This is a genomic window from Mucilaginibacter flavus (genome assembly GCF_030409315.1).
In the GTDB taxonomy this organism is placed as follows: domain Bacteria; phylum Bacteroidota; class Bacteroidia; order Sphingobacteriales; family Sphingobacteriaceae; genus Mucilaginibacter; species Mucilaginibacter flavus.
This window is the reverse complement of record NZ_JAUFPS010000041.1, coordinates 57,672-115,342: the sequence shown is the minus strand read 5'-3', so window position 1 is coordinate 115,342 and position 57,671 is coordinate 57,672. Positions and strand designations below refer to the sequence as shown.

36 protein-coding genes (2 of these 36 cut by a window edge) are annotated in these 57,671 nt (G+C 42.2%); 7 read left to right on the top strand and 29 right to left on the bottom strand.

All coding sequences use genetic code 11. The annotated features are described in order from the left end of the window. From QWZ17_RS19805 to QWZ17_RS19770, 8 genes are all read right to left on the bottom strand, one after another. Positions 1-33, bottom strand: partial view of a TonB-dependent receptor gene (locus QWZ17_RS19805; RefSeq protein WP_290307036.1) — the start only. The gene continues 2,739 nt to the left of window position 1, outside the view; only the first 33 of its 2,772 coding nucleotides appear in the window; its start codon is at positions 31-33; its stop codon lies off the left edge, out of view. Between the two features lies 1 nt (position 34). After that, the gene (locus QWZ17_RS19800; protein WP_290307035.1) at positions 35-778 is read right to left on the bottom strand and encodes a hypothetical protein; all 744 of its coding nucleotides are present in this window, start codon (positions 776-778) and stop codon (positions 35-37) included. A gap of 142 nt (positions 779-920) precedes the next feature. Further along, positions 921-1,967 carry a glycoside hydrolase family 43 protein gene (locus QWZ17_RS19795; RefSeq protein WP_290307034.1) on the bottom strand — a complete coding sequence of 349 codons (1,047 nt, stop codon included), beginning with the start codon at positions 1,965-1,967 and terminating at the stop codon, positions 921-923. Between the two features lie 264 nt (positions 1,968-2,231). Next, the gene (locus QWZ17_RS19790) at positions 2,232-3,947 is read right to left on the bottom strand and encodes an alpha-L-arabinofuranosidase (RefSeq protein WP_290307033.1); all 1,716 of its coding nucleotides are present in this window, start codon (positions 3,945-3,947) and stop codon (positions 2,232-2,234) included. A gap of 98 nt (positions 3,948-4,045) precedes the next feature. Next, a complete protein-coding gene (locus QWZ17_RS19785; RefSeq protein ID WP_290307032.1) occupies positions 4,046-4,951 on the bottom strand; it encodes an AraC family transcriptional regulator in 906 nt (301 codons plus the stop codon). A 146-nt stretch (positions 4,952-5,097) separates the two neighbouring features. Next, positions 5,098-6,267: a hypothetical protein gene (locus tag QWZ17_RS19780; protein ID WP_290307031.1), complete on the bottom strand. Its 1,170-nt coding sequence runs from the start codon at positions 6,265-6,267 to the stop codon at positions 5,098-5,100. An 8-nt stretch (positions 6,268-6,275) separates the two neighbouring features. Beyond that, complete coding sequence (locus QWZ17_RS19775) at positions 6,276-7,943, bottom strand: RagB/SusD family nutrient uptake outer membrane protein (protein ID WP_290307030.1); 1,668 nt, start codon at positions 7,941-7,943, stop codon at positions 6,276-6,278. Positions 7,944-7,964: 21 nt separating this feature from the next. Then, on the bottom strand, positions 7,965-11,108 hold the full coding sequence (locus QWZ17_RS19770; RefSeq protein ID WP_290307029.1) for a SusC/RagA family TonB-linked outer membrane protein: 3,144 nt from the start codon (positions 11,106-11,108) through the stop codon (positions 7,965-7,967). A 597-nt stretch (positions 11,109-11,705) separates the two neighbouring features. Between QWZ17_RS19770 and QWZ17_RS19765 the strand changes: the two genes are divergently transcribed. Together QWZ17_RS19765 and QWZ17_RS19760 are read left to right on the top strand one after the other, a co-directional pair. Beyond that, entirely contained in the window at positions 11,706-11,942 is a 237-nt protein-coding gene (locus QWZ17_RS19765; RefSeq protein ID WP_290307028.1) for a hypothetical protein, read from the top strand. Then, positions 11,935-12,339, top strand: a complete 405-nt coding sequence (locus QWZ17_RS19760) for a PIN domain-containing protein (RefSeq protein ID WP_290307027.1) — start codon at positions 11,935-11,937, stop codon at positions 12,337-12,339. The genes QWZ17_RS19765 and QWZ17_RS19760 overlap by 8 nt, the downstream gene beginning before the upstream one ends. Before the next feature lie 122 nt (positions 12,340-12,461). Here the strand turns inward: QWZ17_RS19760 and QWZ17_RS19755 are convergent, their stop codons facing one another. The 7 genes from QWZ17_RS19755 to QWZ17_RS19725 all read right to left on the bottom strand — a co-directional run bounded on the left by QWZ17_RS19755 (position 12,462) and on the right by QWZ17_RS19725 (position 25,271). Further along, positions 12,462-16,613: a hybrid sensor histidine kinase/response regulator transcription factor gene (locus QWZ17_RS19755; RefSeq protein ID WP_290307026.1), complete on the bottom strand. Its 4,152-nt coding sequence runs from the start codon at positions 16,611-16,613 to the stop codon at positions 12,462-12,464. A gap of 106 nt (positions 16,614-16,719) precedes the next feature. Beyond that, on the bottom strand, positions 16,720-17,172 hold the full coding sequence (locus QWZ17_RS19750) for a thioredoxin family protein (protein WP_290307025.1): 453 nt from the start codon (positions 17,170-17,172) through the stop codon (positions 16,720-16,722). A 147-nt stretch (positions 17,173-17,319) separates the two neighbouring features. After that, a complete protein-coding gene (locus QWZ17_RS19745) occupies positions 17,320-17,613 on the bottom strand; it encodes a putative quinol monooxygenase (RefSeq protein WP_290307024.1) in 294 nt (97 codons plus the stop codon). A 250-nt stretch (positions 17,614-17,863) separates the two neighbouring features. Continuing rightward, complete coding sequence (locus tag QWZ17_RS19740) at positions 17,864-20,875, bottom strand: glycosyl hydrolase (protein WP_290307023.1); 3,012 nt, start codon at positions 20,873-20,875, stop codon at positions 17,864-17,866. A gap of 388 nt (positions 20,876-21,263) precedes the next feature. Next, positions 21,264-22,859: an MFS transporter gene (locus QWZ17_RS19735; protein ID WP_290307022.1), complete on the bottom strand. Its 1,596-nt coding sequence runs from the start codon at positions 22,857-22,859 to the stop codon at positions 21,264-21,266. Positions 22,860-22,866: 7 nt separating this feature from the next. Next, a complete protein-coding gene (locus QWZ17_RS19730; protein ID WP_290307021.1) occupies positions 22,867-23,928 on the bottom strand; it encodes an HlyD family secretion protein in 1,062 nt (353 codons plus the stop codon). 2 nt (positions 23,929-23,930) lie between these two features. Continuing rightward, positions 23,931-25,271: a TolC family protein gene (locus QWZ17_RS19725; protein WP_290307020.1), complete on the bottom strand. Its 1,341-nt coding sequence runs from the start codon at positions 25,269-25,271 to the stop codon at positions 23,931-23,933. A 61-nt stretch (positions 25,272-25,332) separates the two neighbouring features. Between QWZ17_RS19725 and QWZ17_RS19720 the strand changes: the two genes are divergently transcribed. Further along, positions 25,333-26,151, top strand: coding sequence for a helix-turn-helix transcriptional regulator (locus tag QWZ17_RS19720; RefSeq protein WP_290307019.1), 819 nt, complete (start codon positions 25,333-25,335; stop codon positions 26,149-26,151). A gap of 5 nt (positions 26,152-26,156) precedes the next feature. Here the strand turns inward: QWZ17_RS19720 and QWZ17_RS19715 are convergent, their stop codons facing one another. Next, positions 26,157-27,011, bottom strand: a complete 855-nt coding sequence (locus tag QWZ17_RS19715; RefSeq protein WP_290307018.1) for an HD domain-containing protein — start codon at positions 27,009-27,011, stop codon at positions 26,157-26,159. 184 nt (positions 27,012-27,195) lie between these two features. Between QWZ17_RS19715 and QWZ17_RS19710 the strand changes: the two genes are divergently transcribed. Further along, entirely contained in the window at positions 27,196-28,122 is a 927-nt protein-coding gene (locus tag QWZ17_RS19710; protein WP_290307017.1) for a class I SAM-dependent methyltransferase, read from the top strand. Positions 28,123-28,159: 37 nt separating this feature from the next. Here QWZ17_RS19710 and QWZ17_RS19705 read toward each other — a convergent pair whose 3' ends face one another. From QWZ17_RS19705 to QWZ17_RS19660, 10 genes are all read right to left on the bottom strand, one after another. After that, complete coding sequence (locus QWZ17_RS19705; RefSeq protein WP_290307016.1) at positions 28,160-31,450, bottom strand: GH92 family glycosyl hydrolase; 3,291 nt, start codon at positions 31,448-31,450, stop codon at positions 28,160-28,162. An 88-nt stretch (positions 31,451-31,538) separates the two neighbouring features. Further along, positions 31,539-32,666, bottom strand: a complete 1,128-nt coding sequence (locus tag QWZ17_RS19700; protein WP_290307015.1) for an acyltransferase family protein — start codon at positions 32,664-32,666, stop codon at positions 31,539-31,541. Positions 32,667-32,676: 10 nt separating this feature from the next. Next, positions 32,677-35,601 carry a beta-galactosidase gene (locus QWZ17_RS19695; RefSeq protein ID WP_290307014.1) on the bottom strand — a complete coding sequence of 975 codons (2,925 nt, stop codon included), beginning with the start codon at positions 35,599-35,601 and terminating at the stop codon, positions 32,677-32,679. 665 nt (positions 35,602-36,266) lie between these two features. Then, a complete protein-coding gene (locus tag QWZ17_RS19690) occupies positions 36,267-38,465 on the bottom strand; it encodes an alpha-N-acetylglucosaminidase (protein ID WP_290307013.1) in 2,199 nt (732 codons plus the stop codon). A gap of 461 nt (positions 38,466-38,926) precedes the next feature. After that, positions 38,927-40,402, bottom strand: coding sequence for a RagB/SusD family nutrient uptake outer membrane protein (locus tag QWZ17_RS19685; RefSeq protein WP_290307012.1), 1,476 nt, complete (start codon positions 40,400-40,402; stop codon positions 38,927-38,929). Positions 40,403-40,408: 6 nt separating this feature from the next. Further along, positions 40,409-43,777 carry a TonB-dependent receptor gene (locus QWZ17_RS19680; RefSeq protein ID WP_290307011.1) on the bottom strand — a complete coding sequence of 1,123 codons (3,369 nt, stop codon included), beginning with the start codon at positions 43,775-43,777 and terminating at the stop codon, positions 40,409-40,411. 192 nt (positions 43,778-43,969) lie between these two features. Beyond that, on the bottom strand, positions 43,970-45,043 hold the full coding sequence (locus QWZ17_RS19675; RefSeq protein ID WP_290307010.1) for a FecR family protein: 1,074 nt from the start codon (positions 45,041-45,043) through the stop codon (positions 43,970-43,972). A gap of 102 nt (positions 45,044-45,145) precedes the next feature. Continuing rightward, positions 45,146-45,691 (bottom strand): RNA polymerase sigma-70 factor, encoded by a 546-nt coding sequence (locus QWZ17_RS19670; RefSeq protein ID WP_290307009.1) that lies wholly within the window; start codon positions 45,689-45,691, stop codon positions 45,146-45,148. A 121-nt stretch (positions 45,692-45,812) separates the two neighbouring features. Beyond that, entirely contained in the window at positions 45,813-46,688 is an 876-nt protein-coding gene (locus QWZ17_RS19665; RefSeq protein WP_290307008.1) for a hypothetical protein, read from the bottom strand. 144 nt (positions 46,689-46,832) lie between these two features. Then, complete coding sequence (locus QWZ17_RS19660) at positions 46,833-47,972, bottom strand: alpha/beta hydrolase-fold protein (protein WP_290307007.1); 1,140 nt, start codon at positions 47,970-47,972, stop codon at positions 46,833-46,835. 346 nt (positions 47,973-48,318) lie between these two features. Here QWZ17_RS19660 and QWZ17_RS19655 point away from each other — a divergent pair, with 346 nt between their 5' ends. From QWZ17_RS19655 to QWZ17_RS19645, 3 genes are all read left to right on the top strand, one after another. Beyond that, positions 48,319-51,267, top strand: a complete 2,949-nt coding sequence (locus tag QWZ17_RS19655; protein WP_290307006.1) for a SusC/RagA family TonB-linked outer membrane protein — start codon at positions 48,319-48,321, stop codon at positions 51,265-51,267. A gap of 19 nt (positions 51,268-51,286) precedes the next feature. Then, the gene (locus QWZ17_RS19650; protein WP_290307005.1) at positions 51,287-52,882 is read left to right on the top strand and encodes a RagB/SusD family nutrient uptake outer membrane protein; all 1,596 of its coding nucleotides are present in this window, start codon (positions 51,287-51,289) and stop codon (positions 52,880-52,882) included. 75 nt (positions 52,883-52,957) lie between these two features. Then, on the top strand, positions 52,958-53,974 hold the full coding sequence (locus QWZ17_RS19645; RefSeq protein ID WP_290307004.1) for a SusE domain-containing protein: 1,017 nt from the start codon (positions 52,958-52,960) through the stop codon (positions 53,972-53,974). Between the two features lie 206 nt (positions 53,975-54,180). Here the strand turns inward: QWZ17_RS19645 and QWZ17_RS19640 are convergent, their stop codons facing one another. The 3 genes in view from QWZ17_RS19640 to QWZ17_RS19630 are tightly spaced (at most 44 nt apart) and all read right to left on the bottom strand, a layout consistent with a single transcriptional unit that may run on beyond the window. Further along, on the bottom strand, positions 54,181-55,839 hold the full coding sequence (locus QWZ17_RS19640) for a dihydrolipoamide acetyltransferase family protein (RefSeq protein ID WP_290307003.1): 1,659 nt from the start codon (positions 55,837-55,839) through the stop codon (positions 54,181-54,183). Between the two features lie 44 nt (positions 55,840-55,883). Then, on the bottom strand, positions 55,884-57,131 hold the full coding sequence (locus QWZ17_RS19635) for a competence/damage-inducible protein A (RefSeq protein WP_290307002.1): 1,248 nt from the start codon (positions 57,129-57,131) through the stop codon (positions 55,884-55,886). Between the two features lie 5 nt (positions 57,132-57,136). Beyond that, positions 57,137-57,671, bottom strand: the 3' end of a protein-coding gene (locus QWZ17_RS19630; RefSeq protein WP_290307001.1) for a putative LPS assembly protein LptD. The gene runs 2,264 nt beyond the window's last position; 535 of the gene's 2,799 nt are visible here — the last part of the coding sequence; the start codon falls outside the window, past its right edge — the gene reads right to left on this strand; it ends in the stop codon at positions 57,137-57,139.

The following is a 57,671-nucleotide window of genomic DNA, read 5'->3' as shown; positions in this document are numbered from 1 at the left end:
AAAAAGAATAAGGGTAAAGTAGATTTTTTTCATATCAATTGGTTAAACTATCATAATAACTTACAACGGATGACAAAGCCTGTTCAAATAAGCCATCAAACTGAATATGTTTATCCTTTATATATTGTTTAAGTTCCTTTTTCTTATCTGGAAATACATCTAACACCGTCCCCTGGCTTGTTACTTTATAATAGGTACCGTTTTTTTTGATATAGTAATCGGGCACTTCATGTACAAGTACAAAAAAACGCTCACGGCCTGTTGATGCCGAAGTTGATTTGAGTGTTTTTTCCACTTTTTTAATCGCCTGCGAGTGGCCGGCGTAAAGCTGTTCATAAAAACCAGCTTTTACACCGCCATTATTAGCGTTAATCCTAATAAAATGCCGGTCGTGAAGATCAAAGCTGGCTACCTTTTCAGGTACCAAAGCGATGGGCGAGGCGTGATTAAAAAGCATAACCACCAATTGATCTGTATACAAATCGTAAATCATCGAAACATTCTCAAAATCTTCGCCATCGTAAACAACCGAACCGGTTCGCCAGGCATCGATATCATCAAGGTAGGCGCTGCCTTTTATAGAAGAATCATAAGAATCATAAACATATCCATTATACAGGCGGGATTGTTCTGCTACGCCCTGGTAAAAATGATTCACAACACCGTTTATCGCGGCATCATAGCGGGCGCTATCAGTAGCAGATTGTGCAGATGCTGTTTTGCACGCAAGCGCGATTACAAAACAGCATAATATTTTGCTGTAGCAACGTTTAGGCATCAGTTAATAGTTAATTATGTAATTAACCAAATATTAACCATTTAAACAATTTTTTAAAAGGTTAATATTATACCCGGCACCCAATATCATAAATTTGTTACAACATCTAATAATTTAAGCTGATAGATTCATATGGCCGCCATTATTTTGACGAGGGCGCCTGCAATAAATCTGTTTCTTTTAACGGAACACCAAAGTTTGGCGAGCCATCCTTATTCCAGCTAAACTTTTGGGCTCTTGGTGATCGTTCATTACCACACCCCTGCCCCGGCTGTGAATTGGCGTGATATAAAATCCAATCTTCCGTTCCATCCGGCGATTTGAAGAATGAATTATGGCCGGGAGCGTAAACACTGTTCTGTGGCGATTGCTTAAACACAGGTTGCGTTGATTTTTTCCATGAAGTCGGATCGAGCAGATTGCTATTTTTTGATGCAGTTAACATCCCCAGGGCATAATAATCTGTCCAACAGCCACTGGCCGAGTAAATGAGGAAAAGTTTATCCTTGTGTACCAAAATCTCGGGGCCCTCATTTACGTTAACATGCGGTGGATTTGATTGCGCGCCAAGGTCGCCGTATTTTTCCCAATCGTATTGTGGGCTTGATACTTTTACCCTTTGCCCATCAATAGTAAATGGATCTTTCATTTTAGCGATGTAGATATTTTGCTGCACATTAACATCACCTTCCCAGCCGGCCCAAAGCATGTATAACTGGCCCTTGTTTTCAAATACCGATACATCGATGGCCCATTTATTGGTTTCATCACCCACTTGGCCTTTAAAAGTCCAGTCGCCTTCCAGGGGATCGGCAGATGGGTTTTCAATTACGTAAATTCGGTGATTGTTATTATTGCCATCATCAGCGGCAAAATACATATACCATTTACCTTTTATAAAATGCAATTCGGGCGCCCAAAGTTCTTTAGAATAGTTGGTGCCGGCAGGTGGCGTCCATATTGTTTTTTTTACAGCGGTTTTTAGCTGTGTAATATCCTTAGTTTTCCAAAGCACAAGATTATGTCCCGTTGAATTGGTATAATAGTAAAATCCATCTTTATAAATAACCCAGGGATCGGCACCGGATGGCAGCAACGGGTTAGTAAAAGTTTTTTGCTGAGCGAAGCCGCTCTTAGCCAGCAGCAACAGCATTATAATGCTTGTTGTTTTAAATAAATTCCTGATCATAACACGGTTTTCAAATAGGTTTCGAGAAGTTAAATATAGCATACATCCACATCATAATAAATGTTAAACGCACATTTTATTAAAAAATCCATTCTTCCTGCTTGTTCCCGGGCTTATAGAGTAAAAAAAATAGCCTGCATCAGTCACTGCAAATTTTGCAGCAACCAATACAGGCTAACACAAATTAACCAATTATTAAACTAAATCTCGAGTTTAATATCTTTCTACCCGGACATCGGATTTTACTCCTACGCCTGCCTTTTTTTATTTTTTATCAGATACCAGGAATACCACTCCCCTGGCAGGCACTGTTACCAAAATACCACCACTGGTAGCCGATGAACTTGCCGCTATAGTGGCATAACCCGATGGGCCACCAACATCGCCAGCCGGACCATTACCGTTTACGGTTACCTTACCAGAGAATGACCCGTTATCGGTACCGCCTTTTAAGGTGTAATAGTAATAGTTACTGCCGGTATAATAATTTTTAAAGTTCACGTTCACCACTTTATCGGTGCTGCCCTTATTTACCAAGGTAACGCCAGCTTCGCCCGAACTATAGGATGACGCATAGCTTACAATATCTGTACTCCCGCTCACTGTGGAACTGATCATCCTATCGCCAAAGTATTTTTGAAAGTAGTACAGGTAATAAAAGGCCGGTCGTGGTGTAAAATCGGTTACGCCGGTTTGCTGGTAGGTAAATAAGCCATGGTCATTGCCATCGCTGCCGCCATTGGCTAAATCCCAACGGCAGGCCATACTTACCTGGTTTTTAATCAGCTCGCCAAGCACTAAAACGGCGTGTACACCCGCTACATAAGATACCTGCTGCCTTGAGCCGGAGGCAAAAATATTCCATTCATCCATAGCAATAGGTTTTTGCGTAACTCCGGCAGTTTGTACAGAAGTATTAACCCAGTCGAGCATAGGCGAAGTAACCGACGAAGCTGTAGCCAGAATAGCATCGGGCGTTGAGTTTTGATTAAATGGGGTGTAATAATTGTGTACCACAAAAAAATCGGGTGATGCACCGGCTGCAGCCAATACTCCGGCATTCCAATTTTGTACACCTTCAGAATTACTTTGATCGTTTATTTCGGTAAGTACTATACCAATTTTAATGGTGGCACCAATATCGCTGGCCGCTTTACGCATCGAATCGGCAAATACTTTAAAATGTGTGCCATATAGCTGTCCAGTTAAAATTTCGGGTTGACCATCTTTGTTTTTTGATACATCAATGCGGTAACCGGCCTCCCAATTGCCATAATTCTCGTTGCCTACTTCCCATAGTTTAGTGCGGCCTTTATCGTTACGCACCCACTGCGCCGCATAGTGCGCAGCTGTTTGTACCGGATGCTCGCTCAAGCCGTAACGCGCATAACCGTAATTAACGGTAATAATACCTGTACTATTGGTTTTTTGGAGCAATGAATAATAGTTAGCCAGGCTAATAGACCAATTATCAGTAACCATGCCGCTCCAATATCCTGTAGTTGGGTCAGGGGTACCATCGGCTTTTATTAGTTGTGATGGTACATCGGCAGGTTTACCTCCGGATGGAAGATCATAAAAGTAAACATCTGATAAACTGCCACCCGGTGCCCTGATAATATTGGGCGAAAGATTGGTTAAATTTTGTACAAGGCCTGCATCCGTGTACTGGCCGGTAAAAGGGTTCATATTATTACCAAACAAATTTGGGGATACTTTTGACACCACCTGGGCAAAATCGGCAGTTACGGTTACTGCCCCCGAGGCGGCAGGTTTAGTGGCGCTTTGTACAGCTGGCTTGCTAAACGTTTTAGCTTGCCAGTTGTCAAGAAAAAAACCCTGCGACACTGCCACAGATGGATCTGTTGGTGAGCTAATTGGCCCGGTTGCGCCTCCGTTACCTGTATCAACGGTAGTTGTACCGGAGTTATCGGGTTGTTTATCTTTTTTGCACGCCGCTAAACCGATTAAGCTTAGCATTATCAAGGACACACTTTTTATCATCAATTTCATTTTGTTGTTTTTCAATATTATAGTTTTAAGCAAATCCCTGGATTTGTATATTTTCATAATTATGGTTACGAAGCCTTCAATTCTACACGCGCATCCAATGCAAAGCCCGCAAGCATATAGGTTGATCTGAACTCATTTGGGGTCGACCGCTTTTTGCGTTTAAAAATCCTGTTGAAATTAGAGATATTGTTAAATCCACATTCGTAGGCGATTTCGGCAACTGTGGTTGTAGAGTCGATAAGCATCCGGGAGGCATGTCCCAACCTTATCTCATTCAAACTATCGGTAAAGGTTTTGCCGGTACGTTTCTTAATAAACCTGCTGAACGATGCTTCGGGCATATGCACAACACGGGCTACCTCGGCAAGCGTAACTTTGCGCTGATAGTTGTTGTTCATGTGCTCAAAAACTTTTTCAACGCGGCGACTATTGTGATTAAATTTCTCGTTGATGAAAGCCGGATCTGAAAGCGTTTTCATATTAACCGATGTTGACAGCTCATGCAATATGGATAATAACTCCAAAACCGATGTAAAGCCGCTTTGCTTATTTAAAGCCAGGATGCGTTCTTTAACGGCCGAAATCGTTTCGGGCGAAAACGCGATGCCTAATGGTGCACGCTGCAACATTCCCTTTAAAAAGCTTAGCTGGTTGCGGCGTAAAAATTTTTCGTCAAACAAATCTTTATGAAACTGGATAACTATTTCGGTTATTTCCTCGCTTTCACATTCGTGGGTAAACCATCCGTGATATAAGTCGGGGCCGATAAGTAACAGCTCCAGGTCGTCAATCAGCTCAATATGGCCGCCCACAACGCGTTTTGCTCCTTTTGCATTCAAAATCAAATGAAGCTCATAATCATCATGGTAATGCAAGGGCAATTCCAGTTTGTTATCTGTTTTGGCGAAAACGGTGAAGCAATCACCAGCCGTAAGCGGGGTTGTTTCGCGCATTACATTGCTTGTCATCATAAATAATTTTATAAGTACAACAATTGGAAAATGATAGTCATCGGCTCAAAAAAAAGAATGAGCAATGCCATCCGGCAAAAAATTACAGGTTATTATTTTAGCTAAGAGAAAGTACCGCCGCCGTTTAACTGGCGGCGGTATTACTTTTATTTAACATTTACTAATCCAACATCATCAATGCTAAAAGTAGAAGCATTACCGCTAAACTCCTGGAAAACCAGGGCGGTGATAGATGATGGAAGCGGATTGGCCGAATCAACCCAGTTAGCAATTGGAATTTGATAATCTGTCCATTTGCCTTCGGTAAGTGTTATTTGAACAGCGGTTTTAAAATTATAGTTGAGTACCAAGTGAATGTTTTTACCAGTAGTACCCTTGCCACCAAATATGGAAAACTTAAGCGCGGTGTTGGCACCAACGCTGTTGCCGCTACCTGGTTGTATCACATAACCATCATATCCGCCGGTATAGCTATAGGTTCTTGACGATGTTCCCCTTCTAAAATTGATACTATCTTTTTTGGGCACGCCACCCCAGCCATAATCGCTCCAGCCGTTTTCATAGCTATCTTCATAAATAGCCGTATTAAAGCCAAATACTGAACTGGTTTGTTTGGTGGATGAAACGTTATTGCTTAACAAGCTTGTTCCCGAAGTTACAACCGGTCCTGTACCTACCCCGCCACCTTTGGTAGCAGCTGTTGTAACCAAAAGCCGCGCAGCTGTAACACCTGTTGGTACTGTTACAGTTATTACGGTAGGCGTTTTTTTGATTACCGTGGCTGGTGTAGTGCCAAATGATACACCAGTCAATCCGTTGAACGTTGTACCTGTTATGGTAATAACATCGCCGGCATTGCCTGCAAGCTGGCTAACCGAAGTTATGCCAGGTACAGGTTGTTCAATGATAAAAGGGGTACTAACTTTTCCATGGGCAGTAACAACAGTAAGTACGTTGCTGGTAGTGTCGTTACTATAAGCAACAGTTGCAGGCACCGAAAACTGCAGACTGGTATTTGACGAGAAAGCCGTATTGAAATAAATAGATGTACCATTGATATAAATAGCTTTAGCAGTACTCAGGTTTTTACCTATAACCGCGTAGGTGGTGCCAATTTTGCCATCGGTTGTTGTTGAATCAAAAGCAACAACCGTTTGCGAAGTTTGGCTGCTTTGAAAAACAGTACGTATCCTGGTGATAGCAGGGGGGCCATCACCACCGCTGATGCCGTTATCATTCTTCTTACATGAACTTATAATTGATACCGCCACAAATGAAAGCAGACAGTAAAAAAATATTGGTTTTAAAACTTTCATAGCTGTTTTTATTTAAATGTGTATGGTACTGCCGGTTCTAATAATTTAGGGTCGGCTGTGGTTTCATTGATAGGAATAGGCAACAAAAAGTCGGTGCTTTTTGGCGTAACCGCGGTATGGTAAACAGTTTTACGGTCATTAGCATAAGTACCCCGCTCCTGCTGACTGATAAATTGAGTAGCCAGCGGATGCGAATTGTTTAATATGCCATTCCACCCGTCTATGCGGCAAAGGTCAAACCAGTAATCGTTTTCAATAGCAAACTCGTGCCTTCTCTCTGTTAATATATCATCCTGTATAATAGTGGTAGGTACAGCATTGTTATAGGTGGCATCATAGTTAGGGTTAGGAACTGTATGATGACGGTTTATAACGATTAACTTGGCTAAGTTTGCTCTTTGGCGTATCGTATTGATATAAGCTAAAGCCTGCGCATCTGTTGATGTAGTGTTTTTGCCCACAATCGCTTCGGCCGCTATTAAATAAACTTCGGCATAACGCATCAGGTATGTATTGTTGGCTGCAGATTGCGCTGAACCGATACCGCCATTATCGGCAGGTGTACCTACTACATATTTCTTAATTGCCGCTCCTGTACCTTGCGAATTGATATTGTCAGGCACTGTATATCCTCCGGATGCGGCATCAATTTCGGGATACACATCCTTAGCTTGCATAATAGTGGCATGCAGACGCAAATCGCCGCCTTCATATGAGTTTTGTAAATCAATTGTGGGGCCTAATACGCTGTAACCGTCGCCGGTGCCTGTGATAATACCACTGGCAGCCAATGAGGCCTGTTGCGGGTTACCGTGACCGTAAGATGCACCGCCAGCCCATTGTATCTGGCAAATGCTTTCTTCGTTATTGTTATTGGCTGTTTTAAACAAATCATTATACGTTTTGCTGGCTATATCTATACCATATAGTTTAAACTCGCCGCTGTTGATTACCTTTTGGGCTTCTTTAAGCGCGTTAGGATAATCCTGCATATACAAATACAGCTTGGCCAGCATAGCCGATGCTGAACCGCTTGAAACGTGCCCCTGGGTAACCGCGCCTGTTCTTACCATGGCGGTACAATTGGCTTCGGCAAACTTCATATCGTTAACCATAAAGGTGTAGATGTCCTCTATGCGATTGGTATTCACCTGAAAGTTGGTTAAAAAGTTGCTGGCATTTTCAATAATAGGTACAGCTCCCCATAACCTTACAATGTGAAAATAAGCCATCGCCCTAAAAAAGTGGGCTTCGCCTAAAGCATTGTTTAAAACGGCCGGCGTTACACCTGCGCCCGCCCTCGAAGGCATGAGGTTGATCAACGCGTTTGATTGTGCTACAACTGTCCACAATGAACTCCAGGCAGCGTCATTTTGCGAATTGAGGTTGGTTACCGCGCCATTCAGGTTACCAAAGTCGGTAACATCTGATGAGTAACTACGGCCGTTACCACCGGTCATTTCACACACCGCCCATCCTGGTTTGGCTACATAGTTAAACCAAAGTGAATTATAAAGGTTAATGGTACTTGCCGCTACCTGGGCATCGGTTTTATAAAAATTATCAATGGCTATCGCGTTTTCGGGCGGCCTGTTAAAAAAGTCTTTTTTACAGCCTGTTACGGTAACTAAACCAATAACTGCAGCGCTGAATATATATTTAATATTTGCTTTCATTTTAAATCTTTTATGGTCAAATTAAAATTCTGCGTTTACACCAAACGTATATACCCTTGGCGAAGGATACCTTCCCAAATCAACGTTGGTTAAAAACACGTTTTGGTTTTGCTGGCCAACCTCGGGGTCTAAACCTTTGTAACCTGTTATTACAAACAAGTTTTGCCCGCTGAAATACAGTTTTAAGCGGCTAAGCGCAATATGTTTAGCCCATGACGATGGCAGGTTGTAACCTAACCGCACGTTTTGGAATCTCAAAAAAGAGGCGCTTTGCAAAAACCTGGTAGACATGTTAAGATTTGGGTTAACACCACCTTTAGGAGCCGGGATATTGGAATTAATATTTGTAGGAGTCCAGTAATTTCCGGCTTCGGCCAGTTGATTAGTGTATAAACCGTTCAACCCTTCAATACTATAATCCAAGTAGTTAAGCACTTTACCACCGTAAGAACCATATAAGAATATGGAAAGATCAAAGTTTTTATAGGTAAAGTTGTTGGTGAAACTGTAAGTAAACGTAGGGTTAGGATTGCCGATAGCGCTCATGTCGCTGGCGTCAATTTTGCCATCGTGATTGGTGTCAACATATTGTATATCGCCTAAAGTTGTAGCTCCTGTAGCACCCAGGGTAGTACTTGTTGGCTGGCCAAATTGTATCGGCGCGTTCGCTAATTGATCGGCAGTTTTAAATATGCCTTTAACAGTGTAGCCATAAAATTCGCCAATGGGACCACCTACTTTAGTTTGGGTAACCGGAATTTGTAAAAATCCCGAAGTAATGCTGGCATTAATAATACTGTTGTTGTATGTAGAAACAACTTTATTTACATAATGGGTAAACGTTACCGATGTACTCCAGTTAAAGTTTTTGGCTACTATGTTTTTTGAGTTGATGCTAAACTCAATACCCTTATTGCTAACCTCGCCGCCATTTACATAAGGCGCGCTGATGCCGCCCAGGTAATTAGGACCACCGGTTAAAAACTCTGGTAACGGTGCCTGGAAAAGGAAATTCTTTGAAGTTTTGTTATACCAGTCAACAGCGGCGTTAACCCTGCCAAATAAAGTAAAATCCAATCCGATATCTGTTTGTATAGATGTTTGCCAGGTTAAGTTAGGGTTATTGTAATTTGACACATTGAAACCTGTACCAAGGCCTGTAATGGTTGGGTTAAGTGCAGAGCCGTATTGGTAACCCGGAATGTTTTGATTACCTACCTGGCCATACCCTACCCTTAATTTAACATTATCGGCGACGCTTTTAATGCCGCTCATAAATGATTCGTTTGAAATTGTCCAACCGATGGCTGCAGATGGGAAATAACCAGTTTGATGTCCTTGCGCAAAATTTGATGATCTATCTGAACGGATAGTAGCAGTTAAACTATACCTGTTATCATAATCATAAATAGCACGGGCGTAAAAAGACTGCAAGGTATTTGATGATTTGTTTTCGCCAATGGTAGGTATTTTTGCACCACCAAGGTTAAGCGTAGGCAAATCATTACTTAAAAAAGTATTGGTACCGGCGCTCATGCTGTTGTAGTTACCTTCATTCAGCTCATAACCTGCTGCCGCGGTTATATTGTGCTTTTTTGCAAAGGTATGATTGTAAGTAAGGTATTCTTTCCAGTTCCAGCCCAATGCCTGATCTGAATATTCGCTTAAGCTGGCAACAGGGTTGCCGTAAATAAGAGAGGGATTAGTTGGTGACGCTACCGTAAATGATGGAAAAAACAGCGTACTTTTCGAGAAATTATCGTAACCGCCAATTTCTGATCTTAAGGTTAAATCCTTGGTAAAACGTATATCGGCATAAAAGTTCGCGTTAATTTGACTGCGTACCAGGTTATTGGTATTTAATTTTGCCAAAGCTATAGGGCTTATAAACGCGCCGCTGCCATAAGATGCAGTAGATACAGTGTAGCTACCATCCGGGTTACTGGCCGCCTGATCCGGCGGGTTCAGCAAAGCCTGGTAAACAATACCGCCATTATCGCTCGCGCCAATGTTTTGGTCGGTGCGGTTCAGCGTCATATTCGAGCCAAGTTTAAACCAGTCTTTCAGCTTACCTTCTACATTGGTACGGAAAGAATAGCGTTTAAAGTTCGACGCGATGATGGTACCGTTTTGTTTTAAGAAACCACCAGATATATAATAGTTCACATTATCATTACCACCATTCATAGATAGGTTATGGCTTTGCATTGGCGCATTTTGGAACACCTCTTTTTGCCAGTTGGTACCAGGGCCAAGTAAAGTAGGATCTGCAAATTCGCCCCGCCTACCTACGCCGGTAATATCAGCGATAGCGTTTTGAATATTTGCATATTGCGGCAGATCCATCATTTTTAGGAAACGTCCCTGCTGCTGAACACCGTAATAGCCATCATAATTTAAATGGGCTGTGCTATTTTTACCTTTTTTTGTGGTAATAATAACTACACCATTTGAACCACGGCTACCATAAATAGCCGTAGCCGATGCATCTTTTAAGATATCTATCGATTCAATATCATTAGGATTGATATAGCTTAAGGGGCTAACTGTGTTTTCGCCATTGTTTTGATTCTGTGTGGTGTAAGCCGAACCATCAATGTACACACCATCAACTACGTATAAAGGCTCATTTGAACCAGAAAGTGATGTTATACCCCTGATGTGAATAGAGGCCGAACTGCCCGGCGCGCCTGTACCGTTAGTAACCGTTACACCGGCGGCTTTACCTTGCAATAATTGGTCAACACTTGTTTGGGGGATATTCTGGATGTCTTTAGCGGTTACCGATGATATGGCGCCGTTTACATCCTGCCTTTTTTGTTGACCGTAACCAATTACCACCACATCTGCCAGGGCTGTTGATGAATTGGCCAATACCACGTTGATGATAGTTTTTTTACCGATAACTACATCCTGGGATTTCATACCGATGAATGAAAATGTAATTTCGGTAGCGCCCGCCGGTACCGTAATGCTGTAATTGCCATCTCTATCGGTAACTACACCCGATTGATTGTTTTTTACTCTGACAGATACCCCGGGAAGGGTTAGCCCTGCCTCGTCTGTTACTGTTCCTTTGATCACTGTTGCCTGGTTTTGCGCTCCTGCCCGGAAGCATACAAAAAGAGACAGAAACAGCAATGCCATTCGTAGAATTCTTCGCATAATAATTGGGTTAATTGATAATTGATTTATTGTTGATTTTTGGTTTTATAATTGTTTTTTTAACACACATCAAAATTAGCACAAAGCATTTTGGCGTATAACAGCTTATGTTGCAAGCCGTGTTTGCAACATAACCGACTGTAAAAAGCGGGTTAAATTCTCCAATAAAATTTGTTTACTAATTCTTCAGGTTTAATAACGGGCAGATGTACTTCAAAGCAATTGCCGGTTATCGTTTTGTTGAGGGTAAAATTATATGCGAAACCAAATCCGGTTGTGGCTAAATAGGGGTACAAATGTCAACCTGAATTAAACAACTGATTATCAATTATTTAATTAAATAAAAATCTTAAAAATTAAAAATACAAGCCTCAAAAGGTTACAAATGTGTACCTACATAAGCCTATCAATACTTTTTAAACTGAGATAATAGTATTGCTTTTGGCGTGATAAAATGATGATTTTGGAAGAGGTATTTTATTCTTAGATGAGGTAAATGCAAAATTATTGAAGAACCTAAAACCCGATTACTGTTAAACTACTCTGAAAATGGTATTGAGTACTTAGATATATACTATTTTTCATAAATTTGAGTATATGATACGTACAATATTAAAATCTGATAAAAACAACCTGATTTTAAATTTGCCCGATGAACTGGTTGGAAAGATGATTGAAGTAATAGCTTTTTCCATCGAAGAGGATAATACGATCCTAAATAGCGCATCTTCTAAAGAAACAAGAATAAAGGAACTGGCAATAAAACTAAAGCCTTTTACATTTAACAGTGGCGGGTATAAGTTCGATCGGGATGAGGCGAACGACTATGAATAAAATTGCTGTTGATACCAATATACTTCTTTATGCATTAGACGATTTTTATCCCGAGAAACAAATTATTTCGATTGAAATAATTGCAGATAACCCTTCTTTTTGTTCCCAAAGTCTCAGTGAATTTACGAATGTATGTCTTCGTCGGTGGAGATTCTCAAAAGTAAAGGTTGCACAAATAATAAAAACCTATTTGCAACAATGTACTTATGTACCTGTCACTGAAGCTATGATGCTAAAAGCAATCGAAATCATGACAATCTATGATTTCCAATTGTTTGATTCTGTTATAATTGCCTCTGCATTAGAAACGGGATGCACAATCTTCTATTCGGAAGATATGAGTGATGGGCAGATTATAGAACAACAACTAAAAATTATAAACCCGTTTAAGGCATAGTTATAAGTTAAATAATACTGAATCAACTTTGCTAACCCCGGATTCAGGTATACCAGTACACAACTAATCGCGGTTCAGGCAAATAATCTGCACATCTAAAATCCGCATATCTGCACATCTTACTATTCCACTTCTTCAGCCGCTTCGGCATATTTAGATGGTATAGTATTGTACTCGGCTTTAAACATTTTAACAAAATACTTTTGGCTTTTAAACCCTACTTTATGGCAAATTTGTGAAATGGTTAAATGCCCGGTTTCCAGAAGTTGGGCAGCCCGTTTTAAGCGCATGGAGCGCACCAACTCGTTAGGGGTTTTACCGGTCATGGCCAGTATTTTTTTATAGAGCGTGTACCGGCTTACAAATACCTCGTTGCTTAATTCCTCTACCGAGAAATTGGGGTTGGAGATATTGTTATCTATCAATATCAATACCTTTTTAATAAAGGCCTCATCCGGCGATTCAACCTGCATTTCGGTTGGATTTACTTCTACCTGTTTGGTATAGGTTTTACGCATACTTTCCTGTTGACTCAGGATGTTGCGGATTTTTGATTGTAAAATTTCGAAGTTAAACGGCTTAGTCAAGTAATCGGTAGCGCCGGTTTCAAGCCCTTTCAACTGCTGATCTTCGCCGGTCATGGCGGTAAGCAAAATAACGGGAATATGCGATGTGCGCTTGTCGTTCTTGATTTTCAAACACAGATCTATGCCATTCATTTCGGGCATATTTACATCGCTCACTATCAAATTGGGATGTTGGGCCAATGCTTTCTGCCAGCCTTTCTTGCCATTTTCTGCCTCTATAATGTTGAATGCTGTTTTTAAGTTATCTTTAATATAAAACCTAAAATCGTCATTATCTTCTACCAGCAAAACGGTTGGCCTTTTGCCATCACGTGGTTCTTTACAGGTTTCGGTTTTAGGAACTCCACTCTCCTGCAAAAATTCGGTATAATGATTAAATGGCAAAAGTGTATCTGTAAACACATTGCTATTTAACTGAGTAAGTGGCAATAACACGGTAAAGCAACTCCCCTGATTAAATTCGCTCTCTACATAAATTTCGCCCTCGTGCAGTTTTACAAATTCTTTGGTGATAGATAAACCAATGCCACTACCCTGGTTAAGCATTGATCCGGGCAAGTCATTTTGAAAAAAAGGATCGAAGATCTTGTCCAGTTTATCGCCTGCGATACCTATACCAGTATCTACTACCCTAATCTCCAAAAACTGTTCGTCTGTATCCCGTTTATCAATAAGATTTACTAAAACGCTTACCTGCCCGCCTTCATGCGTAAATTTATAAGCGTTAGAGAGTAGATTGAACATGATGCGCTCAATTTTGTCATGATCAAAACTGGTGTAAAAGTTTTCAATTTCGGTATCAAAAACAAAGCGGATATTTTTTTGATCGGCCACGTCAGTAAACGCGAAGGAAAGCTCTTTAATAAAGCCTATAATATCGCCATTCATCTTATGCAGCTTTAACTCCTGGTACTCCATTTTCCTAAAATCGAGCAATTGGTTTACCAGGTTAAGCAGGCGCTTCGCATTACGGTTAACCAGTAACAATTGGCGCTGTACCTCTGGTTCGGTAACCTGTTTCAGAATTTTATCAACCGGGGCCATAATAAGCGATAGCGGGGTACGAAACTCGTGGCTTACGTTAGTGAAGAATTTTATCTTCATCAAATCAAGCTCATGCATACGCTGGGCTTCCTCCCGTTCCTTTTCAATAGAAAACTGGGCACGTATTTTTTGGATGCCGCTTCTGCGCATATATAATAAGCCACCAAGTATCATTATTGAGTACAGGATATAGGCCCAGGTGGTTTTCCAATATGGCGGCGATATTTTAATGTTTAACGCAAGCTCTCTACTGTTCCATCCCTCGTTATTACCGGCGCGTACTCTAAACACGTAGTCGCCGGCATCAAGGTTGGTGTAAGTGGCTTTGCGTACCTTGTTATCGGCATCTATCCAATCCTTATCAAAGCCCTGCATGCGGTATTGGTACTTTGTTTTATCAGGGTTAAAATAATTAAGCGCCGCAAATTCAATGGCAAATACGTTATCGTTATATTTTAGGTTGAGGTTTTTTAAACCTACTATGGAGCTATTTAAAATAACCGATCCGTTTACCTTATCGCCAGGCTTTACGGTTTGGTTAAAAATTTGCAGATCGGTAAATACCAGGTTAGGCTGGCTTTTATTACTCAGGATATTGGTTGGTTTAAAAACATTAAAGCCGTTACCTCCGCCAAACAGCAACTCACCTTCACGGGTATGGAATGAGGAGTTTTCGGTAAATTCCCTGCCCTGCAACCCCTCTGTTTCGTTATAATTTACAAAATGAAACTTCAGTTTAGCTGATGATCTATCAACAAAAATACTCGACAGTCCGTTAGGTGTACTTGCCCATATGTTGTTACGGCTGTATTGCTGTAAATCAATAATGGTGTTATCCGGCAAACCGTCGGCTTTGTTAATGTTGGTAAATTTGCCGGTTTTATAATCAAATATGCTGATCCCTTCGCGGGTACTTATCCAAATAAGCCCGTCTTTATCTTCGAGGATATTATTGGTGTTGTTATTGATGAGGCTGTTGGGGTTATTATCATCATGCAGGTAGTGCAAAAACCGGTGGTTCTTTTTAAGTAAAAGATCAACGCCATAAGCGGTTACTATCCATAAATTTTTACGCCTGTCTTCAACTAATGAACTGATGTAATTGGAGTGTATAGAGTTTTTACTCATATCACCATCAAAGCGGTAAGTGTTTACTACATTACGGTTCTTATCCAATATGTTTAACCCTGCCGATAGTGTGCCCACCAGTAAATTATGGTCGCTGTCTTCGGTAATGGAACAAACCCGGTCTTCAGATATGCTGGATGCTACACCGTCAACGTGCCTGTAATGCTTAAAAGTTTGGCCATCATAACAATCCAAACCGCCATAATAGGTGCCTATCCAAAGTTTTTGCTCATGATCAATAAACAGGCAAACCACCACATTATTGGTAAGGCTGTTTTTATCGGCTGCATTATGCAGGTATTGCTTAAAACTATTGGTTTTTCTGTCCCAATAAATAAGTCCGCCGCCGTTGGTACCAATCCAGATGTTGCCGGCTTTGTCTTCGGCAAAATTGTTAATATCACTAAAGGGCAAACTGCTTTTATCAGACAGGTGATGTGTATAGCCGGCAAACTTTATAATATTCTGGTGGTAGTAATTAACACCGCGTTTATAGGTACCGCACCAGATAATGCCGCTATCATCTTTATAAATACAAGGGATACTATTTTGGCCAATGGTTTTGTTATCGTCCTCACGGTTGGTTAAATACTGGGCCGTGAAAGTTTTTTTGTTGAGCAGGTTGATGCCCCCATGATCTGTACAAATCCATATGCGGTTTTGATCGTCCTGGGTAACATCAGATATTACATCGGTATTTATAGTGCCTGTGCTTTTTGTAAAGTGCTTAAACACTTTATTGGCCATGCTAAGGTAAAATACACCGGCCGAGTAACTGGGTACAAAAGCCCATATATCATCCTGTTTATCAATAAAAACCCTATAGCTTGAGCTTAAGGCCTGAGGCAAATTACCCAGTTTTACCCGGTAATTTACTTTATAAGTTTTAGGATCAAGTCGTTCCAATACGCCGGAGTTTGATACCAGCCAGATGTTACCCTTTGAATCGACCGACAGATCGGTAACCATGTTTGAGGATATGGATGTGGTATCAGCATCTTTATGTGTTAAGTTGATGGTATTATTGGTTACAGGATCATATTTAAATACCCCTTGCGACTTATTATGCTGCAGAAACCAAAAATTGCCAAACCTGTCTTTTTTAATAGCTAAAATATAAGTATCATAAACCTTTATTTTATACATAAAGGTTTTGAGGTTATGGGAAAACCGTTCGGTTGCCGGGTCGTAAATATTAAAGCCGGTACGGGTTTCTATCCATAATTTATTTTCGGGGCCGGGGTTGATGCTTACAATGTAGTCATCATCAAGTGTGGTGGTATCGCCGGCAATGTGTTTAAAAGTTTTAAAGCTATAACCATCGTACTTATTTAAGCCCGATAGTGTGCCGAACCACATAAAGCCCTTATTATCTTTATAAATACAGTTTACCTGGTTATGGGATAAGCCTGCATTAATATCAAGGTGCGAAAACTGGAACTGGTTATTTTGCGCGTTTACAAACCGCACCGTAAAGAGCAGCAAAAAAAGCAGCAAAAATGCCCTAAACTTCATGCAGATACCTTTTGGACTATAAATTGGTTTATAACTAACCTTAAAGGTAACATTAAAACCAATTGATATTAAAATAAATTGAAGTTTATGGCGATATTATTAATACCTACCTGCCCAGTTCATGTGCTACGGAAAGCAGTTCTTGGTCGGTTGTAAAACCTTCCAGCTTTTTGACTACACTACCATCTGCGTTAAAGAAAAACAATGTTGGTGTGGCCCTGATAGGGTGCAATTCATTCAGTTTTTTACCTTCAGGACTATCAACATCAATGGCAACGTTAACCAACTGATTATTATAGATTTGGCCCAAGTCCTTTTTTACCAATACTTCCTGTTCCATTTTTTTACAGGTTGGACACCAGGAAGCGTGTGCAAATACAAACAAGGGTTTATTTTGAGTTTTTGCGAGTTGCAGTGCCTGCGCCAACGAAGTAACCTTAAAGTTTATGCCCTGCTGCGAGGTTAGCCGCGGCTTAAATTTGTTGCTGCATGCAGCTAATGTTACACATAAACCAATCACAGCGAAAAGCATTAATGCCGCGCTTATGTTCTTTTTCAAATTAATCATCATAAAAAATTGTAGCGAACCTTTATCGATTCAGGAGATTAGTCGGGATGTTGACGCGTTCCTTACATTTTTTTGGCATAAAAAAACACCGCCTACGGGTTAACCATAACGCGGTGTATACTAACGGAGGGGAATAAATTATTTTACAGCCAACAGATCAACTTTTTTAATAACAGGTGCTTCGGCCAATAGTTCTGGTGCTTTGGCCATTAGTGCCTGGGCTATAAGACCGCCAAGGTGAGCATCACGGCCGGCTTCATCTTCAAAAGTATCAAATATGCCAAATGTTGACGTGCCTAACTGCAAGGCATACCAACTTACCGTGCCTGGCTCCTGCTCTGCCAATGGCAATGCGCTTTTAATAAAGTCGGCTACTTCTTGTTCTTTACCGGGTTTGGCCTCAAGGGTGGCCAGTAATGCTAATTTTACCATTGTGCTTTGATTTTTACAGGTGATTTGGGCAATCGCTTTTTAACAACCGCCACTTATTCAAACTTTGACGATACTGATTTAGATTCCTTACAAGGAATCTGAAAATTTGTTTGAGGTTACTACAAAACGGGGTAAGCAAAATTATGTCGCAAGAAATTGTTGCCGCTGGTTGGTTCAATCAGGGACCGTTACTTTCCCAAAAACGTGCTTTGATAAAAAGAGTTTGATCAATTGTTATATCAGATATTAACTAAAAATTGCTTTGCTGTATAGTAACCGGCCCTATCAATCCCGACTTTAGCAAAGGCGAATCTTTGGTATAAAACTCATAAGTAGTGAAAGTGAACCTTTTACTTGGGCGGGCTTCGTCTTTCAACAGCCATTGGGGCCAAAGATTATCGTCTTTTATGCCATCGCCTCGTATTCTGGCATCACCTATAAGCCTGTTGGCCCATAAATTTACCACTTCTATCTCCAGTTGGTTATGTGTTTTTAAACCTGCTGCGCTGATATCAATCTTCCAGGGTGCGGTCCAGATTACGCCGAGACTTTTACCGTTTACTTTAACCCTCACCATGTTGCTTACCTCGCCAAGATCGAGGCTGATTTTTTTATTTTTTTTGGAGATTACGCTTTTAGGCAGATCGAACTTTTTACGATAGACGGCTGTACCAGAGTAGTATTTAATACCATCCTCCGACCGTTGCGTCCAGTCTTTTAGTTCATTAAATTGAATGTGTTTAGGCCCACCCCATTTAGGATCAAAGGACACCTGCCATGGACCCGCAAGTGTTTTTACTATTTTGGTTTGCGTAAAGTTTTTGACATTGGTAGTTACTACTGCGTTTTTAGCAAACACAATAAAATAACTTTGATAAGCCGCAAACTTTAAAGGTATTGATGTAACAGCGCCTTTTACCAAATACTCCGGCAGGTTTCTCACTGCGGTATTTATAGGGTCCCACAGTTGAGGTTTACCGGCTATGCTTCTGAACGATGCCGTGGTTTCTACGGCTTCCTCCGTTCTGTTCGATATAAAATAGATATCTTCATTGCCTACCATGCGGTGTGTATAACGTAATTTACCGTTGGCTACAAAATCCTCGTTTACATTCATAGATTTTAGCAAAGTGGCGGTAAGGTCATACTCGGGGTAAAGGTCATTGATCTGTTCATCCAATTCACCGCCCCAAATCACTTTCCCTTTGCCGTAAGCATGTTCGGTTTGTTGCGCGGGCTCCTGTAAAGACCCCCAAAGTGTTTTAGCCATGGTGGCAAGTTGAACGTCGCAAAGCGGATAACCCGATAAACCCGGCGATTTTGAAGGTGGCGCGCCAACAATTACGGCACCATCATTTACCAAAGCGGTTATTTTTTGCAGTAACGCGGGCGTCATTGTCTTTACAGCCGGTAAAACCAACAGCTTATAACTGGCACCACCCGGAAACACAATCAAACCGTTTTGAACACTTGCTTTATAAAGCTGCGTTGGTGAGCAACCATCAAAATTATAACCCTTTCTATCGGGCATTACCAAATCGCCATCCATGGCCAAAGACGGTGGTCTGAAAACGTGCGGCGATCCTTCAGGTGTTAAATACAATACATCGGCAACCGTATGACCTTGCTGTAAAATGTACTGGCAACGGGATATGTAGTCATGATAGCTGCCCACCATCGGCCACCAGGTTTGGTTCCTGTCCCAATGTACACCGTAGGGCCCCATGGTTGCACCCGGACGTAAAGAATCGGGCAGAAACTGATTTTGAAAGGTGTGGTAAACAAAGCGGTTAATACCGGTAGCAAACGCCCAATCACCCTGGTTTTTCATTGATCCGGGGTATTGTTTCCAAACTTCATCCTGGGCGGTAAATGCTTCAGCCGGGATCAGCGATTTTCCATTCACGTGCCCAATTGATGTAGATTCGATACAGCTAAAGGAAGAATTAAAGCCAAAACCTTTGCTCCAAAACTCGCACATAGGCACATCAGCAATATTACCCAGTTCCAGATCGGCGGTCGGGTTCATATCATAGGGTTCGATAGAAAGTTGCAGGCCTAATTTATGGCTGTACTCTTTCACATGCCCCGCGTGGTTTTCCAGTACTAACTCCTGCGATGTTTGGCGCAGATCCCATAAAAAGCGTTCGCTGATTTCTTTACTCTCAACAATTTCGCCGGCATAAACAGGATAATACGGCAAGGGATCATACCCTCTTCTTTTTTTAAATTCCTCTCGGAAACGGGCCGTCCAGTTTTGAGAGCCCATTTCCCAGCTATCAATATGTAAGCGTTTTAAGCCGCCCTGTGAAGTTGGATCAGGCTTGCCGGTTTTACGCAACAGCCTGCCAACATAATTATCCAAATGGGCGTTCAAGGCCAGGGTATCAAATTTATCAGCTTCAAAGCCTAAGCCGGGTACCGGTGCCGGGCGGGTAATAGCCCCGTTGTTCCGTTTTCCAAAACGAATGATAGTCCAGTTGTCCGCTGGGGCTTGCCAATTGATTGTACCATCGGCCTGTAATTTACCGGTAAGGTCAATTATTTTGTTTTTATCGATAACGGCATCCTTCGCAGGTTCTACGTAATCCACCACATAAGGCAAATATTGCTTAACATCAGCTACAGATGAATATGGCGCGCGGTAGTAAAGCGCCTTTTCATCAATATCTGTTATTTTAGGCGACGTAGCTGTTGGTGTTGGATAAGCTAACACGGCTACGTCCTCGTAGAAATCATCCCATTGTTCCTTTAATTCGGGTGTAAAGGCTCCCTCACCAAAGTATGGGCGCTTAGGTAATGGCTTTGGCAAAACAATAGGCAGTTTGGTACCACCTGTTACATTTACCGTGCTGCTTACCAAATGCTGCATGGATTGCGCTATGGGTACCCATGGGCCGCCACTGCCTGTCCACCCAGGTCCGATGCCCAGAGTAATTTCGATACCCAGCCGTTTTGATTCTTTCACAGCATGGGCGAAAAGGTTTTGCCATTCCTCGCTCAAAAAATCAACCGGTCCGCGTGGGATACCTACGTTTACCTCTAAGAAGATAAGATTGCCGATACCCGCCTTTTTCATAGATTCCAAATCGGCGGTGATAGATTTGGCCGACATATTACCATCCATAAAATACCAGTAAACACCGGGTTTGGCACTATCCGGCGGATGCACAAAACCAGCTTTCAGTTTACTTACCTGCGCAAAAGATGCCGTTTGGCAGCACACCAAGGTTACAAGGAAAAAGAGAAGGGAGCGGTACATTGTATAATAGTATTAGTACGATACTGTTCAAAATTAATCAAATATGATCCGTTCTTTTTGCATTGACGAATAAACACCTGTTATACAAGTAAATATACCTTACTATGCAAAAATATTAACTCGCGGCACGTACCACAAAGAGGCATTATTCGTCTCTAAAAAACCAAATCAAATTGCAAACTTTTACAAACAACCAAATCTATTTTAATTCCGCCTACAAGATGTTAACTATTTGATATTGTGTTTATACTTTTTGATTTATTTTAACTGGCTTGTTAAGCGTTAACCTTGCCTTATCTAATTTTGTGGGATGCCATCCGCTCCCTCCAGGAAAAACCACCAAAGGATATGGTACCTTATTAAAACTCAGCCTGTCTTTTCGAAATGCTTAATAAACAACTGGTGCCGGCTGATTAGCCCCAAGGTTTATTACCGCCGGTTTTTTAGATGGGAACAATATAATCACCAATATCATAGCCAATAAAACCCAGCTAATTACCTGGTAATAATCTACAGCAAAGCGCAGCTGGCTTTGAACCCCGATATTTTTGTTCAACAACCCGTTAGCAATTTTTATAGCCTGATCGGGAGCTACTCCTTTACCTGTCAAAGCCTGTTTGTACAAGGTTAATTTTTGAACAGCCACCGGATTTAAAACACTTAGTTGTTCATGGAAACGACTTGCATGATCGGCCTGCCTGTAAAGCTGAAAATAATTGATAAGCGATATACTGCTACAAAAACCGGTAAAACGCATAAAGATCCCCACTGCCGAACCCGTGTTACCATATTTTACAGGCGACGACGAAATGATGAACAATATAATAGGGGTCATACACATCCCTGCCCCCAAACCTTGCAATATCACCGGCAGGATTAAACTTTCGGTATCAACCTGCGCCGAAAACACAAAGCACATATATACATGAAAAGCCAGCAAAAAGGTGAATCCATAAATAAGGATATGCCTTAATGGTTTTTTCCTGAGCATGTATCTTGATGCAATAGTAACGCTTGCAACAATAGCTGCCAGGTTATAAATGAGCAAATACCCCTGATTTATCGGGTCGATACCCAAAACGCTACCCATATACGAGGTTGTTATACCAAACGAGCCGCGGCAAATGTAAAATACAAACAGCAACAAGGCGGCCAATACAAAACTGCGGGATTTAAAAGCCTGGATATAAAAGTAAGGCCGCTTAGAAAAAAGTTGCCTTACTACAAAAATACTTAGCAATAACACGATAGCAGCAACGCTCAGGCTAATACGATTATCATCAAACCAATCATATTGCTGGCCGTATATCATCACATAACCAATAAGACACAGGCTTGCAGAATAGATTACAAAGCCGGCCCAATCTAACCTGTACAAAGGCAATTTACGATCAAGGCGCACATTGTTCATGATAATACACATCAATATCGCGCCCGGTAAAAAGGAATAAATGGCGCATTTATAAATCACATTAAAATTAAAACTATCAATAATAGAAGCGGTAAACAATACCGATAATGGCGACACGCACAACAGTACGCAATAAACAACCGAGTAGCCAATTTCCTTTGACCGCTCGCTATGTAACCTACTGAACATGAGTGTAAGCGTAATACTGAGGCTGGTACAGGTTAGCATGCCCTGGATATACCTGAAAATTAAAAGCAGGAAAAACGTATGGGTATTATAACAGATGTAGCAGGTAGTTACCATTAATAATACGCTGATAAGCAGATATACTTTACTGGCAAAGTTTCTAAAAAATCTTTTCTCCAGCACCACAAAACTCGCGGTAGCAGCATACAATATAATCATTGAAAACTGCGCGTCATTAGGGCTGATACCGTAGTAACCGGCAGACGCGCTTACGTTACTGATGGATAGCGAAAACAAAATGATCCCCGGCAAAATCACCAACAGTAAACTCAGCCTGATCAGCCACTCGGGTACCCAGGGTTTAAAAACAGGAATTACACGGCTCATTGTTTTACTAATTTTTGGGTACGGCAACGCTGGCATTCATACCGGCGCTTAAAAAAGCAACGTCGGCAGCTTTGTTGTCTATTTTAATTTTTACGGGGATACGTTGTGCTATCTTCACAAAGTTACCGGTGGAGTTATCTGGCGGCAGCAACGAAAAGCGCGATCCAGTAGCTGGCGACAATGAAAGAATTTGCCCCTTTATTTTCCTATCGGGATAAGCATCCGTAGTGATATCAACCGACTGGCCAATACGCATATCATGCAACTGCGTTTCCTTAAAATTGGCCACCACCCAAAGGCCGGTTTCCTTATCGACAATATAAGTCAACGTTTGCCCAACCTGTATTTGCTGACCGGGCTGTATGGTACGCTTGCCCATTTTACCATTGTAAGGAGCGGTAATTACCGTGTAAGAAACATCGAGGTTGTTGCGCTGCAGAACAAGTTCCCGGCGTTTGATTTCTGACAGCACCGGTGTAATTTGCGACCGACTATCATTCACTTTTGATAACGATGCCTGGTAGGTATTTAAAGCCGCCTGGTAATCAGACCGGGCAACATCCAGTGCGCTCTGTACATTTTCTAACTGCTGCTTAGTGGCCGATTCGGCATCGTACAATTTGCTAAATCGTTCAAACTCCTGCTGTTGTTTAACCAGTTTCGCTTTGGCCGCAGCTATTTGTACATTGTTTACTTCGGCAATTTTGGCGGCGGTTTGTACATTGCTTTCTAACACACGCACCTGCTCTTTGGCATTTTGCAAACCTGCTCCTGCTTCTTCCTGTTGTAGCTGGTATTCGCGGTTATCAATAATGAGTAAGGTATCTCCTTTTTTTACGTCCTGGTTTTCATCGTACCTAATTTCTTTTACAAAACCACTTACACGTGCTGTAATGGGATTGATGTAGGCTTCTACCTGCGCATCGTCGGTTTCCTCATAGCTATATAAGTGTATCAGCGTGATGATACCCCAAACCAGTAGCGCGATGGCAACTATGCCGGCTATCCAGGTGGTTATTTGGGTTATTACCCTATCTGTTTTTGTATGGGTGGTTATTTGCTTGTTCATGATTAAAGTTTGCCGGTTACGTTTTGTAATTGATAATATTGAAGCTGTGCCGCTATTTTGGCCGCGGCGAGATCAAAGCGGGTTTGTAATAACTGCGTATCTGCATCTAACAAATCGGTTATTAACGATAGCTGGTTAAAATAGGTATTGCTTACTATGCGCCTGTTTTCGGTAGCCTGTTTTACATTGGTTTGGGTTACATCTACCCTATTCAATGCTTCCCGGTAGCGCAGCCAGGCTTCGTTTACCTGTTGGCGTACCACATCTTCAGTTTGGGCATGTTCAATTTCCTGGCTTTCCAATTCCAACCGGGCTACTTTGGTTTTATGGTTATTATGGTAAAATGATGATGGCGAAAATGAAGCCTTCACCCCGGCAAAACCCAAACCATAAATACTGCCCGAGTATGGGTAAAACAGGATTTGCGGATAGCTGTAATTATAAGCCGCAAATAAGCCTACTTTAGGTAATACATTTGCTTTAATACTTTTTAGCTTCAATTCCTTTAAAGCAGTTTCCTGTTCAGATATTTTTACCTGGTAAGCACCATTGGCAGCATCGGCCATGTATGTGCTATATGGTTTTAGCTGAACGGAATCTAACTGAACTTCTTCCACAGGGTCAATACGCTGTTCGTCGGGCAAGCCTATCAAAATGTTTAGCTTTTGGTTAGCAATTGCTAAATCGTTATCTAACTGGGTTAAGGAAAGCTTTTGTTTGGATAGTTTAAGCTCGGCACGCAGTACATCGCTTTTTAGCACTACACCGTTCTTTTGCAGGGTTTTAATTTGCAGGAGTTGTTTTTCCTGCGCCGCAATATCTTTCAACAAAAGATCTTTAAAGATCAGGCTGCGCTGCATATCCAGGTAGTAGGCCGCGGCATGCAGCTTTGTTTCAGATACGGTAAGCTTCTTTTGCTCGCCGGCAATATTGCTTTCGTTTTTGCGGGCATCAATTTCCAGGTTTACCTTATTGCCGTTGTAAACGTTTAAATAAGCTTCGGCACCAACGGTATAAGTGGTATGCAGCACCGGAAATTGCGATGGCGAGCTGAATAAGCCGTTTTCATAAACAGGCATATTGCTTACGCGGGCATATTCGCCATTGATGTTAACTTCGGGCAAACGTTCGGCTTTGGCGTCTTTTATGGCTTCCTGGCTGCTGGTTATGTGCAGCTGTTTAATTTGTACAGCTTTACTGTTAACCTCGGCCTTTTGCCAAACCTGGGCAATTGTTAAGGGGAGGCTTTTACTGGTGTCGGTCGGGAATTGTTTTGCGCTTAGCGGCAAAACTATCATCAAGGCTGGCAACAGGGTTAGGTGATATTTACTATTAAAGTTCATGGTATTTCAATAGCACAAAGGTGAGGTCTTTTTAAAAGCTTATTTTATTTAAATTTGCCATATGTTTATTCATTCCAGCCAAAATATAGATACGGAGACCGCCAACAATTTCTTCAGGGATATTGATCAGCATCCCGATTCAGTATATGTAATTAACTGGAAAACAGAACGAAACTTCCCGCAGCATACCCACAAAAAGGGACAGTTGATTTATATTGAAGGCGGTATAGCATACATTCACCTTACCCATAAAACATTGGTGATCCCGGCCCGGCATTATGTTTGGATTCCGGCGGGGATGGTACATTTTGTGGAGATGCACCGGTCGGCTATTACCCGCACCATCTACTTTTACTCGCACGATGATGGCAGTAATCCCTTTTATACCAAAGGCGGTATCTACCCTATAAATACGTTGCTATTACAAATGCTCATCTACTCTGAAAGGTGGACCGGCGATGTAAGGCCCGACGAACCTGCTTTTAACTTTTTGGCCGGCATTAAAAGCATTTTGCCCGAGATTAGCCAAAAAGCGCTCCCCGTGGCTTTACCCACTACAGAAAATACCCGCATGCACCCTGTGCTGAATTATATGAATGCCAACCTTTATGAACCGCTTACCCTCACATCGGTAAGCAACAAAACAGGTTTTAGCGAGCGTACTTTATCGCGGCTGTTTCAATCAACGCTGCATATTTCTTTTCTGCAATATTTTAAGCTATTGAAAATGGTTAAAGCCATTGAGCTGATGCTGCAAACAGATCTGTCCATGAGCGAGATAGCTTATAAATTGGGATATAACAGTCTATCGGCATTCAGCGCTATATTTTATCAGCTAACCAATACCAGGCCGTCGGAGTTTGCGAAACAACTGAAATAGGAAATTTAGCGCATTACGGCCGGATCAAGCACTCTTGTTTTGAACCGTTCAGTAGCTCTTTTAATAGAAAATTGTTTAAAATGGGTAAGTTTTCTGATCTCATTAATGCGTTGATAGCCTGTTTTCTCTTTAGCAAGTTTGTTAAGTACCTGGTAGTCGTCTTTCAACAGGTCATCTTTTTGAAGCAGGCCGCCTTCCAATCCTTGCTTTAATAAATCGGCCATCAGGGTATTGGCGTATACATGTTCGGGCTTTTTAAAATAGGCATTGTTCAGTTGTTTGAACTGGTCGCTGATCCACTGGCCTGCGGTTTCGGATTTTACAACCATCCGGCCATGTTGTAGCGTAAGCTGGGGTAAAAAGAGGCGCACATCTTTCAAGCTAATCATATCGGCCTGGAACAAATCGCGCAGTGTATAATCAACCCTATCGGCACAAAGCAATGGCAAGGGTTGTTCTAATATTGGATAATCATGTCCAAATAAAATACCGGCGTCGAAACCAAATCTGTTTAAAATTTCAGGAATTTCTGATTTGTTGATCACCTCTTCAAATATACTTTCGTGGTAGTCCTCGTTAACATAGCCAAAAACATAATCGGCTACGTGCGAGAAAGCAGTGTGCGATACATCATGCGTTAAAGCAGCTATCTGCTCTTCCATGCTGCCACCCAGGTACTTTACCAAAAACAATACCCCTAATGAGTGCGCGTACCGGGTATGATTAATAGCAGAATCAACCAAAAAGATAGCACCACCCTGGTGAACCCGCTTTAAACGTTGCATTGGTTCAGAGCGGATTAGTTGTGCCAAAACCGATTCTACTTCAAAAACGCCGTATAGTTTGTCCTCTATTCTCATGGCTACATCAATTATAAAAGCATTAATATTTAGCTATCCCGGAATTTTGTGTCCCTGCGGATGGCATCACAAATATAATAAAATACTAATATTTTTAGTATTTTACATATAATTTAGCTTTTAAATTAAATGAAGTAAGTTGCTACGATCTCGTTTCGCCTCTTAGCACTATCTTTATCAATTCATGAATAACAAACTGCCGCAAATTATTACCGAAATACAGGCCGATATACTGCTTATTGAACAAGATATTACTTTGTATAAAGAGGATAGTTTCAACTCCCGTACAAACGCCATCGACTTAATTGATTTTCATATTATTGACCGCATAGAAAGCTTACAACAACAGCTTGGGCAGCATGAGCAATTGTATGTGCTAAACAAACACGCGGATGAACTCAAAAACAAACTTGAAACAATAAACACCCAACTATTCGCCCGCTTAAAAGAGCAGATCAAAACCGGTAACCTTGTACAATCATCATTTCAAACAATGATCTGTAAATATTTTGGAGCGGATTTTTTTGATGGTAAACAAGCCAATGAAGTTGGATATGATAATCTGGATATTTTCATCAATGGCCTATTGATAGATGAGGCCGTCCCTATGCCAACCATCGAACAACAGCCGGAGATGGTATTTTATCAGCAAACGCCCGCGAAAGTAATTTTTGAATTGATAAGATTAGCCAAATTAAAACAGGATGATGTATTTTATGACCTGGGATCGGGCTTAGGGCAGGTTGGCATGCTTGTAAACGTAATGACCGGGGCAACTTGTAAAGGGATAGAATACGAACCGGCGTATTCCAACTATGCCCGGGGCAGCGCTTTAAAACTAAACTTATCCGATGTTGATTTTATTAACTCAGATGCCCGCGATGCCGACTATAGCCGGGGAACCATATTTTTTATGTATACTCCTTTTGAAGGAAGCATCATGCAACAAGTACTTAAAATCCTGCAAAACGAGGCATACAAAAGACCTATACGAATTTTCACTTATGGCCCCTGTTCCCCAGTTATAGCCAATGAAAATTGGCTCACCTGTGTGAACGGACCAGCTACTGACTTTTACAGGCTGTATGAGTTTAAAAGCAATATAAATTAACTGCAATTTGATTTAGCCTCTCGATTTAGAGCAATTTTTAGTTTTTAAACTGAAGCTGACCAGATTGTATTATTGTTTGGATTTCATTTGCAGATAAGGCCGATTCAAACACTTTTACCTCATTAATATGCCCATGAAACACCCGCTCTGAAGGAAACTCCTCATTGCGGCCCAACACCCATTTGTTATTTACAGATAGATTGACGGTTACGTCGAGCGTCGCTGTTCCGGCCAAAACTCCATCGATATACAGATAGAGGCCATTGCCCGTACATACGCCGGCTATATGATGCCAATGGTTTGCCCAATTAGCAGGCACATTTACGGTAACATCGCCCCGGCCCCAGCCACCGGCAAAAAAGGTGATCGTTTTATTATCCATGGTTTGCAAAACATGGTTATCCCCTTTGGTAATGATATCCACAAGGCCTTTTTCTTTACCGGTTGGACAAACCCAGCCCATCATGGTAATGGTTTCGCCCATCCTATCTAAAACAGGTGTATTGGGTATTTCTACATAGGTATGATCGCCAAAAAGTAATTTATCCTGGTTGGTATTACCTATAATAATCGCGCTGTTGTTAAAGCCGGATTTATCAGACACTGTTGCGCCATTTATATCCACATCCAGTATTAAAGATTCTAAATTGCTGTTGTAAACCTTGCAAATGGCACTTGCAGTATCTACAATTACTTTCTTAAATCCTTTACTGGCTACTGCCGTGGTATGGCTAATCGTTCGGGTTTGGCCGGCTTCAAGTTTTATTTTATCGGCAAATATGATGGTATCATTCAGCTTTACAGGTATATCGAACAACTTCGCTACACCTCCGGTATTCTTGATGGTGTATTTAATTTCCTGTTTTTGGTTTAGCTTCACCATTGGTTTAACATCAAGATTCCATATTTTGTAAGAATGAACCTGTGCCCTGGCCGCAAGTTTCACTTCTACTATAAAAGGCTTACTATCTGCCAGTTTTAATGTTGTTTTACCTACGGGGTAAAGTTGGCATAATACAGAGTCATTAAGGATATGCCCGGCTTCTACCAGGCAATTCTTGCTGCCATTTGGTTTACCATTAGCCATTAACTCAAGGGTTTTAATGCCGGTGCTTCCGGTATTGCTCAAGGTGAATTTAATCCAAAAAACTTCATCAGGCCTTACCGTTTTCTTAGTGGCCGATACATTGCTGATTTTAAAATCAGCTTTATCCTTTGTCTCCGATAATTCAACCGGAGTTTTGTTTGCCGGCCAGTTGCTTTTGTTATGGCCCATTGTAAAGGTCATGTTTCCGCCTTTTACAAGTAGTGTATGCGGCAAACTCAATTTTTCCCACCGCTTGCCGTTAACCTGTAAACCTTGTACATAGTTATTTTGAGGCGATGAATTATTGCTATTAATAACAAAGTTTTTCCCGTTAGGCAAATGAAGCGTCACCGACTTAAACAACGGCGCGCCAATGGCATACAATGGCCTGCCGGGGCAAACCGGGTAGATGCCCATAGCGCTAAACACATACCAGCTGGAAGTAGAACCCAAATCGTCATTACCTGGTAAACCACCCGGGGCAGCGCTAAAACGGTTAAGCATAAATTGCCTTAACCATTTTTGGGTTAATTGTGGCTTGCCAGCCTGGTTAAACAGGTATGGCAGGTGAAATACGGTTTCATTATCAAACAAAACTACATTGTTGCTAAACAACGAGTCCAGGCGTTTTGCAAACTGATCGTCGCCGCCCATCTGGTTAATCAGGTCGCGACCGTTTTGTGGGACGAAGTAGGAATAAACCCATTGATCACCTTCTTTATAGCCCGATGTACCCGGTTCTAATTTAAAGTCTTCGCCATTGCGCGGCAGCATCAGCAGCTTTTGCGTATTTAAAAGGTTGCGGTAATTATAACCACGGGCTGATAGCAGTTGCTGATCTGCGGGATTATGCATCACTTCGCCTGCAAATTGAGCCAGAGCCCAGTCATCATAAGCGTATTCAACCGTGCGGGTTACAGATTCCGGGCGGGTATAAGGTATATAGCCTTGCTGATTGTACACCTCCATATCTTTTTGAACAAACGGGCCATCCACAATACTTTTCTTCATGGCCTTGTATAACAAACCTTTGTCAAAACCGGTAATGCCCTTCAAATAAGAATCTACAATGATGGGGATAGCATGATTGCCTGTCATACTTTCGGTTGGCAAATGACCGCTTTGCTTATAAACATCCAACATGGAAAGGATTACATCTTTTTGTTGTTGCGGGTAAAGCAGTGTAAGCAAAGGATGTAACGACCGAAAAGTATCCCAGGGCGAAAAAAAGTCATATTGCGCATCACCTGTTTTTTGGTGGATTAGGCTATCGACACCTTTGTACCGGCCATCAGCATCATTAATTACCCACGGAACCAATAATGAATGGTATAAAGCGGTATAGAACACTGTTTTATTTTGTTCGTTGCTATCGGATACATCAATAACGGCAAGCTTTTTTTGCCAATCCAAGCTTGTTTGGTTGCGGACTTCATCAAAACTACGTTTACCAATTTCCTGATCTATATTATTTTGCGCTCCGGCATAACTAACTGTAGATGTACTTATTTTAACCAATAAACTCTTTTGCACCGGCAAAAAGGTAAACATCCAGCCGCCTTCAACCTGTTTTTTATCGATATAACTTTCGCTAAAGTTGATAACCGTATTGTTGTTTGATGCATAGATTATGGTAGAAGATGAAGCCGTCAACTCTCCACAATCGCCGATAAAAAGCATTTGTTTGCTTCCAGGAGCAAAAGTAAAACGGAACATGCCAGTACGCTTAGTGGCCGTGGCTTCAGCAGTAATATTCTCTTTGTTGAAATGTACTTTATAATAACCTGCGGATGCCTGCTCATTAGGATGCGAAAACCTCGCGGAGTATTTACGCGCTGTAAACTCAGTCTTTTCCCCTACCGGCATCATAAAAAAGCGACCCGACGAACCTTCAGGATAGCCACTGGCATGACCAAAACAGCTGAAATAGTAAACCGAGGTATCAACATAGTTATATCCCCTTGCCCCGGTAACCCTCGTTTCGGGACTTAGTTGAATAACACCCGACGGTGCCACTGCGCCCGGATAAGTACCGCCGTTATTGCCCCATTTGGTTGGTACCTTACTTACTGTTGTGCCAATAAAGGGATCAACATATTTTAAGTGGTTTGATTGCTGGGCAAATGCCCTGCCTAAAGGCCCACATGATATTATTAAAACTCCAAAAAGAATAACTAACTTAAACCTATCTAACCGCATCCTTAATATTTTTGAATCTCCTACCCTTTGCGTCTCCTGCATGCAAATCCGTCATGCATACTCGTGTTACAAATTCGCTCTGTATAGTTGGAGACGCAAAATATTGCGTCTCTACAAGAAAACACTTCCTCTATATTTTTATATAAATCTTCCTTTTATCCAACACATACGCCACCAGCCAGCACAGCATCGTGTAACAAATGGCAAATACCAGTGTACCAAAGGCACCCGGGAAAACGCGCTGGTAAAACACCTGGTTAATCCAATCGTAAAAGCTGAGCTTTGGGGCTACCCAAATGGTTTGAAAAATGGTTAGTAATAATTCCGACAGCAGATAAATGGCCAGCGAGTTCCTACCGAAAGTGAGGAAGAAACCGGTGCCGCGCTGTATCTTTTTAATTTCAATAGCAAATACCAGGAAACCCAGCAGTAACAGATCGATGCCTATGGTAAGCAGGGAAAACGAGCTTGTCCACAATTTTTTGGCTATCGGGAAAAATTGCGCCCAAAACAAAGCGGTGGCTATCAGCAACACACCGGCCATAAACAACGTTGCTACCGATTCGTAGTTTTTGCCCTTACGCTGTATAAACGCACCCGCCAAAAAGCCTCCTACTACGTTTACAATCCCGGTAAGAGTGCTTAGCAAGCCTTCGGGATCAAACGCGATGGGGCCACCTTTATCGTGGTATAGGTGATCGTTGCCCATCAACACAATATCCAGTTTGGTGCCGGCATTTCCCAGCATGGTGTACTCTTTACCGGCTTCGCCAAATACCAGCAGGAATGCCCAGTAACCTATTAAAAGTACTACAGATATGATAACAGCCGTTTTTTGCGAGCAATAATGCACAATCAAAGCGCCGAAGAAATAGCACAACGCGATGCGCTGCAATACGCCCATAATGCGGGTATGGCTTAGCGGATTAAACGCCCAGCCACCGGCTTCCCGGTGAAAAAACGGGAACCAGTACATCAGGTAGCCCAGCAAAAATATAATCACCGTTCTTTTAAAGATCTTGCCGATAAAGGCGGCATCAGTTTCAAACTTCTTTTTAGAGAAGCTGAGCGCGTTACCTACCGCGAATAAAAACGAGGGGAACACCAGGTCGGTTGGCGTAAAGCCGATCCATGGGGCATGGTCGAGCGGAGTCCACACATCCGCGCCCGAGCCTGGGGCGTTTACAATGATCATAAAACAGATGGTCATCCCGCGGAATACGTCCAGCGCCGTAAATCTTTCAGTTGTTAGTGCCATATTTTTCAGTTCAATCTTTAACAGTGGCGGTTAGGGTTTTAATAACACGACCGGCAGCAGGCTCGGCTACAATGCTTACATCAAGGGGTTGTTTACCATCCTCGTCATAAATGACAACCTGGTTCAGGCCGTTCTTCAGCCAGCATTCAGGAATATACAGGCTTTTCATATCCAGTTTTTCGGGGTAGCGCCCCAGGTTGTGCCCATTAACCCAGATAGAACCATGGCCCAGGTTTTTAGGATCGATGCGCCAGATGCAAGTTCTCCCGGCTGACAAATCAATATTAAAGCAACTACGGTAAAAGCAAGGTACCGAAGAGGCTTTACCTGCAAGCTTAGTCCAGCCTTTGGCTTCAAACGGGTTTCCCGGACCACCCTTTAACTGCCAGTTTTTTACGGCCTGCGCATCTCCGATTGCATTAATTTTTACCGGCTGATCAATACCGCCCTCGTTAGAGTAGTTTTCTATAAAAATCGATAAGTCGATCGGTTTTTTCAGCGTTGCAGCATCAGTAAGCGCCACCTCAAAAGGCTGGTTCCAGCCATCATGATGGGCTACCTGTTTGCCATTAATGAACACGGTAGCATTTTCATCTACACTTCTAAATAGCAGTTGAATTTTTGAAGTGCCGGCCGCCTGTTGAGGTATTATGGTATGGAACCAGGCAAAACCTTCCTTTTGGTTAAACACATCGTTACCAATTTTATACTTTTTGTAGGTAATGGTATCAAATGCCGGGGGACCATTTTTTACATCTTCTTTTTTTACTGCTTTTGTAAAATACCAGTTGCTCAGTTCGGTAATGAAGGGGCCGCCTTTTTTTATCATCGCATCGCCAAAAATGCCTTTGCTATCCACCTTATCAATTGGCCCAAGGTAAGCAGCAAGCTTATCCCTCCCATCGTGCGCCGCAAAAACGGTAAAAGTATGCCTGCCCTTTTTTAAATCGAACGATACTTCATTGGTGTTCAGTTCCCATTTTATGGCCGGTTTACCATCTACATAAGCCTGCCCACGGCCACCACCATTTACCTGTAAAGTATATTTACCGGTAGATGGAATGTTCAGCACTGTTTTATACCAGGCATCGGGTGATGTATCGCCATCGGCACCCATGGGTTGCGGGTTTATTGATTTAAGCCAACCTATAGTGCTATTGCCTGCGGGCGAGGGCTTTGCTCCCCAGTTATTTAAGGCTATGCTTTCGTCCTGGCCTTTTATTTTAATGGCAGGTACGTTTACAGCTATTGTTTCTTTATCTGTATAAACCAATACTTTACCGGCTTTTGCCCCTACAAGCGGATCTTCTATTGTCAATTTAAGCTGATTACCTTGCTTGCTCAAACCAGCCACATAGTTAGCGCCGCTGATAATAAATTGTTCGCCGTTAGCTTCGGTAATAAAGGTTTTATCTGTCCACTCCCGGTTCATGGCTAAAACGCGGATGGTTTGATTGCCATCAGTAAAACTAAATTCTAAAGGTTTTTCTATCGCAGGCATCGCCATATCAAGATCCACCTTATTGCCGCTAATTTTCAATCCCGGTGATTGGGTTGATGCAACGTTTCCATTGGTTGTAAAATGTAGCGACAAAGGCTCGTCTTGCTCGGCATCTAAGATGATCGTGGTTGTATTGTGCTGTTCTGCAATAGCGAACACTCTTGTGTTGGTCACATCAAGCGTAACACCAGGGCGTAATTTATAATTGCGAACTAATGGATAGATCTCGCCCGGTAAAACGCTCAAAGTATTCTGGGCATTATTCAGTTTAACTTTTACATGCTTCGATCCCGGATTATCTAAAAATACTAAATCGCCGGCTGGGCTGGTACGAGCCGATACTTTGATTGCTGTATCTATTACGACACTGTTGTATTTCGCCGTCGCGTCGGTACTATTCTCCAATACTTCCTGAAAGCTTCGTCCAAACAAAGCCGCGCGTTTAAAAGCATAATAAATTGGCCGCAGATCACCGGTCTGTCCTATGGCTGCGCCATAATCATAAGATGCGGCATCCTCATCATTATTGGTGTAACCAAAGTTCGATCCGCCATGTACCATGTAATAGTTATAGCCGTTTCCACCATGTGCTATAATTTTCCAGGTACGCCTGTCGTACAATTCCGCATCGCCCGGTTTGGCACCATACTGCGAATACCATACACTCCAAAACTCGGTAGAAAACCAAGGGTTGGGGCGTTTGGCATCATCAAGCTTACCGTCGCCTGCCGGGTCGCTGGCATGGTGTAAGCCGCTAAAAAAGTATGGCACCTGTAAACCCATTTTCAGCGCTTTACTTTGCAGGTGGGTAAAGTAACCATCGGGCATAGCGGTGCCCCAGCCTTTGGGATGTTCGTTCTCTAACTGAACCAGCACAACCGCCCCGCCTTTATTAATTTGCCTGCTGAACACAACAGGTAAAAGATGATCAAAAAACCTATCTACATATTGTTCAAAAGGCTTATTATCTTCCCGTACACTCAGTCCTTTTTTAAATTTAAGCCATATAGGATAGCCGCCGTTATCCCACTCGGCACAGTAATAAGGGCCAACGCGCACAATAGCATACATGTTTAACTGTTTAACCAGGTCTAAAAAATGGCCCAGATCCCGGTCGCCGGTAAAATTGAATTGGCCTTCCTTTTCCTCGTGAAAATTCCAGATAGTATAAATTTCGATGCAGTTAAAACCCGCACGTTTAATGCGCAAAAGCCTATCATACCAAAGTTCATGCGGTATACGGGCATACTCCAACCCGGCCGATACCAGGAAAGTGCGTTTGCCTTCAACTATAAAACCTTTACTATCAAAATTGATATAAGGTTTAGCCGCTGTCGATGCCGGGAAGATGTGGTCATTACTGCCCTGGCTGCGGGCAGTGGTGATGGTGAATAGTAAGATGATTAACAGGTAGTGGTATTTCATTTTTTTCATTGTAAATATGTCATCGCGGGGCATTTTTCAAATTCCCTCTCGAGTTCTGTTTTATTCTCTGTCAAATAGCGATGGGCTCGAAAGTTTTTTTCATTCCCTCCCAACGGGCTACTGTGTGTACACATCTTTTGTTATTTAACACATAAATAAAAAAACGTTGTCATTTCGAACGAACCGGGGGGGGATTGGGCGCTGGAGGTGAGGAGAAATCTTCTAAAAACGGACATTCGGCCATGCAAATCGTATAAGATTTCTCCTCGCGCCTCACGTTTCCCTACGCCCGCTCGTTCGAAATGACATTTTTCTTTATTATAAAAAGATGTGTACACACAGTAGCCCAACGGGAGGGGTGCAGTTGGGAATGAGCGCAAATGCAGGGAGGGGTTTCTAAAAGCGACCAGAAATTCGGTAGTGAATAGCTGATCAAACCCCTTCCTCCTCCTTCCCCTAGGAAGGAATCACACGTTCCCCCGTTCTTTTCAATATTTTGAACACTCATGCGACCCACCACTATTTCGCATAGAATGCAACAGCCCTGCTCTCGAGAGGGGGCGCGCTGGAATGAGCGTTGGCTGGGGTGTGTTTGCCAGCGTTCTTATCCGCACGTATAAACACATCCCTCCGCCCCTCTCAAGAGGGGATTCGCACACGCCCTCGCTTTTTTCTTATTTATATGCCTCCCCAATTACCGCGTTATACTTAGCAAACAGAGCCTTCGCCTTTTCAACAGCATCGCCTTTGGCAGCATCGGTGTAGGCATTATCATGTTTGTTAACCCAACTCCACTCCCAATCTTTTACCTGCTTATCAAATGCAGCGGCATCAAACTGAGCGCCGCTGGCCATCGCCTTACCTATCTGGTTAAAAAACAGTTCCCAGCGTGGTTTGTAATAGCCTTTTATTAAACCGGCCCATTGGCGGTTGGAGTATTCACGCAGGCCGCTTTCTTTATCGCCCCAAAGGGTAACCAGGTCGCGGGCGTTAAACTCGTACAGGTTCTTTTCTTTGTCGGTAATGCCGTTAGCACGGGCTTCGTTAATCCATTTGCCTAATAAAAAGTCCTTACGGGTGCTTAGCAGCGCATCCATATCGTCCATCAGTTCTAAAAACCGGCTGCTGTATAATTTAAACTGCTGCAAATCTTTACGCTGATAGGCATCCGCCATTTTCTGTTGCAGCGGACTGGCATAGTTAGCCAGCACCTGGCGGGTAACATCCACAATATCATAGTTAAAACCGTCGCTTTGTTTCAGGCTATCTGCAGCGTTGATGAGCAGGCCCCAGGCTTTTACCAGTTTAGCAGGATCATAGTCCAGTTTGGTTAACACCCTGTCGATAGATTTTTTAAAAGTTGGCCGGGCTACAATGATGGATTCCTGGCCGCCCTCGGTAAGGCCGCCGGCATAAACGGTATTCAATAATATATTCCAGGCGATTTTGGCATTTTGGTTATCAGCACCATAACGACGATGGGCGTAATCAGCCACCCAAGCATCGGCATCTATAGGGGTATCGCGCCAAACGTTTTCCAGCATCAGCTCAAACAGTGCCGGGTTTTGCTCAATACCTTCGGGCGTAACGCCTATGCCGCGCATGTTTTTTGATTCGGGATCATGCAGGGCAATTGCCGGGTCGGCAGCTACATGGCGCATCCGGCCAAACAGCGCTATGTTACCACCAAAGTTTTGCAACATACTCCATATCCATGGTTTGCCGTAATAGGCTTCGGTGCGGTTCCAAACCGGGTGGGCATCGCTGTACAGATCCAACACAATCATTTGCTCATTTGGCACCGCGTTTAACAGCGCCTTGATTTGCTGTGGCTGCCAGAATTTGTTGTTATAATGAAACATCCAGCCCTGCATTACCCAAACGGCTTTCGGATCGGCAGCGGCCATGGAGTTGAACACTTTTTTGCTCATTCCATCCAGATAGGTGGAATCATTGGTTGGCGGTACATTTTCGTTAAAGGTATCGGCCGAATACAGGTGATCGGTACCGAAAGCTTTAGTCTGAGCCTCTATATATTTTTTACCGATGGTTTCAAACATCGGATCATCGGGATCAAGAATATATACATCCGGAAAACCGGCATCCCAGTTGGTCTTTTTAACTTTTGCACCCGGAAATTTATCTTTAAACGATGCCGGTACGTGGCCTGTAAATGACGATAGCACCGGCGTCATCCCGAATGACCGCTCGCGCTCCAATATCTTTTTCTGCAAGTCTTTATGGCTATCTTTCCAATGCTGCGGCAGCGGACCACCCCAGGCATCTATATTGCCCATCCAAAACCACGAAAAATAAGCCGGTCCGCTAAAAAACTCGTCTAACTGTTTATCGGTAAAGCCCATGTCTTTATAAACATCCTGCCAAATGGCTTCTTCGCCGGTAATGGCCAGCGGCATATTGATACCGTTGAGGGCCATCCAGTCAATTTCTTTTTGCCAGCGGGCCCAATCCCACCAGGCCATGGTGTAATTAAAAGTGCAATAGTTAAGATAGTAGCGATATTGATAAGGCGTATTTTTGTGTATAGTGCCGCTTACCATAGGCAAAGTGGCAGGCAGGTTTAGGTTTGTACCATTCCAGCCGATATCGCAAAGGCAATAAGTTTTAAGGTAATAGTTTAATGCCGATGCTATGGAAAGGCCATTGTTGCCACGCAAAACAATCTTCCCATCTTTGCTGCTCAGCTCAAAAACATCTTTACCGTTTTCCTGCGGGATAGCTTCAATTACAAAAGCCCCTGCCTTACCCGGTATTACCCGGTTTATAAAGCTTATTGAAGCCTGCTGATCAACCTGCGCGCTTGCTTTAAAGCCAAACGCCGCTACCATAAAAATAAACAACCACTTTCTCATCAATGTATATTTGCTTAGATCTTCACTTTTAATATTTCATCGTAAAACGATCAATCTCTTTTAATTCCAATACCTATCATAGTCCAGAATAGGTAGCCGCTACGCGGCATTTTGCGTAGATGGTAATATTCTTTCTACAAATAGGTAGCCGCTATGCGGCAGACTACTATTTTTATAAATAACTTATTACACGCTTTAAACCAATCCTTTACAAAAAAGGGCACTTGAACCCAAACCAGATAGCTAACGCGCCGCAGCCAATTATTTAAAATGGCTTTCTGCCGCATAGCGGCTACCTATTTGTAGAAAAAATCATCCAAACGCTTTTTTGCTCCATAGGAGCTACCTATCTTCTATATAAGCTTTAAAAGAAATTTCGAGATAACAATAAAAGCCGGTAAACCAAATAGACTATTCATTAATAGGGGCTATTTGGTCACCGGCAAATTATCTATTTATAATTAAAAATTAGGGTTTTGAACCAATACGCCTTTACTCTTATCAATTTCCACCTGTGGCAGTGGGAAATAATAGTTTTTAGGGCGTTGGAAGGTTACTGTTTTTGATTGATCGATAGGAGCTTTTGAAACGGGCAGCGCGTATATAGCGGCTATATCAACAATTTTAACTTTATCCCAGCGCATCAAATCCTGGTGACGCTCGCCTTCACCGGCCAATTCAACACGGCGTTCGTGAATCAGCTCTTTCATACCTGCGCCAACAACCGGTTTCAATAATGGAGAGGCACGGTGACGGATCTGGTTTATTAAAGCATCACCTGCGCCGGCACCTTGTGTACGGATCAACGCTTCGGCTACCAACAGGTAAATATCTGCCGAACGCATTAATGGTACCGCGAAAGAGTGATCTACACCACCACCGGCAGCTGCCGTATTAAACACCGCGTATTTTTTAAAGGCAAAGCCTGTGGCCGACAGATCGGCGGTGAAAGTGGTTAAACCATTGCCATCGCCCAGGTCAACTTTATCGCCTACGCTTAGCAAGGTTGCTGCTTTGCGAGGGTCGTTTGCTTCAAACTCGTTGGCTAAACCTTGTAACGGTTGACTAAAACCATAGCCACCCCATGGCCTTGGGATATAGTAAACCGTAAAATCGTTTTGAACAACGTTTTGTACCGCCTGGATAGAAAACAATAACTCGGTGCTGGTTTCATTGGCACGGGTAAAGTTGTCAGTATAATTAGGAGCCAGGGCATAGGCCGGGTTTGCAATCAGTTTTTGCCCGGTAGCTATAGCTTCAGGAAGTTTCTCCCAATACATGTACAGTTTGGTTAATAAACCAAGCGCAGTGCCTTTACTTACACGACCATGTTCTGTTGCAGCATAAGTTTCAGGTAACAGGTCAACCGCTTTTAACAAATCAGATTCAATTTGTTTACGTACTTCTTCAATAGGCGATTTGGGTACGTTAAACAATTGTTTGCTGTAATCATCCTCGGTAATAATAGGGCAATCGCCATGAATAAGCATCATGCGCCAGTATCCAAATGCTCTTAAAAAATACGCCTCGCCCATGCTGCGGTTTTTAATATCGGCAGATATGGCGGTAATTTTAGGAATATTGATGATACAGTTGGTAGAGCGGTTAATTTCTTCGTAACGCCATTTGTACGGGTAACGGATAGCCGCGTTTGAGGCATCATAAGTTAAATTTTCAATAGCCTCATCTTCGCCGTGGTCTCCAGAACGCCAGTAATCGTCAGATGGAGTATCAAATGTAGCCTCGGCGTGGCCAATGTAATCTTCTTCTTCTAAAAGACTGTAAATACCGTTTACGGCCGTTACCGCGTCGGTTTCGTTACGAAAATAGTTGTCTGACGTATAAATACCCTGCTGTTTTAAATCGAGCGCCTTTTTACAAGCACTACCGCACAACACCACACCCAGGCCTATATATAATGATATTTTTAATTTCATGATTGTTTACAGTTTAACAGTTAAACCAAAAGTGATTGTCCTAACAGATGGGTATTGGGCCACATCAACACCACGCTGCAGGTTGCCGTTGGTATAACCCAACTCTGGCGTGTAGCCTTTGTATTTGGTGATGTAGAACAGGTTTTGCCCGGTTGCATATAACCTTACACCTTTAAGCGCCGCTTTTTTAGTCCAGGTTATAGGCAGGTTATAGCCCAGCGTGGCGTTTTTAAGACTTACATAGTTGCCGCTTTCCACAAACAGGTCTGATGTGCGGTAGTTATTGTTAGTAGGGTCGAGCGATAAGCGTGGAATAGAGTTGCTTGTACCTGGTCCTGTCCAGCGTTTTAAATCTTCGGCATACAGGTTAAACGGATAAGTCGGATCTAAGCCCTGCATCCTATCGGCATTGTAAAGGCTTACACCAAATACACCGGTAAAGTTTAAAGCCAAATCAAAACCTTTGTAGGATATGCTTCCCTGCAAACCAGCGGTAACATTCGGGTTAGGATTGCCCAGTGTGGTACGGTCATTACCGTCAATCAATCCATCGCCGTTTAAATCGCGAAAACGTACATCGCCGGGGCGGATGTTAGCTTTATTAGGGTCATTTTTCAATCCCGGATCGGCATCAATCTCTGCCTGGGTTTGATACAAGCCATTGGTTTTCCATCCGTAGAAAGAAGCGATTGGCTGCCCCTGGTAGGTTCTTGAAATTTCCTGGTTTGAACGACCGTAAAACGTTGATTGAATGAAAGTACCCACACCGTTAAGCTGCGTTACCTTATTTTTAATGAACGACGCGTTTGCACCAATAGAGTATTTTACTTTATTGTTACCGCCCTGGTAGTTTACATCAACCTCAACACCTTTATTGTTCATGGTACCGATGTTTTGGTTAGGGATAGATACCGAACCGTAGGTACTTACCAACGGAGGCGAGATCAACATATCCTTGGTGTTTTTGTTAAACCAGGTAATAGTTGTACTTAACTGATTATTTAAAAAGCCTGCATCCAAAGTAATGTTGGTCATGGCGGCGCGCTCCCAGGTAATATTTGAGTTGGCAATGCTGCTTACAGCCGCGCCACTTACGCCGGTACCACCAAAGGTATAGCCGTTGTTTTCATAAGTGCTGCCGATTTTTATCAGGCTTAAGTACTGGAACGGATCAACGTTTTGGTTACCCAATTCGCCGTAACCGCCGGTTAACTTAAGATTGCTTATCCAGCTGATGTTTTTGATAAACTGTTCGTTTGATAACCTCCAGCCTACAGAGAATGCAGGGAAGTATCCCCATTGTTTACCAGGGGCAAATTTTGATGAACCATCTGCACGGAAGGTTACAGTTGCCAAAAAGCGGCTATCGAAATCATAAAACAACCTTGCGAAACCCGATTGTAACGACGATGGCCTTACCAACAGGTTTGAGTTGTATTGCAAGTTACCCTGGTTAAGCACACGCTGGTCAGCATCGGTATCGCTATAGCCTATACGCTGGGCGTTAAAACCAAAATCATTAAAGTTTTGGTATGAGTAACCACCGGTAAAGGTTACATGGCTTTTACCAAATACTTTATCGTAGGTAAGGAACGACTCTAACAATTGTGAAGAAACTTCCTCTTCGGCCTGGGTTAAGGTAGATGTAGGGTTTTGCCTGATCTGGTTAACATCAGCAATGCTAAAGTTATAATTGCGGATCAGCGAACCATCAAACGCGTAGTTCACCCTTAATTTCAGTTCCTTTAAAAACGAAATTTCGGCAAAGGCGTTGGCAAGCGCGCGGTATTTTTTGGTGTATTTATCAGTTTCCTGAATAGTAGCATACGGGCTGTTGATATCACCTAATTGCGAGTTGGCCCTGGCTGTACCATAAGTACCATCAGGATTAACCAAAGGGATAGCGGGATTAAAACGTAAAGCCGAGAAGATTAAACCGGTTTGCGAATCGTTGTTATTAAAGCCGTTTTGATTGCCGTATGATAACTGGATGTTTTCGCCCAGTTTAAACCACGAGGTAACCTTATGTTCGGAGTTGATACGGGTTACGTAACGTTTAAAGTTACTTTTATCAATAATCCCATCCTCGTTGTAAATAGAACTTGAAAAGTAATAGCTCGATTGCTCGTTACCACCGTTAATGCTTACATCGCCATTGGTTACATGCCCTGTACCCATAATGGCACGTTGCCAATCGGTACGCTGGGTGGCGTAATACGTATCATTCCATGGGGCACCTATCGGCTGTCCGTCATTGGTATAGCGCTCCCTTTTCAATTTATACAAATCGGGCGCGGTAAGTACATCAATATATTTGGTTGTATTTGAAAAGCCGTTGTAAAAGTTAACCGAAGTGGCTAATTTTTGGTTGTAAGTACCTTTTTTGGTAGTTACCAGCACTACACCATTAGCAGCACGGGTACCGTAAATGGCACTTGATGAAGCGTCTTTCAAAATGTCGACAGATGCAATATCATTCGGGTTGATATCGCTCAACGCGTCGGGGTTGCTGGTTGGCACACCGTCAATTACTATCAGCGGATCGGCGTTATTAACGGTACCTGTACCACGGATGCGGATACTTGGCGCTGCACCCGGTGAACCATCATTACGCACAATGTTTACACCACTTGCACGGCCATCTAAAGCTTGCGCGGCAGATGCTACCGGCAGGTTTTGAATATCGGCACCTTTAACGCTGGCTACGGCACCTGTTACATCAATCTTTTTGCTGGTACCATAACCAACCACAACAACTTCTGTTAAGGCCGATGGCAGGGCAGCAAGGGTAATTGATAAAGGCTGATCGCCGGTTACGGTAACTGTTTTTTTCTCAAACCCGATGTAACTAAACTCCAGCACGCCATTTACAGGCGCGTTGATTACAAAGTTACCGTTGATATCCGTGGTAACGCCAAGGTTGGTACCCTGCAGCCTGATGTTTACGCCAATAAGCGCTTCGCCCTTGGCATCAACAACCTTACCTTTTACCAATAACAGCGCGTTTGCATTATCGGGGGTTGATATGATCACTACATGATCTTCGCCCATTTTATAGGGCAGCTTATTATCCATAAGCTCGGCAAGCACCTGCTCAATGGTGGCGTCTTTTACATCAAGGTTAACCTTGCCCAGTTTTTTGATAGAAGCGTAGTTGTAAAAGAAGCGGTAATCGCTTTGTTTTTGAATTTTGGTAAGAATACTGCTTACATCGGTCTGTTTTACGTTGAGTGTAAATTTTTGCTGCGAGAAAACGCTGGCCGAAACCTGCAAACACGAAACCAGGACGATAAAGAAAATTGCTTTCATGAGCAAGACAACTTTAAGGCATAAAGAGGCACCAGGACGAGCAAATGCCGTTCTTGTTTTTTTCATTACATTTGTTTTGAAAATTAATGGATGGAGTAAACGGCCCTTGGAAAGTAGCTTACTCCTGTTGATAAATCCTATTTTTACAGGGAAGAGTTTGCAGCTCTTCCTTTGTTATTTAATATTGATTTTCAAGAATCTGGCAAGTAATTGTTTAAAATCATAAGCTGTTATTTAGGGTTAATTAATTTGTTATTATCATTTACGGGCCAGGTATACTACACTCCCCTCAAACCTGTATTTAAAAGGCGTGGTTTGCGCCATAATTTGCATGGCGGTTTGCAGGCTTTCTTTATCCAACAAGCCACTTATCTGCTCATTCTTTAAATCGGCGCTTTCAAACACCACCTGTACATTGTACTTACGTTCTATTTGTTTGGCAACATCCTCAAACGGATCATTGGTAAACAAAATGCGGTTGTCTAACCACGCCGTTTCTTTAACCTCTTCGGGCTTTACATCGGGCAGGGCCGACACCTGGTATTCAATTTTATTTTGTTTTGGATTATTCGCCGCTAAAATTTTAGCAGGCTGATTTATTACCACCAATTTTTCATTTGGTACCAACACAATAGTTTTCTCGGGACTGTTGGCAAGCTGTACCTGTACTTTACCCTGCAACAAGGTGGTTTCGGTGGTTTTATCGTTATTGTAAGCTTTTACATTAAATACTGTACCTAATACCCTAACGGTAAGTTTATTGGTATGCACTAAAAAAGGATGTTTAGGATTCTTTGTCACTTCAAAAAAGCCTTCGCCTACAAGGCTCACATCGCGGGTTGTTTGGGTAAAATTATTGGGGTAAGTAAATGTACTGCCGGCATTTAACGTAACCTTTGTGCCATCACCCAAAACCAAATGACGCGTAGCGCCATACGGCACCTTAATTTGCTGCATCACCGCGCCTATTAATTCTGTTTCCTTTTTCTTGCTCAGTATATAAAACACGCCGGCGAAGGCAAATAGTAAAATAGCGGCGGCAGCAGCCCAGCCCCACCTGAAACCGGTAATCACTTTTGGCTCGGGGTACTCTTCAACGGAATCATCGGCTGCTTTAATCTTTGTCCAGATGTTGTTTAAATTTTTGTTTAGTCCATCTTCGGCTACCGGGCCTGTAGCGGGGATATCACTTTTCAGTTCATCAGTTAACTGCGGAAGTCTGTTATATTCGGGGAATTTTTCAAGAAATAGCTCCAGTTCGGCCAGCTCGGCATCTGTTGCCGTTTTGCCCATGCTTTTAACCATAAGGTCAATAAATCTGGATTTGCTCATGCGGATAATTGGTTGTTAATATCATAAGGACACAACAAGCAACCGTTTTTCTCAAAAGAAATTAAAATATTTTTTCGGGGAGATAAATTGTAACAGATCAGCCTACCGGGAATCCAGCGCCTCATCCAGTTTTTCGAGCGCGATACGCAACTGACCGAATACCGTTTTGTTGGAAAGACCAAGAATATCGGCAACCTCATTGCATGACAGATCATCCTCCTTTACCATTTTGAAGACGAGCTTGCAGCGCGGCGGGAGGTTATTTACGGCAGTTAGTATCCTTGCGGTTAGTTCCTTGCCAATAAGTAATTGTGATGGATCGGGAGATTGGATAGTGTAGTGGATGTCGGTTAGCTCTTCCTTTCGTTTCTCGAAAGTATTATTGCCGCGGCCGTGGTTAAGACAAGCATTTTTTACGCTCACGTATAAATAAACCTTGGGGTTATAAACCCTATCTAACTTGTGCCTGCCGAGCCACAGGTTTACAAATATATCGTTCACTATTTCTTCGCATATCGCCTTATCATCCAGAAACGAAAAAGCGAACTGCACCAGTTTTTTAACCAGCAATCTGTAGAGTTTATTAAACGCGTCTTCATCGTTATTGCAGATGAATGATACAAGCTTCTTAATCTCTAAGTCTTTCAATTAAAATTTTGTCAGTGTGAATCAACTGCCCAAATATAAGACAATTTAGGGTTGGGAAATGAATGAGTGTTAAGACCGATTTACACTATGTATTCGCACTTATACCACAACCAGCCTTCTTTTATTTTTTTGATTTTGAGTTAACAGTGTTGGGAACGAGAATAAGCCTGCCGGTGGTATCTTTGCCGGCGGCGTACCATAGCCGGTTCGCAAAAAAATAATCATATACGCCGAGTTTTATCCGGGGATATACTCCTTTCATCGGATACTTTTTTGTATTTCCAATACCGTCATACATTGCGGCAACGGTATCCATTATCTTAGTTTCATTATAAAATATATGCTGAGTTTTATCAAATTTCAGCAACGTGTAACTGCTCTTGTCAAAACTCTTTTTCGGTTTGTTTGATTTTACCAGATCTCTGATGTGCAATGCCAGCTGATAATTATCAGCGGTTTTACCAGATAATTTTAAATGAAGTTGATACAAACCGTATTCGCCTGGCATTTCATATTCATTAACAGATAATATCTCCATCAATACACAAAATTTACCCTTATCAACTCCGAGCAATAGCACATTGTCATACCCTTGGTCTGAACCACCCCGTGGACTATAAACAATTTCTAAAATATCATTGCTAAGGTGATGTACTTTCGCCAGGCCAGAGAAATCCCCTATAACTAAATGATCGCCCGGAATATCGATATGAAATACGTGTCCATTAAAAGGCTTTTCCCACAGGCTGATCTTTGCGGGATGTCCGTCAAATGAGTTGATAGTATAAATCCTGGTGTCGTAAGAAAATGTATCTCCATATGCAATCGACTTCCGGGTAATTACCGACGACGCTTCTTTACTTAGTTCCTTTTCAAACGCTTTTTCTTTTTCGGGTGTATCGCCAATATACTTCCATAGCTGCGCATGTGCTTTATTATTTCCGACATAAAAAATCAATAAGCATAAGATAATTGAAATTCGGTTTATGGGTATCATTGGTTCATCTCTGGGATATAAATTTAACTATTAAAACTGCAACAAAAAAGCCGCTCTACTTTCCGTAAAGCGACTTTTTTTCAAATTTTCATATTACAGCCAACCACGTTGCTCGTTGCGAAACCTCTCTTAATTTAGAATATTTCAACGCTCCGTTAACCAATTATAAAAATCCGGCCAGTCGGCGTTCCATTGCTTTTCATTATGGCTGGCTCCTTTTATAATCGTTACCGGCGAGTTTTTAAGTTTAATACCTTTTTGCTGCACAAAATTAGCCATCTTTTTCATGTCGCTTACCATCTGGTCGCTTTCTGCATCGCCGCATACAAAGTAGAAGCGGGATTTTTTATTGATTGACGTTTGTTTAGCCAGGTCATAAATTTGCGGCGCTATCCAAAAAGCCGGCGAAAATATCCCTGCATTGCCAAAAACATTGGGATATTTTATGGCGGCATACATCGATATCAACCCTCCCATGGAACTGCCCGCTACGGTTGTATATTTTGCCTGCTTTTTTGTGCGGTAATTTACATCGATATAAGGTTTTAGCGTTTTTACCAGAAACTCCGTATAATCTACGCCTCGTCCTTTTCCATACCGGGAATCGTAGGGATCGTACTCCGAAATCCGTTCGCTGCCGCCGTGGTCTATCCCTACAACTATGCATTCTTTACCCGGAGCAACTTTATCCAAAAACTCATCTATCCCCCACTCACCGTAGCCACTGCTATAAGTATCAAACAGGTTTTGGCCATCGTGCATGTAAATAACCGGGTATTTATTGGTCGACGATGTATAACCGGCCGGCAGATAAATCCAAACCCGGCGCTGCCTGCCCAGCTGCGGTATTTCAAATTTATCGCTGATGATATGTACCTGAGCCGTTGCTGTATGTTTCTTTTCGGCAACAGCAAAATTATCCTGCCAGCCGGCAACATCCACTATAACAGTAGTATCATTTGTAAGCGAAAGTGTTCGGTTATCAACGCTGCCTCCAGTGCTGGAACATTCAACAGCACCCCAGCTGCCGCGGGTTATTTTGTAGTTGTAAATTCCCTTTGCCAACGCCTTTAAAAGCATAAATCCTCCATTGCCATCAGCGCTCATTTTCCAGGCTGTATCCGCCGGGTTCCAGTTATTAAAACTCCCCGCCAGAAACAGCTGGTCGGACGCTGTTTTGAGCGGGGCGATTTTGCCCGATTTAAAAGAGATTTTCACCTGGCCTAAAAGCAAAAAACTTTGGCCGAAAACCAAAAACGCGCAGAAAAATATTTTTTTTATCATTATTAATTGTTTATCGAACAGTTATTTTCCGGGAACGTTCCCGGAAAATCGTTACATATTAGTAAAATTGCCTATTGTGTAATTTTGACACTCAGTTTGATGCAAATCTTTGTCAATTTGCAAATTTCCCATAAAAAACACTAAAAAATCATAAAAAATAGCACCTGGCAATAGTTTCGTTAAAGTTAACTATCACTTAATTATTTTAGTCAAAATTATCCTTTATATAAAATTTGCATTTATTATTTCTAAATGTAAATTAGTCACGTGCTGATAAAGCAAAAATACAAGACCAATTAATACCGGCTAATTAAGCCTTTTTTAATCACACAAACCCAAAAAGTAAATGAGAAAAAATTACTCTAAAAAGTACGTTCTTCTTTGTGCTTTCCTAATGATGTCTGTAATGGCATTTGCCCAAACCGGAAGCATAAAAGGTAAGGTATTAGACGAAACAAATCAGCCCCTACCAGGCGCAGCTGTGAGCGTTGATGGTACAACTACAGGTGCTACAACCGACGCAAACGGTAACTTTACTATTTCTGGCATAAAGACCGGGAACGTTACCGTAACTGCAAAATTCTTAGGCTATTTAGCACTAAAGAAAACAGTAACCGTAGCAAGTGGTACTGTTGAATTAAACTTTAGCCTGAAACCAGATAACCAAAACCTTAACGAAGTTGTAGTTGTTGGTTACGGAACACAGAAAAAGAAAGACCTTACCGGATCTGTTACCACCATTTCTTCTAAGGATTTCAACCAGGGACCGGTAACTACACCAGAGCAATTGATAACCGGTAAAGTATCGGGCGTACAAATTACTTCAAACAGCGGGCAACCGGGTTCTGGAAGTACAATCCGTATTCGCGGCGGTGCTTCGCTAAACGCCTCAAATGATCCTTTGATTGTTGTTGATGGTATCCCGCTTAGTAATAGTGGCATCAGCGGTGTATCAAATCCGTTAAGCTTAATCAATCCTAATGATATTGAATCATACAATATCCTTAAAGATGCCTCGGCTACCGCCATTTATGGTTCACGCGCGTCAAATGGTGTAATCATTATTACCACTAAAAAAGGCAAAGGTGACAGCAAAGTAACCATCAATTTTGATTCAAAAACAGCACTTTCAAAAGTGACCAAAGAAGTGAGTGTTTTATCGGCCGATCAGTTTCGTGCTGCGGTAAAGGCTCAAAGCCCAAGTCAGGCAAATTTGCTTGGTACAGCTAATACCGATTGGCAAAGCCTTATTTATCGTCCGGCATATACCTACGATAATAACTTAAGCATATCTGGCGGCGTTAAAGGTTTACCATATCGTTTGTCAATTGGTTACTTAGATCAGGATGGTATTGTTAAAACCGATAACTTAAAAAGAACCACAGCTACTTTTAACGTAAGTCACGATTTTTTACATAACAGCTTAAAAGTTGACCTTACATTAAAAGGTAGCTTTACTAAAAGTAATTTTGCAGCCGGCGCTATTGGCAATGCTATCGGTTTTGATCCAACCCAGTCAGTTTATTCAAACGACAAAACCAAATATGGTGGCTATTTTGAATGGCTTGACAGCAGCGGCAACCCAAATACGCTTGCACCGCGCAACCCTGTTGGTTTGCTTAATGAACAAAGTGCAGTTGGCAAAAGCTCAAGAGGTATTGGAACTTTAAATGTTAATTATGTATTCCCGTTTTTAAAAGAGTTACAATTTAACGCAACAGCCGGTGGCGATCTTGCAGATGGTCATGGTGATACATTTATCCCGGCTACCGCGGCATCTAACTTTTTACAAGGCGGTTCATATTCTGCTTACACAAGCGAAATATACACTTACAATACCGATTATTACTTGAAGTATACTAAAGACCTTAGAGATATCAATAGCCATATTGAATTACAGGGTGGTTACTCATACCAGTACTTCAATACCTATTATAAAACTTTTCAGGGTTACAAGGCTGATAAAACCACACCTGTGGGTACGCCTCCTACCCCATCATTTGGTCAATACTATATCGAATCGCCTTTCGCGCGTTTAAATTACTCCTTTAACGATAAATATTTGCTAACCGCAACCATCAGGGATGACCGTTCATCACGCTTCTCTGATTTACACAGAAACGGTTATTTCCCCTCTGTAGCTTTTGCATGGCGTGCAAAGGAAGAATCATTTCTTAAAAGTGTTGATTTCTTATCTGATTTAAAATTCAGGGCCAGCTACGGTATTACCGGCCAGCAGGATATTGGCAGCTACTTCCCTTACCTTGCTGTTTATGAGCCAAGCAATAGCGCAGCGCAATACCAGTTTGGAAACACTTTTTATAACACCCTAAGATCTGACGCCTATAACGCCAACCTGAAGTGGGAATCAACTGCTACCACCAATATTGGTTTGGATTTTGGTTTCCTAAACGGACGAGTTAACGGAACCATTGATGTTTATAACAAGAAAACCAAAGATCTGTTAATATACACTCCAATACCTGCCGGTACCAATCTAAGCAATTATATTAATGCAAACATTGGTAACCTAACTACAAAAGGTATTGATTTTAACATCAATTACGTTGCTATCACCACAAAAGATATCAACTGGACTTTAGGTTATAACATTTCACTTAACCAAAGAAAAATCACCAATATATCTTTAACCGGCGATCCTAACCAAACCATAGCTGTAACAGGCATTCCGGGTGGCGTAGGTAATACTATTGGTTTATATAAAGCTGGTCAAAATCCAGGTGTATTTTACGTTTATCAACAAGTTTATGACCAAAACGGCCAGCCACTTGAAGGTGTATATGTTGACAGGAACAAAAATGGCAGCACGGTTGATGATAAGTACCTATACAAACAATCAGACCCTAAAGTATTTATGGGCTTTAACTCAAACTTTAGCTACAAACAATGGAATTTAGGTTTCAGCGCACGTGCCAATCTGGGTAACTACCTGTACAATGCTCAAGCAGCCGCAAACGGTGCTTACGCAGGTTTAAAATTCTCTGGCTACCTGGGTAATTTGCCATCAAGCGTGTTACAAACTCAATTTCAGCAATATCAGCTATACTCTGATTATTATGTAGAGAACGCATCATTTGTGCGTATGGATTATGCAACATTAGGCTATACCTTCCCTATCAAGGGCGCGCACAACTTAAGGGCATCGTTCAACGTAAATAATGTTTTTGTAATAACCAAGTATAAAGGCCTTGATCCTGAAATTAATGGCGGCGTAGATAATAATTTTTACCCACGTCCAAGAGTGTATACCCTCGGTTTAAACCTGAGTTTATAATTTCATAAAATATTTAGATATGAGAAAGAGAAACTTAATTAAGGTGATTGCCATCGCAACGATAGGCCTGTCAATTAATTTAACATCATGTAAGAAAGATCTTACGCCCCGTAATGCAGTAACTACAGATAAAGTTTATACAGACTTTTCAAACTATAAACCAATTCTTGCCAAATTATATACTTCATTTGCGTTAAGTGGTCAGCAAGGCCCCGCGGGTAACCCCGATATCGCCGGCATTGACGAAGGCTTTAGCAACTATTTGCGCGAGTATTATAATATGCAGGAACTAACTACCGACGAAGCCGCCATAGTTTGGAATGATGGTACCATCCACAACTTGCATAACATGACCTGGAACTCACAAAATGAGTTCATTACAGCCATGTATAATCGTATTTTTTATTCAATTTCGGTTTGTAATGAATTTATCCGCCAAACAACTGATGCTAAATTAGCAAGTAACGGTATTACAGGCAATAACCTTACACTGGCCAAGCAATACCGCGCTGAAGCTCGTTTTTTAAGAGCCTTGGCTTACTGGCACGGCATCGACCTTTATGGCTCAATTCCATTTGTAACCGAAAACGATGTTGTTGGTGTATTTTTCCCAAAACAAAAAACACGTACAGAGATATTTACCTATATCGAAAGCGAGCTAAAATCTGCCGAGACAGATATGGGCGCACCACGCTTTGAGTATGGCCGTGCAGATAAAGGTGCTGCCGACATGCTTTTGGCAAAATTGTACCTGAATGCCAAAGTTTACACCGGTACAGACAGAAGTACAGATGCCATAACTTATTCAAGCAAAGTTATAGCCGACGGCTACTCGTTGGAACCCAACTTTAAAAATCTTTTCCTGGCTGATAATAACAAATCAAACGAGATTATTTTCCCAATTACGTTTGATGGTTTACACACTACCGGTTACGGAGGTATTACTTACCTTATCCATGCTCCTGTTGGCGGTAAAATGAAAGCAGCCGACTTTGGTATCAATGGCGGTTGGGCAGGTATCCGTACTACCAAACAATACGTAAGCTTGTTTGCAGATCCAAGTGGCAATACCGACAAAAGAGCGGTATTCTTTACCGATGGCCAAAATCTTGAAATTAATGACGAGTACGCGTTTACCGATGGCTATGCTATTCAGAAATTCAGAAACATCACTTCAACGGGTGCAGCAGGTTCTGATGTAACCGGTAACTTCCCTGATACCGACTTCCCTATGTTCCGCTTAGCTGATGCTTACCTTATTTACGCCGAGGCCGTTTTACGTGGTGGTACCGGAGGTAATTTAGCTACGGCTTTACAATATGTAAACCTTGTGCGTACAAGGGCTTACGGCGGCAGCACAGCGGGAAACATTATCGCAAACCAGCTTGATTTGCCGTTCATTTTAAATGAAAGAGGTCGCGAATTCCTGTTTGAAATGCATAGAAGAACAGACTTGATCCGCTTTGGCAAATTTACCGGTGCCGATTATATCTGGGCCTGGAAAGGTGGCGTAAAAGCTGGCGTAAGTGTTGATGCACATTTCAACCTAATGCCAATTCCATCTGCCGATATTGTAAATAACCCTACTTTAAAACAAAACGACGGTTATAAATAAAAATTTATCCCCAGGGTGTTTCCTGCACCCTGGGATACTAATAAAATATTTTATTAAACAGATTAAAAGATCGAAATGAAAAAACTTTTAACCAAAATTTTGGCAATAAGCAGCATCGGTTTGCTATTGCTGCCATCCTGTAAAAAGGATGAAACCCGGGTTGTGAGCAATGTGGGCAAAGCAGGTACGCTAACTGCATCATCAACAACCCCTGTACTAACCAGAGAAACAGCCGCTAATGTTGCTGTAACCTTTAGCTGGCCAGCAACTTCGGTTACAGGTTATGCTGCACCGGTTAGCTACACCTTACAAATAGACACTAAGGGATCGAGCTTTAAATCAACTAAATTGGTTGAAGTAGCATTAACCGGCCAAACCCAAACTTATACTGTGGGGGCTTTAAACGCTATTTTATTAGGCATGAATTTATCGTACGATAATACCACCGATTTAGAAGCACGGGTAAGATCCACGGTAGCCGCCAATTCAATTAGTTACACCAATGTACTCACCTTAACAGTAAAACCTTACAAGCTGGCAAGCTACGTTTATGTACCGGGCGCCTACCAGGGCTGGAGCCCATCTACCGCCGATAGCTTAAAATCGCCAAACAGCGATGGCCTTTTCGATGGTTATATAGCATTTACTCCAGGGAATCTTGAGTTTAAAATAACTCCCAAAAAAGTTTGGGACGTTGCCTATGGCGATGCTGGCAGCGGTAAAGTAAGTACAAGTGGTGGCAATTTGTCTGTTCCCTCTGCCGGTTTATATGAATTACATCTTGATTTAAATGCATTAACGTTTACGGCAACCAAACAAATATGGGCCGTTATTGGCGATGCTACACCGGGTGGATGGAGCGACGATACCGATATGACCTACGATGCATCAACAAAAACTTACAGCGTTACTGTAGCTTTAATTGGCGGTAAACAATTTAAATTTAGGTTTAATCATGCATGGGATGTAAACCTTGGTGGGTCAACATCAAGCTTAACCCAAAACGGATCAAACATTGATGTGGCGGTAAGCGGTACTTACAAAATAGTACTTGATGCAAACGCCAATACCTTCAGCATCACCAAGCAATAGAAAATACTTGTACAGTTGATTGATTTGAAAGGGCCCGCCTGGTGAAAACCAGCGGGTTTTTTTATTCATTGGATTGACGGCGTTCGGGCAATTGTACCTTCAAACGCGACCATTTACCGAGCGGTTTATCTTTTACCAGGCCCTTCAAACAAAAAAGCCGGACAAAGCCGGCTTTTTTGTTAATTTATAATAGCATTGGTTGCAGTTTAAACAACCCTGTTTCCGTCCCATTTTTCAAGGTAATCTGCTACCCTACGTACAAAAGAGCCTCCTAACGCGCCATCCACTACCCTATGGTCATAAGATAAAGACAGGAACATCATATGACGTATCGCGATAACATCGCCTTCGGCAGTTTCTATTACGGCAGGCTTCTTTTTGATAGCGCCTACAGCCAGTATAGCTACCTGTGGCTGATTAATGATAGGTGTACCCATTACGTTGCCAAAAGAACCAACATTAGTTATAGTAAATGTACCTTCTTTTACATCATCTGGTAACAGTTTACCGTTACGGGCGCGGCTGGCCAGGTCATTAACCGCTTTGGTGATACCAAGCAAGTTTAACTCATCGGCTTTCTTAATTACAGGCACAATAAGGTTACCGCTTGGCAAGGCTGTTGCCATGCTAATGTTGATAGCGGCTTTTTTGATGATCTGCGTACCGTTAACGGTCACGTTAATCATCGGGAAGTCTTTGATAGCCTTAACTACCGCCTCGATAAATATCGGTGTGAAAGTGATCTTTTCACCTTCACGTTTTTCAAAGCTGTTTTTGATCTTTTCGCGCCACATTACCAGGCTGGTTACGTCGGCTTCAACAAAAGAGGTTACATGCGGCGAGGTTTGCTTACTCATCACCATGTGATCGGCAATCAGGCGGCGCATCCTATCCATTTCAATGATCTCATCCGCGCCGGATACCGAACTTAAAGGAGTAACAGGTTTAGTTTCAACCGGCTTTTCTTTAACAGGCTCAGGTATATTTTCAGGCTCTGGAGTCGCAGCAGGCTCGGCGGCAACTACAGGTTCAGCAACAACCGCTGGTTCGGTAACAACTACAGGCTCAGCAATTGGTGTTGCCACAGGCTCCTCATCCGGTACGGCTACTACTGTTGGCTCAACCGTTTGGGTTTCGGCAGTAACAGATGCTGTAGTAACAGGTGCTGTAGTAACCTCACCCGGTGCTTCTGTTTTTTGCACAGCAGCCGGCGAGTGTTTATATTGAATGTAACTTAAAAGATCATCTTTTGTTAAACGCCCTTCTGATCCTGTACCGGGAATGGTATCAAGTTCGTTGATACTAATTCCTTCCTGACTTGCAATGTTGCGCACCAACGGCGAATAGAATCGTCCCTCGCCTTTAAAAGATTGACTATAAGGTGATGGAACTTGCTGCTCCAGCTGGCTTATGCCTGGTATATCAAGAGGTGCTGGTGTATCTGGTTCTTGTTCAGTTACCACAGGAGCTGTAAACGATGGTGTTTCCACAACCGGCAACGGCTGCTCTTCAACCGCAGGGGCCACCGGCTCGTTAAATGGCACGTGTTCAATAACGGGAGTGTGTTCGGTAAAAGTTTCTGGCTCTGGTGCGACAATAACAGGGCTGTTTGATACCTCTGCTTCGGCAGTTTCAATGATGGCTATAACAGCCCCTACCTGCACTACATCATTCTCCTGGTAAAACTGTTCAACTAATTTACCAGCCACTGGCGAGGGTACATCAGAATCGACTTTATCGGTAGCTATTTCCATTACCGCCTCGTCCGCGTCAACATGATCTCCTGGCTTTTTGTTCCATTTAATCACCGTTGCTTCGGCAACGCTTTCACCCATTTTTGGCAGTAACAGTTGGTATTTGGCCATACGTAGAAATTATACTTTGACCCCAAAAATATGTATTTTAAGCCTTAATCCGCAACATCTGTTAGTAAAGTATTCAACATTGATAATGCCGTTACAGCGCTCCTTTCGATGTTTTGTTGCCGTTTGTTACCAAATGTGTATTTCTTTATCAACTGCTTTCCGTGGCCCGCCACCGCAATCCACACAGTGCCAACAAGTTTGTCTGCAGTGCCTCCATCAGGCCCGGCAATACCAGTTACGGCAATGGCAAAATCCGATTTAAAATTAAAAAGCGCGCCCTCTATCATTTCTTTTACAGTTTGCTCGCTCACCGCGCCAAATTGCTCAAGCGTTTCATGCTTTACGCCCAAAATATGCTCCTTAAGATCGTACGAATAAACAATACCACCGCCTAAAAACGTTTTTGACGAGCCGGGATGCTGCGTAAACAAATGGGAAATATACCCACCGGTGCAACTCTCGGCAACGGCTACGGTTAAGCCCATATCTTCCATCTTATTCATGATGGCTTTTTCGAGCGGGATATCCTCATCAACTACAAAAAACCTGCCTATCCGCTTAATTAATTTAGCGGCAAACGCATCCACTTCTTTTGTCAGCAACTCAACGTTATCGCCAAAGGCACTTAAACGTAACCTAACCTGGCCAAGTTTTGGCAGGTAAGCCAGCTTAATGTGGGCAGGAAGCGAATCCTCTATATCGGCAATTCGTTCGGCTAAAAACGATTCGCCCTCACCTACTGTTAATAAAGTTTTGTGAACAATGGATGGCAGTTTTACAGTGGCCTGTAACTTGGGTATCACCTCTCCCTCCATCATATACATCATCTCAAACGGCACACCTGGCATCGATACATAAATAACGCCTTCGTGGTTAAACCACATGCCAGGGGCTGTTCCGTTTTTATTGGGTACAACCTCGCAATTTGATGGAACTAAGGCCTGCTGCCTGTTCACTTCCAATAAAGGCCGATTGTACTTTGCAAAAATTTGAGCTACATTTTCAAGGGCTTCCTTATTTTCAATCAGCCCTACGCCAAAATACTCTGCCAGTGTTTTCTTGGTAATATCATCCTTAGTTGGCCCCAGGCCGCCTGTAATAAAAATTATTTTTGCACGGCCAGCGGCTTCAGCAAGTGCCTTTAAAATATGATCTTTATCATCAGATACCGACGAAATCTGTTTAACCCGAATGCCTACTTTATTCAACTCTTTGGCCATCCAGGCCGAGTTGGTATCAACAATTTGCCCTATAAGTATTTCGTCGCCAATGGTAATAATTTCTGCCAGCATAGTGATTAATAAAAAGTCCTGTTACTTGAATAATCGTTCCTTTTGCTCAGTTTCAAATCCTGCAAAATGGTTGATTTAACTTTCAAGGTAACGTTATACGATTTTAAGTAACCGAAAGGTACCCATTGAAATGAAAGATCCCAACAATGTAAGTCGCGATAAATAGAAAATGACGTTGCGCTGCTCAATTTAGCCGCCTTAAAGTCATAGTTGGTTGAGTACTGAATCTTCCACTTTTGGGTGATACTTACGTCACCGCTTATCATAATGGTATTGCTGGTTGATATTTGGTTAAGATAATTACTATAGCTATAGCTATAGTTAAGGGAGATATTCCAGGGCACATTAAAATCCACATAGGAATTTGGATCGCTGTTAATGAGTGCCAGTCGCTGAGCTTGTTGGGCACCGATACTTTGCAATGTGTTAACAGCCGGAGTACCGGGCGCTTTAGCCGTAGTAGAATTTAAACTCCCACTTGCCGAAATACTGGCCTGACTTAACTGCGGAAACTGGCCATTTGACCATCGGTATTTATTG

What these genes read in the sequence shown, in the direction of transcription:
- QWZ17_RS19765 (WP_290307028.1), top strand. Translation starts at nt 11,706, where the DNA reads ATGATACGTACAATATTAAAATCTGATAAAAACAACCTGATTTTAAAT.
- QWZ17_RS19760 (WP_290307027.1), top strand. Translation starts at nt 11,935, where the DNA reads ATGAATAAAATTGCTGTTGATACCAATATACTTCTTTATGCATTAGAC.
- QWZ17_RS19635 (WP_290307002.1), bottom strand. Translation starts at nt 57,131, where the DNA reads ATGCTGGCAGAAATTATTACCATTGGCGACGAAATACTTATAGGGCAA.
- QWZ17_RS19640 (WP_290307003.1), bottom strand. Translation starts at nt 55,839, where the DNA reads ATGGCCAAATACCAACTGTTACTGCCAAAAATGGGTGAAAGCGTTGCC.
- QWZ17_RS19735 (WP_290307022.1), bottom strand. Translation starts at nt 22,859, where the DNA reads ATGAGCCGTGTAATTCCTGTTTTTAAACCCTGGGTACCCGAGTGGCTG.
- QWZ17_RS19770 (WP_290307029.1), bottom strand. Translation starts at nt 11,108, where the DNA reads ATGCGAAGAATTCTACGAATGGCATTGCTGTTTCTGTCTCTTTTTGTA.
- QWZ17_RS19720 (WP_290307019.1), top strand. Translation starts at nt 25,333, where the DNA reads ATGTTTATTCATTCCAGCCAAAATATAGATACGGAGACCGCCAACAAT.
- QWZ17_RS19645 (WP_290307004.1), top strand. Translation starts at nt 52,958, where the DNA reads ATGAAAAAACTTTTAACCAAAATTTTGGCAATAAGCAGCATCGGTTTG.
- QWZ17_RS19775 (WP_290307030.1), bottom strand. Translation starts at nt 7,943, where the DNA reads ATGAAAGCAAATATTAAATATATATTCAGCGCTGCAGTTATTGGTTTA.
- QWZ17_RS19715 (WP_290307018.1), bottom strand. Translation starts at nt 27,011, where the DNA reads ATGAGAATAGAGGACAAACTATACGGCGTTTTTGAAGTAGAATCGGTT.
- QWZ17_RS19700 (WP_290307015.1), bottom strand. Translation starts at nt 32,666, where the DNA reads ATGGCACTAACAACTGAAAGATTTACGGCGCTGGACGTATTCCGCGGG.
- QWZ17_RS19795 (WP_290307034.1), bottom strand. Translation starts at nt 1,967, where the DNA reads ATGATCAGGAATTTATTTAAAACAACAAGCATTATAATGCTGTTGCTG.
- QWZ17_RS19690 (WP_290307013.1), bottom strand. Translation starts at nt 38,465, where the DNA reads ATGAGAAAGTGGTTGTTTATTTTTATGGTAGCGGCGTTTGGCTTTAAA.
- QWZ17_RS19725 (WP_290307020.1), bottom strand. Translation starts at nt 25,271, where the DNA reads ATGAACTTTAATAGTAAATATCACCTAACCCTGTTGCCAGCCTTGATG.
- QWZ17_RS19790 (WP_290307033.1), bottom strand. Translation starts at nt 3,947, where the DNA reads ATGCTAAGCTTAATCGGTTTAGCGGCGTGCAAAAAAGATAAACAACCC.
- QWZ17_RS19710 (WP_290307017.1), top strand. Translation starts at nt 27,196, where the DNA reads ATGAATAACAAACTGCCGCAAATTATTACCGAAATACAGGCCGATATA.
- QWZ17_RS19780 (WP_290307031.1), bottom strand. Translation starts at nt 6,267, where the DNA reads ATGAAAGTTTTAAAACCAATATTTTTTTACTGTCTGCTTTCATTTGTG.
- QWZ17_RS19730 (WP_290307021.1), bottom strand. Translation starts at nt 23,928, where the DNA reads ATGAACAAGCAAATAACCACCCATACAAAAACAGATAGGGTAATAACC.
- QWZ17_RS19650 (WP_290307005.1), top strand. Translation starts at nt 51,287, where the DNA reads ATGAGAAAGAGAAACTTAATTAAGGTGATTGCCATCGCAACGATAGGC.
- QWZ17_RS19740 (WP_290307023.1), bottom strand. Translation starts at nt 20,875, where the DNA reads ATGTACCGCTCCCTTCTCTTTTTCCTTGTAACCTTGGTGTGCTGCCAA.
- QWZ17_RS19675 (WP_290307010.1), bottom strand. Translation starts at nt 45,043, where the DNA reads ATGAGCAAATCCAGATTTATTGACCTTATGGTTAAAAGCATGGGCAAA.
- QWZ17_RS19745 (WP_290307024.1), bottom strand. Translation starts at nt 17,613, where the DNA reads ATGGTAAAATTAGCATTACTGGCCACCCTTGAGGCCAAACCCGGTAAA.
- QWZ17_RS19655 (WP_290307006.1), top strand. Translation starts at nt 48,319, where the DNA reads ATGAGAAAAAATTACTCTAAAAAGTACGTTCTTCTTTGTGCTTTCCTA.
- QWZ17_RS19665 (WP_290307008.1), bottom strand. Translation starts at nt 46,688, where the DNA reads ATGATACCCATAAACCGAATTTCAATTATCTTATGCTTATTGATTTTT.
- QWZ17_RS19685 (WP_290307012.1), bottom strand. Translation starts at nt 40,402, where the DNA reads ATGAAATTAAAAATATCATTATATATAGGCCTGGGTGTGGTGTTGTGC.
- QWZ17_RS19695 (WP_290307014.1), bottom strand. Translation starts at nt 35,601, where the DNA reads ATGAAAAAAATGAAATACCACTACCTGTTAATCATCTTACTATTCACC.
- QWZ17_RS19680 (WP_290307011.1), bottom strand. Translation starts at nt 43,777, where the DNA reads ATGAAAAAAACAAGAACGGCATTTGCTCGTCCTGGTGCCTCTTTATGC.
- QWZ17_RS19800 (WP_290307035.1), bottom strand. Translation starts at nt 778, where the DNA reads ATGCCTAAACGTTGCTACAGCAAAATATTATGCTGTTTTGTAATCGCG.
- QWZ17_RS19660 (WP_290307007.1), bottom strand. Translation starts at nt 47,972, where the DNA reads ATGATAAAAAAAATATTTTTCTGCGCGTTTTTGGTTTTCGGCCAAAGT.
- QWZ17_RS19785 (WP_290307032.1), bottom strand. Translation starts at nt 4,951, where the DNA reads ATGATGACAAGCAATGTAATGCGCGAAACAACCCCGCTTACGGCTGGT.
- QWZ17_RS19755 (WP_290307026.1), bottom strand. Translation starts at nt 16,613, where the DNA reads ATGAAGTTTAGGGCATTTTTGCTGCTTTTTTTGCTGCTCTTTACGGTG.
- QWZ17_RS19705 (WP_290307016.1), bottom strand. Translation starts at nt 31,450, where the DNA reads ATGCAGGAGACGCAAAGGGTAGGAGATTCAAAAATATTAAGGATGCGG.